General features: G+C 39.3%; 55 protein-coding genes, 2 tRNA genes, 2 pseudogenes and 1 riboswitch (2 of these 60 running past the window's edge). Of the genes and pseudogenes, 13 read left to right on the top strand and 46 right to left on the bottom strand.

All coding sequences use genetic code 11. The annotated features are described in order from the left end of the window. The 4 genes from spoVB to CALPO_RS0111195 all read left to right on the top strand — a co-directional run. Window positions 1–103, top strand: partial view of a stage V sporulation protein B gene (gene spoVB / locus CALPO_RS13850; RefSeq protein WP_051585972.1) — the 3' end only. 1,436 nt of this gene lie to the left of the window's left edge; only the last 103 of its 1,539 coding nucleotides appear in the window; its start codon lies beyond the left edge, outside the window; its stop codon occupies window positions 101–103. Between the two features lie 65 nt (window positions 104–168). Beyond that, entirely contained in the window at window positions 169–960 is a 792-nt protein-coding gene (locus tag CALPO_RS0111205; protein WP_026487402.1) for a hypothetical protein, read from the top strand. 116 nt (window positions 961–1,076) lie between these two features. Next, window positions 1,077–1,553, top strand: a complete 477-nt coding sequence (locus CALPO_RS0111200) for an ECF transporter S component (protein WP_026487401.1) — start codon at window positions 1,077–1,079, stop codon at window positions 1,551–1,553. 6 nt (window positions 1,554–1,559) lie between these two features. Next, window positions 1,560–2,567, top strand: a complete 1,008-nt coding sequence (locus CALPO_RS0111195; protein ID WP_026487400.1) for an AIR synthase family protein — start codon at window positions 1,560–1,562, stop codon at window positions 2,565–2,567. Here CALPO_RS0111195 and thiE read toward each other — a convergent pair. The 16 genes and pseudogenes from thiE to CALPO_RS0111110 form a co-directional block, all read right to left on the bottom strand. Then, window positions 2,564–3,223, bottom strand: a complete 660-nt coding sequence (gene thiE / locus CALPO_RS0111190) for a thiamine phosphate synthase (protein ID WP_026487399.1) — start codon at window positions 3,221–3,223, stop codon at window positions 2,564–2,566. The two genes, CALPO_RS0111195 and thiE, sit on opposite strands and share 4 nt — an antisense overlap. Next, on the bottom strand, window positions 3,220–4,329 hold the full coding sequence (thiH, locus tag CALPO_RS0111185; RefSeq protein WP_322786106.1) for a 2-iminoacetate synthase ThiH: 1,110 nt from the start codon (window positions 4,327–4,329) through the stop codon (window positions 3,220–3,222). Before thiH ends, thiE begins: the two co-directional genes overlap by 4 nt. Next, on the bottom strand, window positions 4,322–5,098 hold the full coding sequence (locus tag CALPO_RS0111180; RefSeq protein WP_026487397.1) for a thiazole synthase: 777 nt from the start codon (window positions 5,096–5,098) through the stop codon (window positions 4,322–4,324). Before CALPO_RS0111180 ends, thiH begins: the two co-directional genes overlap by 8 nt. Beyond that, complete coding sequence (gene thiS / locus CALPO_RS0111175; RefSeq protein ID WP_026487396.1) at window positions 5,088–5,294, bottom strand: sulfur carrier protein ThiS; 207 nt, start codon at window positions 5,292–5,294, stop codon at window positions 5,088–5,090. The genes CALPO_RS0111180 and thiS overlap by 11 nt, the downstream gene beginning before the upstream one ends. An 83-nt stretch (window positions 5,295–5,377) precedes the next feature. Next, window positions 5,378–5,497, bottom strand: a riboswitch (TPP riboswitch). 95 nt (window positions 5,498–5,592) lie between these two features. Beyond that, complete coding sequence (locus CALPO_RS0111170; protein ID WP_035172582.1) at window positions 5,593–6,366, bottom strand: ABC transporter permease; 774 nt, start codon at window positions 6,364–6,366, stop codon at window positions 5,593–5,595. 26 nt (window positions 6,367–6,392) lie between these two features. Further along, complete coding sequence (locus CALPO_RS0111165) at window positions 6,393–7,127, bottom strand: ABC transporter ATP-binding protein (protein WP_026487394.1); 735 nt, start codon at window positions 7,125–7,127, stop codon at window positions 6,393–6,395. 110 nt (window positions 7,128–7,237) lie between these two features. After that, window positions 7,238–7,969, bottom strand: coding sequence for a glycerophosphodiester phosphodiesterase (locus tag CALPO_RS0111160; protein WP_281172783.1), 732 nt, complete (start codon window positions 7,967–7,969; stop codon window positions 7,238–7,240). Between the two features lie 311 nt (window positions 7,970–8,280). Beyond that, entirely contained in the window at window positions 8,281–9,147 is an 867-nt protein-coding gene (locus tag CALPO_RS0111150) for a hypothetical protein (RefSeq protein WP_026487392.1), read from the bottom strand. A gap of 327 nt (window positions 9,148–9,474) precedes the next feature. Further along, complete coding sequence (gene kdpDN / locus CALPO_RS0111145; protein ID WP_026487391.1) at window positions 9,475–10,617, bottom strand: KdpD-like non-kinase potassium sensor; 1,143 nt, start codon at window positions 10,615–10,617, stop codon at window positions 9,475–9,477. Between the two features lie 12 nt (window positions 10,618–10,629). After that, window positions 10,630–11,202, bottom strand: coding sequence for a potassium-transporting ATPase subunit KdpC (gene kdpC / locus CALPO_RS0111140; protein WP_026487390.1), 573 nt, complete (start codon window positions 11,200–11,202; stop codon window positions 10,630–10,632). Window positions 11,203–11,218: 16 nt separating this feature from the next. Continuing rightward, window positions 11,219–13,183 (bottom strand): annotated as a pseudogene (kdpB, locus tag CALPO_RS13845) (potassium-transporting ATPase subunit KdpB); the annotation flags it as partial. A 58-nt stretch (window positions 13,184–13,241) separates the two neighbouring features. Then, a pseudogene (gene kdpA / locus CALPO_RS13840) lies at window positions 13,242–14,927 on the bottom strand (potassium-transporting ATPase subunit KdpA). 13 nt (window positions 14,928–14,940) lie between these two features. After that, window positions 14,941–15,018, bottom strand: coding sequence for a K(+)-transporting ATPase subunit F (kdpF, locus tag CALPO_RS15295; protein ID WP_156940216.1), 78 nt, complete (start codon window positions 15,016–15,018; stop codon window positions 14,941–14,943). A gap of 388 nt (window positions 15,019–15,406) precedes the next feature. Next, window positions 15,407–16,555 carry a galactonate dehydratase gene (dgoD, locus tag CALPO_RS0111120; RefSeq protein ID WP_026487389.1) on the bottom strand — a complete coding sequence of 383 codons (1,149 nt, stop codon included), beginning with the start codon at window positions 16,553–16,555 and terminating at the stop codon, window positions 15,407–15,409. A gap of 15 nt (window positions 16,556–16,570) precedes the next feature. Further along, window positions 16,571–17,518 carry a sugar kinase gene (locus tag CALPO_RS0111115; protein ID WP_026487388.1) on the bottom strand — a complete coding sequence of 316 codons (948 nt, stop codon included), beginning with the start codon at window positions 17,516–17,518 and terminating at the stop codon, window positions 16,571–16,573. A 4-nt stretch (window positions 17,519–17,522) separates the two neighbouring features. Beyond that, window positions 17,523–18,170, bottom strand: coding sequence for a bifunctional 4-hydroxy-2-oxoglutarate aldolase/2-dehydro-3-deoxy-phosphogluconate aldolase (locus CALPO_RS0111110; RefSeq protein ID WP_026487387.1), 648 nt, complete (start codon window positions 18,168–18,170; stop codon window positions 17,523–17,525). Window positions 18,171–18,354: 184 nt separating this feature from the next. On the opposite strand from CALPO_RS0111110, the gene CALPO_RS0111105 reads away from it, so the two are divergent. Both CALPO_RS0111105 and CALPO_RS0111100 read left to right on the top strand, forming a co-directional pair. Further along, window positions 18,355–19,083 carry a SurA N-terminal domain-containing protein gene (locus CALPO_RS0111105; RefSeq protein ID WP_026487386.1) on the top strand — a complete coding sequence of 243 codons (729 nt, stop codon included), beginning with the start codon at window positions 18,355–18,357 and terminating at the stop codon, window positions 19,081–19,083. Between the two features lie 91 nt (window positions 19,084–19,174). Beyond that, a tRNA-Leu gene (locus CALPO_RS0111100) sits at window positions 19,175–19,258 on the top strand. A 67-nt stretch (window positions 19,259–19,325) separates the two neighbouring features. Here CALPO_RS0111100 and CALPO_RS0111095 read toward each other — a convergent pair. The 5 genes from CALPO_RS0111095 to aroC form a co-directional block, all read right to left on the bottom strand. Continuing rightward, a complete protein-coding gene (locus tag CALPO_RS0111095; RefSeq protein WP_026487385.1) occupies window positions 19,326–20,354 on the bottom strand; it encodes a nicotinate phosphoribosyltransferase in 1,029 nt (342 codons plus the stop codon). Window positions 20,355–20,379: 25 nt separating this feature from the next. Further along, a complete protein-coding gene (locus CALPO_RS0111090; protein WP_026487384.1) occupies window positions 20,380–20,946 on the bottom strand; it encodes a lytic transglycosylase domain-containing protein in 567 nt (188 codons plus the stop codon). 15 nt (window positions 20,947–20,961) lie between these two features. After that, window positions 20,962–21,558, bottom strand: a complete 597-nt coding sequence (gene coaE, locus CALPO_RS0111085; RefSeq protein ID WP_026487383.1) for a dephospho-CoA kinase — start codon at window positions 21,556–21,558, stop codon at window positions 20,962–20,964. A 14-nt stretch (window positions 21,559–21,572) separates the two neighbouring features. Further along, window positions 21,573–24,197 carry a DNA polymerase I gene (gene polA / locus CALPO_RS0111080; RefSeq protein ID WP_026487382.1) on the bottom strand — a complete coding sequence of 875 codons (2,625 nt, stop codon included), beginning with the start codon at window positions 24,195–24,197 and terminating at the stop codon, window positions 21,573–21,575. Between the two features lie 95 nt (window positions 24,198–24,292). Then, window positions 24,293–25,429 (bottom strand): chorismate synthase, encoded by a 1,137-nt coding sequence (aroC, locus tag CALPO_RS0111075; RefSeq protein WP_026487381.1) that lies wholly within the window; start codon window positions 25,427–25,429, stop codon window positions 24,293–24,295. A gap of 102 nt (window positions 25,430–25,531) precedes the next feature. Here aroC and CALPO_RS0111070 point away from each other — a divergent pair. Continuing rightward, window positions 25,532–25,618: transfer RNA gene (locus CALPO_RS0111070), tRNA-Leu, on the top strand. A 79-nt stretch (window positions 25,619–25,697) separates the two neighbouring features. Here the strand turns inward: CALPO_RS0111070 and CALPO_RS14710 are convergent. The 15 genes from CALPO_RS14710 to CALPO_RS0110990 all read right to left on the bottom strand — a co-directional run bounded on the left by CALPO_RS14710 (window position 25,698) and on the right by CALPO_RS0110990 (window position 39,889). After that, a complete protein-coding gene (locus CALPO_RS14710) occupies window positions 25,698–25,868 on the bottom strand; it encodes a hypothetical protein (RefSeq protein ID WP_156940184.1) in 171 nt (56 codons plus the stop codon). 58 nt (window positions 25,869–25,926) lie between these two features. Further along, window positions 25,927–26,598, bottom strand: coding sequence for an ABC-2 transporter permease (locus CALPO_RS0111060; RefSeq protein ID WP_026487380.1), 672 nt, complete (start codon window positions 26,596–26,598; stop codon window positions 25,927–25,929). Next, complete coding sequence (locus tag CALPO_RS0111055) at window positions 26,579–27,472, bottom strand: ABC transporter ATP-binding protein (protein WP_026487379.1); 894 nt, start codon at window positions 27,470–27,472, stop codon at window positions 26,579–26,581. Before CALPO_RS0111055 ends, CALPO_RS0111060 begins: the two co-directional genes overlap by 20 nt. Further along, window positions 27,469–27,852, bottom strand: coding sequence for a GntR family transcriptional regulator (locus tag CALPO_RS0111050; RefSeq protein WP_026487378.1), 384 nt, complete (start codon window positions 27,850–27,852; stop codon window positions 27,469–27,471). Before CALPO_RS0111050 ends, CALPO_RS0111055 begins: the two co-directional genes overlap by 4 nt. A gap of 207 nt (window positions 27,853–28,059) precedes the next feature. Next, complete coding sequence (locus tag CALPO_RS0111040; RefSeq protein ID WP_026487377.1) at window positions 28,060–28,425, bottom strand: uroporphyrinogen decarboxylase/cobalamine-independent methonine synthase family protein; 366 nt, start codon at window positions 28,423–28,425, stop codon at window positions 28,060–28,062. A gap of 9 nt (window positions 28,426–28,434) precedes the next feature. After that, window positions 28,435–29,796 (bottom strand): S-layer homology domain-containing protein, encoded by a 1,362-nt coding sequence (locus CALPO_RS0111035; RefSeq protein ID WP_245589966.1) that lies wholly within the window; start codon window positions 29,794–29,796, stop codon window positions 28,435–28,437. Next, window positions 29,780–29,974 carry a hypothetical protein gene (locus tag CALPO_RS0111030; RefSeq protein ID WP_156940183.1) on the bottom strand — a complete coding sequence of 65 codons (195 nt, stop codon included), beginning with the start codon at window positions 29,972–29,974 and terminating at the stop codon, window positions 29,780–29,782. Before CALPO_RS0111030 ends, CALPO_RS0111035 begins: the two co-directional genes overlap by 17 nt. Window positions 29,975–30,017: 43 nt before the next feature. Beyond that, entirely contained in the window at window positions 30,018–31,025 is a 1,008-nt protein-coding gene (locus CALPO_RS0111025) for an endo-1,4-beta-xylanase (RefSeq protein ID WP_026487374.1), read from the bottom strand. Window positions 31,026–31,117: 92 nt separating this feature from the next. Beyond that, window positions 31,118–32,779 (bottom strand): ABC transporter substrate-binding protein, encoded by a 1,662-nt coding sequence (locus CALPO_RS0111020; protein ID WP_026487373.1) that lies wholly within the window; start codon window positions 32,777–32,779, stop codon window positions 31,118–31,120. A gap of 82 nt (window positions 32,780–32,861) precedes the next feature. Then, complete coding sequence (locus CALPO_RS0111015; RefSeq protein ID WP_245589946.1) at window positions 32,862–33,737, bottom strand: carbohydrate ABC transporter permease; 876 nt, start codon at window positions 33,735–33,737, stop codon at window positions 32,862–32,864. A 14-nt stretch (window positions 33,738–33,751) separates the two neighbouring features. After that, the gene (locus tag CALPO_RS0111010) at window positions 33,752–34,711 is read right to left on the bottom strand and encodes an ABC transporter permease (RefSeq protein WP_026487371.1); all 960 of its coding nucleotides are present in this window, start codon (window positions 34,709–34,711) and stop codon (window positions 33,752–33,754) included. A 292-nt stretch (window positions 34,712–35,003) separates the two neighbouring features. After that, window positions 35,004–37,523, bottom strand: coding sequence for a beta-mannosidase (locus CALPO_RS0111005; protein ID WP_026487370.1), 2,520 nt, complete (start codon window positions 37,521–37,523; stop codon window positions 35,004–35,006). Between the two features lie 32 nt (window positions 37,524–37,555). Next, window positions 37,556–38,008: a CDP-glycerol glycerophosphotransferase family protein gene (locus CALPO_RS15150; protein ID WP_281172782.1), complete on the bottom strand. Its 453-nt coding sequence runs from the start codon at window positions 38,006–38,008 to the stop codon at window positions 37,556–37,558. 20 nt (window positions 38,009–38,028) lie between these two features. After that, window positions 38,029–38,727, bottom strand: coding sequence for a CDP-glycerol glycerophosphotransferase family protein (locus CALPO_RS15145; RefSeq protein WP_026487368.1), 699 nt, complete (start codon window positions 38,725–38,727; stop codon window positions 38,029–38,031). A 7-nt stretch (window positions 38,728–38,734) separates the two neighbouring features. Further along, window positions 38,735–39,889, bottom strand: coding sequence for a glycosyltransferase (locus tag CALPO_RS0110990; RefSeq protein WP_026487367.1), 1,155 nt, complete (start codon window positions 39,887–39,889; stop codon window positions 38,735–38,737). Window positions 39,890–40,062: 173 nt separating this feature from the next. Between CALPO_RS0110990 and CALPO_RS0110985 the strand changes: the two genes are divergently transcribed. Next, window positions 40,063–40,734, top strand: coding sequence for a phosphocholine cytidylyltransferase family protein (locus tag CALPO_RS0110985; RefSeq protein ID WP_026487366.1), 672 nt, complete (start codon window positions 40,063–40,065; stop codon window positions 40,732–40,734). A gap of 13 nt (window positions 40,735–40,747) precedes the next feature. Then, window positions 40,748–41,866, top strand: a complete 1,119-nt coding sequence (locus CALPO_RS0110980) for a glycosyltransferase (protein WP_026487365.1) — start codon at window positions 40,748–40,750, stop codon at window positions 41,864–41,866. A 33-nt stretch (window positions 41,867–41,899) separates the two neighbouring features. On the opposite strand, the gene CALPO_RS0110975 is transcribed toward CALPO_RS0110980, so the two are convergent. From CALPO_RS0110975 to CALPO_RS0110965, 3 genes are all read right to left on the bottom strand, one after another. Continuing rightward, window positions 41,900–44,278 carry a sugar phosphate nucleotidyltransferase gene (locus CALPO_RS0110975; RefSeq protein WP_026487364.1) on the bottom strand — a complete coding sequence of 793 codons (2,379 nt, stop codon included), beginning with the start codon at window positions 44,276–44,278 and terminating at the stop codon, window positions 41,900–41,902. A 79-nt stretch (window positions 44,279–44,357) separates the two neighbouring features. Beyond that, complete coding sequence (locus CALPO_RS0110970; RefSeq protein WP_026487363.1) at window positions 44,358–45,497, bottom strand: DUF362 domain-containing protein; 1,140 nt, start codon at window positions 45,495–45,497, stop codon at window positions 44,358–44,360. A gap of 13 nt (window positions 45,498–45,510) precedes the next feature. Continuing rightward, on the bottom strand, window positions 45,511–46,341 hold the full coding sequence (locus CALPO_RS0110965; protein WP_026487362.1) for a Cof-type HAD-IIB family hydrolase: 831 nt from the start codon (window positions 46,339–46,341) through the stop codon (window positions 45,511–45,513). Window positions 46,342–46,480: 139 nt separating this feature from the next. Here CALPO_RS0110965 and CALPO_RS0110960 point away from each other — a divergent pair, with 139 nt between their 5' ends. Beyond that, window positions 46,481–46,912, top strand: coding sequence for a transcriptional regulator PerR (locus tag CALPO_RS0110960; RefSeq protein ID WP_026487361.1), 432 nt, complete (start codon window positions 46,481–46,483; stop codon window positions 46,910–46,912). Here the strand turns inward: CALPO_RS0110960 and CALPO_RS0110955 are convergent. Next, the gene (locus CALPO_RS0110955) at window positions 46,905–48,086 is read right to left on the bottom strand and encodes a pyridoxal phosphate-dependent aminotransferase (RefSeq protein ID WP_026487360.1); all 1,182 of its coding nucleotides are present in this window, start codon (window positions 48,084–48,086) and stop codon (window positions 46,905–46,907) included. The two genes, CALPO_RS0110960 and CALPO_RS0110955, sit on opposite strands and share 8 nt — an antisense overlap. A 561-nt stretch (window positions 48,087–48,647) precedes the next feature. Here CALPO_RS0110955 and CALPO_RS0110945 point away from each other — a divergent pair. Further along, on the top strand, window positions 48,648–49,262 hold the full coding sequence (locus CALPO_RS0110945; RefSeq protein WP_026487359.1) for a hypothetical protein: 615 nt from the start codon (window positions 48,648–48,650) through the stop codon (window positions 49,260–49,262). A gap of 94 nt (window positions 49,263–49,356) precedes the next feature. Here CALPO_RS0110945 and gltA read toward each other — a convergent pair whose 3' ends face one another. The 5 genes from gltA to trpS all read right to left on the bottom strand — a co-directional run bounded on the left by gltA (window position 49,357) and on the right by trpS (window position 54,477). Further along, window positions 49,357–50,748 carry an NADPH-dependent glutamate synthase gene (gltA, locus tag CALPO_RS0110940; RefSeq protein WP_026487358.1) on the bottom strand — a complete coding sequence of 464 codons (1,392 nt, stop codon included), beginning with the start codon at window positions 50,746–50,748 and terminating at the stop codon, window positions 49,357–49,359. Beyond that, window positions 50,741–51,595 carry a sulfide/dihydroorotate dehydrogenase-like FAD/NAD-binding protein gene (locus CALPO_RS13835; RefSeq protein WP_035172580.1) on the bottom strand — a complete coding sequence of 285 codons (855 nt, stop codon included), beginning with the start codon at window positions 51,593–51,595 and terminating at the stop codon, window positions 50,741–50,743. Before CALPO_RS13835 ends, gltA begins: the two co-directional genes overlap by 8 nt. 87 nt (window positions 51,596–51,682) lie before the next feature. After that, entirely contained in the window at window positions 51,683–52,723 is a 1,041-nt protein-coding gene (locus CALPO_RS0110925) for a zinc-binding dehydrogenase (RefSeq protein WP_218915185.1), read from the bottom strand. A 242-nt stretch (window positions 52,724–52,965) separates the two neighbouring features. Continuing rightward, a complete protein-coding gene (locus tag CALPO_RS0110920) occupies window positions 52,966–53,421 on the bottom strand; it encodes a hypothetical protein (RefSeq protein WP_026487356.1) in 456 nt (151 codons plus the stop codon). A gap of 81 nt (window positions 53,422–53,502) precedes the next feature. Next, on the bottom strand, window positions 53,503–54,477 hold the full coding sequence (gene trpS / locus CALPO_RS0110915) for a tryptophan--tRNA ligase (RefSeq protein WP_026487355.1): 975 nt from the start codon (window positions 54,475–54,477) through the stop codon (window positions 53,503–53,505). A gap of 177 nt (window positions 54,478–54,654) precedes the next feature. On the opposite strand from trpS, the gene CALPO_RS0110910 reads away from it, so the two are divergent. Then, window positions 54,655–55,608, top strand: a complete 954-nt coding sequence (locus CALPO_RS0110910) for a glycoside hydrolase family 130 protein (protein ID WP_245589945.1) — start codon at window positions 54,655–54,657, stop codon at window positions 55,606–55,608. A gap of 81 nt (window positions 55,609–55,689) precedes the next feature. Further along, window positions 55,690–57,315, top strand: a complete 1,626-nt coding sequence (locus CALPO_RS0110905) for an NAD+ synthase (RefSeq protein WP_026487353.1) — start codon at window positions 55,690–55,692, stop codon at window positions 57,313–57,315. Here the strand turns inward: CALPO_RS0110905 and CALPO_RS0110900 are convergent. Next, window positions 57,310–57,671: the end of a GH36-type glycosyl hydrolase domain-containing protein gene (locus tag CALPO_RS0110900; protein ID WP_026487352.1), read on the bottom strand. The gene runs 8,320 nt beyond the window's last position; 362 of the gene's 8,682 nt are visible here — the last part of the coding sequence; its start codon lies off the right edge, out of view — the gene reads right to left on this strand; the stop codon is at window positions 57,310–57,312. The two genes, CALPO_RS0110905 and CALPO_RS0110900, sit on opposite strands and share 6 nt — an antisense overlap.

Genomic DNA, 57,671 nt, shown 5'->3' with positions numbered 1-57,671 from the left:
GCTAATATCGCTGGGCTTTGGGTGTTTACTATACACTATAATCCTTATGTGCTTTGGAGTTATAACAATTAACGCCATTAAAAAATTATTTAGAATAAGGTAGGTCTCAGTTTACAGCTTGGATAATAAAACATACACAGTAGAATAATACATATGAGGTGATAAACTATGAATAATAAACTACTTAAGATAAGCATTACGTTATTATTGGCAACTATAATCATAATTAATCTAAACAGCTGTAAACCTAAAAAGAAACCTAACACCCCTGAAAACCTCAAAAAAACCAGCGCCGAATTGCCTAAGCCTTTAACCTCTCTCAAGGAGGATTTAGACAAGCTTTATAAACCGCTGGAAAAGACTATTAGCGAAAAGATGACGCCAAAGCCATCAGCATCAGAAAGTTTTGGTAAAAAGCAAGCCACACCATCACCTGAGCAAAAAGCCCTATCAGACGCTACAAAAGCCGTAGACAAAATACACAAGGATTGGAATGATATACAGCCAGAGCTTGCAAAAAACGGCGCCAGCAGCCAAATAATAGAACAATTCTCCAACAGTTTAAATGCCTTAACAGCCAGCTTAAAAACCAATAACCCTTCAACTATAGCGGTAGCTACCAACGAAGTATATAAATTCATACCTGACTTTATGGCTTTATTTAAAGCAAAAAACACCCCTGAAATATATAGAGTAACATACCAGGTTCGCGATATTTTTTTAAAGGCGTATCATGACAATTGGCCAGAAGCAAAATCCGGCATCGCCTCTCTCAACAGAGAATGGGCCACCTTGAGGGCATCAATTCAACAAAAGCAGCTATCGATTGCTAACAAAATCGATTATTCTATAAAAGAGTTGGAAAAAGCCATTGACGCTAGAGACAAATCTCTGGTAAAAATAGAGAGTGAAATATTAAATACTAATATCGACTCACTAGAAAAGGCATTAAAGAAATAAATCCGGTCGTAACCGGATTTATTTTTAACTCATAAACCTAGGGCTTTTGGCCAAGTTTATGATATGATAGAATAATAATAAAGCAAAATAGTGTAAGAAAGGATGTGCGTGCTAAATTGAGCGAAAAAACTAAACACATAGCTGTCTTAGGCCTTCTCATGGCCTTGCTCATCGCAGCAACTGCCGTCACTAAATTTGCCATTCCCAAGCCAAGTATTTATTTTAACCTCGGTGAAGCGGTAATATACCTGGTAGCACTGCTTTACGGTGGTAAGACCGGAGGTATACTGGGAGGAGTAGGCTCTGCCTTAGCTGATCTCATAAGCGGATATCCCATATGGGCACCTTTTACTTTTGTTATAAAGGGCTTGGAAGGATTTATAGTAGGCAGCGTAAACCGCAAGAAAGACGCCATCTTAGCCATAACCCTCGGCGCTCCTGTTATGCTGATCGGTTATTCTATATCCGCAGGATTAATATACGGCATAGGCGCTATACCCCTGGAATTCGCAGGGGATTTAATACAGGTTACATTGGGAGCAATTATAGCAGTTATGGTATACAAAAGGCTGAAAAACACGGTCAGGAGATGATTTCAGTTGGAGACGGGAAAAATTCTACCCGAATTGCTTAAAAAATACGCTTATAAAAACACAGGAGTAAAAAGAAGTGAAGTCATTGCCCATGCTGGCCTCGGCATGGACTGCAGCATCGTTGACTTTGGCGAAGTTGTAGCTGTTTTATCTACAGATCCCATTACAGCGGCAGAAAAAAATAGCGGTTACTTATCTGTCATTATATCCTGCAACGATGTAGCTGCCTGTGGAGCCAATCCCTTAGGAATCCTTGTCACAATTTTATTGCCTGATAAGGCATCTGAATCGGTCTTTAAAGAGATAATGGAGTCTATCGACAAGGCAGCTAAAGAGCTGGGCATAGAAGTGCTGGGCGGACACAGCGAGGTCACGCCAACCGTTACAAAGCCTGTGATATGCACAACGGCACTAGGGGTGGCAAAAAAGAATTCTTTCGTCACCGCATCCCATGCCAAAGTCGGCGATGATATCTTAGTGACTAAAGCAATAGGCCTTGAAGGAACAGCGATTATCGCCCATGATTACGAAGACATATTGCTTAAAAACTTCGGGCGCGAAATGGTAGAAAGCGCAAAAGGCTTTTTAAAGGAAATCTGCGTGGTCAAAGAGGGACTTATAGCATCAGCTTCAGGCGTCAACGCCATGCACGACATCACAGAAGGTGGGCTGCTAGGAGCGACTTATGAAGTCGCCCAAGCCTCAGGCGTAGGAATGGAGATATATCTGGACAAAGTACCAATACGACAAGAAACGCGCTCTATATGCAATTTTTTTAATATAAACCCCTTAGGACTCATATCCAGTGGTTCTTTACTTATATCCGCTAGCAACGGATATGATGTGGCGAACAAGCTCAGAGATGCCGGTATCGATGCTACCGTAATAGGCAAGGTTATAGATAAAGGCATCTATGTCATCTTGCCAAATGGTGAAAAAAAACCATTGACACCTCCCAAAAGAGATGAACTTTATAACATCAAGGAAAAATGCAATAAAGCCCGGCAATATTAAGCCAGGCTTTTTGCGTTAATAGCGGTATACAAGCTTTTAATCTTGCCCATTATATCGTCTGCACCCACAATTTCACTCACTAAAGCTATACACTTAGCTCCCCTTCTGGCCACTTCCTTTATGTTGTGCTCTTTTATCCCTCCTATTGCCACAATGGGAACAGGTGAATTTTTAACCGCCCACTCAAGGTATTCAAACCCCACAGGCGCCACTACATCCTCTTTGGTGTGGGTCTCAAATATAGGGCCAACACCCACATAGTCAGCCCCCTCTGCCGCAGCAGCCCTGAGCTGTTCCGGCGAATGGGTAGACACACCTATTATGTAATCATCGCCTAAATACTCCCTCACCGCTGTTAATGGGTAATCATCCTGCCCTATGTGGATCCCGTCCGCTTTTACCATGGCACACAGATCTACGTGATCATTAACTATAAAAACCGCATTGTATTCTTTGGTCATCTCGCGTATTTTCATGCATTCATAATATTTTTCCTTTAAACTCTTTTTCTTTTCTCGATACTGAATTATTTTTACACCAGCCTTTAACATCTCTTTTACCACGGATATGTTGTCCCTGCCCTTAGATAGGCTTTCTGCTGTCAAGCAGTATATACTAGGATTCATGAAATACACCAATTTTTCTTTTTTATTCATACCAATCCCCTTACCCAATTTATAAATTCTGGCCTATAGCCTCTTTTCCTTATAGCATCCACTATCTCATTCACATCCCTGGAATCATTTACATCGAATTGGCCTCGCTCTTCGCTGTCCTGCGCATAGCCTCCCACGGTAGTCTTTGAGCCAGCCGACATCTTAGTAACTCCCAATCCAATTAAATTATCTCTTAAATATGAGCTTTCCCTTGTAGATATGTTAATGCCTGCCCGCTTTAAAAACAACCTGGTTGTCAGAATAAACCTTACAAAGTTTTTATCATCCAGATGGTAAAATCCTTTCAAATTTACACCTGCAGGTCTTAACCGCGGTAAACATATAGATACTTCTACATCCGGGTATTGATTCATGAGGTATTCGCCATGTAGTAACGTCATAAACATATCCTTTACAGGGACATCTAAGCCCAAAAGCGCACCTATGCTAACCTGTCTGACTCCTGCCATTATAGCCCTTTCAGGGGCATTTATCCTGAAACTATAGTCCTTTTTTTGCCCTCGCAGGTGAAGCTTTTCGTATAGTCCCCTATTATACGTCTCCTGAAATATCGTTATACCTGTTAAGCCCCTTTTGACTAGTTCCCTGTACTCTTCATACGTCATGGCGTATACTTCTGCTATGACTTCTGAAAACATGTTGCAAGCCAGTTCTACGGCTTTTCCTATATAATCTACTGAAGACTTTTCTCTATCCTCTCCTGTCAATATAATTATGCTGTCAAACCCTTTTTCTTTTATAGCTCTAAGCTCCGCCTCAATCTGCTCATAGTCCAACCTCTGCCTTTTTACACCTCTTTTTAATGAAGAATAACCGCAGTACACACATCCACCATTACAATAATTGGATATATAGAGAGGTGTATACAGGAGAATGCTCTTGCCAAAATACATATCAGTCAGCTCTTTGGCCTTTTTCGCCATGAGCTCCAATACTTCATCATCGTCAAAGAGCATAAGCTTTAATGCATCTTCTCTGCTGATATGGTCTTTCAGCAATATATTTATCACTTCATCTTTTGTCAAGCTATGCTCTATCACGTTTTGGTATATGCCTTCAGCCTCTTCAATAGTTTCTTCAATCATCTCCAACACCCCTTAAAAACCCTGTGAGGGGCGACGAAGCTTCCGCATACTCTCTTTCCTGCAAAATGCCTATTTCATAGGCAATTCTTCCCCCTTCCACAGCCTTAGAAAAAGCAACCGCCATCCTTACCGGGTCCTTAGCTGTGGCAATAGCTGTATTTATTAAGACAGCATCAGCGCCTAACTCCATTGCATGGGCAGCGTGAGATGGCCTTCCAATACCCGCATCTATTATAACAGGCACATTTATTTCATTTATTATAGCCTTTAGCAATGTCTCACATCCAATACCCTTGTTTGTGCCAATGGGTGAAGCTAAAGGCATAACCGCAGAAACGCCTATCTTCTCTAACTTTTTTGCCACCACTAGATCAGGGGATATATACGGGAATACTTTAAAACCCTTTTCTACCAGTATATCTGCTGCTTTCAACGTCTCCATATTATCAGGCATCAAGTACTTAGAATCGGTTTCTATCTCAATTTTAATCCAATCAGATCCCGTAAGTTCACTGCCTATTTCAGCAATCTTGACTGCTTCCTTGTGATTCCTGGCTCCCGATGTATTGACCATTATAACACAGTCTTTGGGTATATAATCCAACACATTTTCGCCTTTTTGATCAGGATTTATTTTTCTCACTGCTACTGTAAGAACATCCACACCCGTCTTTTCCACAATAGGTGAAATGAGAGCATAAGAAGGCAATTTTCCCGTTCCTATAAACAACCTGGACTTCAATGTCCGATCGCCCACTTTAAAACTCATATAAAGCCCCTCCCCCCATAATGGCAACCACATCAACCCTGTCGTTGTCCTTCAATTGATAACAACTCCATTGATCTTTTTTTATTACTTCATCATTGACCAAAACCGCCACAGCGTGGATATTGTATCCCTGTTTTTTTAAAAGTTCTTCAAGGGTACCACAAAAATCAACACGTTGATCATTTAAAAAAATCAATTTTTCCACCTCTTCCTAAATTAAAAAAGCGCTGCCATCAGCCAGCGCTTTTTTAGATATCAACTTTACCTTACGAAATCAAATACTCGAATCCTGCAATATCCCTACGCCGGCATTATCCGTCTCAGGTTCAAAGGGTCAAGGCAGGGATTTAATGCCTACTCTCAGCCAAGTTTTTCCCCTTAGCTCCCCTTTTGCATTGATATTTAATTCTATACTTATTTTAACACAATATATCTTAGCTATCAAGGAAACCTTTTATTGGTTGTGCGTCCGTTATATGGTTTAGTCCTGTCATTCAATATGTCCCCAATAATCCGTTTTTCTTTACATACTTACTACAAATATTAAAAACCGCAATACCTGTTACAAGCCAAATCGAGCTTACAAATACAAGCACTATCCAACTATCAAAGGGCACTGTCAAGCTACTTGCAAATCTTCTAGCAATATCATTTCCTAACGTTAACGGTATGATCCAATTAAATTTTAAAAATGAGGTCTTCGTCAGGGTGTCAGTTATAAATAACAATACGATTTGAATTATCTCAGTTATTTTACTGATTTTCTTTACTATGAAAGAAATTCCGCCGAGAATTAGTCCCATTCCATACATGCCTAATAAAGTTATAAATAGCGATAGAATGACGCCCGGATTTATTATTATATTTATCCCAAATATAATTCTTGAAAGAGTAATTATAATACCTGCAACAACGCTGCTGACAAGTATGCTACTAATAATACTGCCTGCTAATAAAAGAGAATACGGAGCTATAGACATAAATTTTTGTTCTAACGTGCCTTTGACAGCTTCCTTCTCAATTTCACTGCTTACTTCATTTATAGCTATTATTGAATAACTCCAAAAAATATACCCTATAAGTAAAAGCGTTTTTGAACCTTCCGCATTTTTATAATAACTACCGAGTAGAGTTCCTGTATTCATGAAAATTAAGCTACAATATAAGACAACCAATAATAGAATGCTGCTAATAAATCCCACATTATATGAAAAGCTTTCTTTTAAGCTACGCTTTATTTCTGCAAACAAAATATGTAAATATACCATTATCCTATTTCTCTCCTCTCTAAAACCTACCTTGAATTGCCTTCTTTTATTAATAGCTCTTTATACTTGTTTTCAATATCCTCAGGGGAAATACCTTGATTTAAGAATTCATCGACAATATTTCCATTATCAATTATTACGATTTTATCTACGACTTTGCTTATAAAATCTACATCATGAGAGCTTATTAAAAAAGTTGTTTTCAAATTATCCCTGAAGTATTTAATGCCATTTATCAGTAAATTTCTGGATTCTATATCGAGGCCGTTAGAAGGTTCGTCTAAGATCAACAATTCCGGTTCATGCAGTAAAGCTGCAGTAATAGCTACCCTTTGCTTTTGTCCTGTCGACAATATTTTTATTTTACAATTTAAAAAGTCCCTAGTTTTTAACACGTTAGCATATTTTTCTATATTCTTCTCAATTTCATAGTTCTTTTTGCCCTTTATGCTGGCAAAATAATAATAATTGTCCTTAACGGATAAAGTCCAATATAGATTTCTTGTTCCTTCTAATACAACACCTAATTTACCCATTATCTTACGTCTAGTTTTTTCATTTAATTTAATATCATTAATTATTATCTCTCCTGAATCAGGATTTACCAATCCGCTAATCGCCTTAATTAGCGTCGTCTTACCCGCTCCGTTAGGTCCTAATAAACCCACTATTTCATTTTTTTCAACATTCATGTTTATTCTATTTAATGCGACTACTTTTTTTGACTTATATTCCTTGTACAGATTATTAACTTTTAGCATACGCTACATCCTTCCAACCTTTTTGATTGTTATATTTTGCAAAACATATTTTACTTTTACTACATTATATAATGCATACCGTGTCAATGTATATCAAAAAATGTGTACTTTTATAATTCATCGTTACCACGACCTTTATCCCTCACTTCTATAAGCAAACCAGGATTATCCGTTATAATACCATCAACACCTATTTCGATCATTTTCCGCATATCTTCTTTTTTATCCACAGTCCATGGAAATAATTTGATATCATATTTTTTACAGCTACTTACCAATTCCTGTGTTATATTAAAGTAATATGGATGAAGCGAATAAACGCCCATTCTGCGAGCTATATACCATGGTTTTGTCAAGGCGTATTCATACAACAGACCTACTTTCAGTTCACAGTCAAACCTTTTTATACCTCTGATACTATTATAGTTAAAAGATGACAATATAACCCTTTCGGCAATATCATATTTTCTTACAGTCTCAACCAGCTTTTTTTCTATGCCGGGATAATTTACGACTCCACTTTTTACTTCTATATTCAGCAATATATTTTTATTATCAATAAGCTCTAAAACCTCCTCCAGTGTTGGTATTTTTTCACCTGCAAATTTTGGGCTAAATTTAATTCCCGCGTCAAGCTCTTTTAGCTCTTTCAAAGTATAGTCCCTTACATACCCGGTGCCGTCAGTGGTTCTATCCACTCGTTCATCGTGAATGACTACAAGATGATCGTCCTTACTCATATGCACATCCAGCTCAATACCATCAGCTCCTACATCCATCGCCTTTTGAAATGATGCCATCGTATTTTCAGGGGCATTGACAGAATCCCCTCTATGGGCAATAACTAACGGCTTTATGTTATCACCTTCCCTTTACTATAAGATATAAATAGTTCACGAGAAACCTTTGTAACTTTAATAATCTCGTCCATTTCTATTATCACTCTCCAAACAATATCGCGAATATTTACATAAGGTGTGTCAAAGCATGTCGCAAAGCAAAAACATGATAAAAATTACATCGGTTCTACTCGACAGGAAGTGGCAAAAACGAGATATGCATATTCGTTACGAATTAACAATTGGTGCTATTAAAGCCTGTAGCGAACTTTAACCGCATTGGACTACGGATATATCGTACACACATAAATGCATTAAAATTTTTGATTTTGTTTTAATCTTACATAGTAAAAAATTGTTATAAAAGCAACAAAAATTGTCAACCCAATTAAATAGTATACTTGATTATTTAGACCATCCTTGCTAGCAACAGAGGGACGACCTGTTGTCATTCCTGTATCATTCAAACCGGCTTTAAGAATAGGGCCAATAGCCAAAATTATCTCGTCCTTTGTATATATCTTTTTGTCCTTAAGACCATAAAGCTCACTTTTACCTTCGCCGTGAATAATGGGAACAAAATATTCTCTGTTATTTGCATCAAGATAAAGAAAATCGGAATGTAGCGAAGGTATTCTTAAATGGATAAATTTTTCTGCCTCTTTCAAATTATTGTTATCAAAATACGAAGTTATACCATCAGGGTTGCTGACAAAATCAATGGAAGCGGGCGAAAGATAACCGCCGATTTCGCCAACTTCCCACCTGTTATTCAAAAATGCTAAGGTAACTGACGCCACTTCCTTGCCGTTAAATTTTACAGGCACTTCCCACTCATAAGGTGCATTTAACAGAGCATTAGAAATATTTTTCTTCTCAATTAAGTTCTGGACAACCTCTTTATTAGCAATAAACACTTTATATGCTTTTCCGTATATCAATTCGTCAGGTTTACTTACATCCATTAACTCTTTGCGTCCCAGTTCACCTTTTTTATCGACTAAAAATTTTTTAGGACTTAACTGGCTATCGCCAATTGCACGTTCTACCTGACCTTTTTCTTTCGCCAGATCTAACGTCTGTTGTTGAATCAAGGTATTTATTGGAGTCACTGCAAAAACCGAAAAAGTCGGCATTAATGTCAATATAGTAATCACAAAAATAGTAAGAATCTTTTTCACGAAAGCTCACCCCCTCCCCTCTCTCTTACTCATATTATTACCAAAACGAAGAATCTGTCCAATACCAGCTATGCACTTAATTCACCTTTAGTTTTAATTTTCGCATAGAGATATTTCAAAAAATTATAAGTCTCAATAATTAAAATGGAAATTGTATTTTAAAATATAATTCATTGCTAAATATATTATCGAAAACGGCAATACAATACCTAAAATTATATACAACCCCATTTTACACATTTTATATAATTTTGTAAATATATTAAAAATGCTGCTTTTATCCCATTCTCTAAATGAGATGGATTTTTCGCAGCATTCAACTCTAATCTAAGTTTCCTTCATCTCCCTATAAAGGGGGTCTGCCACTACCAGAATATCTATAAACCTCGTCTTTTCCATGATGCGCCGTACAATAGAACCCCTTAAAATCTCGTCAATCCTCCTCCTCGCTGAGGGGCCCAATACAATTTGCGTTATAGCCTGATCTTTAGCGTAATTTATTATAGTCTCTATAGGATCCGAAGACATTACCATTTTAAATTCCGCATTAAGTTCATCGCAAAGCTGTTTTACCGCATCCAATTTTTTTAATTTCTCGGCATCTCTCAATTCCCCTTCTCTATATACGTGTAGCACGTAAAGCTTAGCTTTTAACATCTTAGCTATTCTCCAGCCTCTTCTTATCAAATACTCAGAATTATACCTTAAATTTATGCAAACCAGAATTCTTTCCTGAGCACCAGTCAACCCTTCCACGTTTTTTCTATTCCTGTACTCTAAAAGGCGCTCGTCTACTTCATTAGCCACTTCTCTAAGAGCCAGTTCTCTTAACGCTGTTAAATTGCCTTCTCTGAAAAAGTTGTTTAAAGCCATCTCTATTTTATCGCTGCTATACACCTTACCTTGCTTTATTCTCTCTCTTAGCGCTTGAGGGGAAATATCAACTACTTCAATTTCATCGGCGTATTCAAATATATAATCCGGAATCGTCTGTCCGACTTTTATGCCAGTCATCCTGTTTACATAATCGTTAAGGCTTTCCAGGTGTTGAATGTTGACAGCAGTCATGACGCTTATTCCATTTTCAATCAGGTCCAATACATCTTCGTAGCGCTTTTTATTTTTTGATCCAGGGGCGTTCCTATGGGCCAATTCATCCACCACGACTAATTGGGGTTTTCTTTTAATTATACCTTCGAGATCCATTTCCTCAAGCTCTATACCATTATATAGTATCCTCTTTAATGGCAATTTTTCCAAATCTCCTATTTGCTCCTCTGTTTCTTTTCTTCCATAGGTCTCTACAAAACCTATAACCACGTCTATACCCTGCCTTTTTAGTTCATTAGCGTCTCTTAACATCTTGTATGTTTTGCCTACTCCAGGAGCAGCTCCGATGTAAATCTTCAGTCTCCCTTTATTCGCCCTCTGTACCTCTTTTAAAAAATAATCCGAAGCCCTATTTTCCAACTCTAATCCACCTCAGCGGCGCACTAAATTGTACAAGGCCAAATTCAATTTCAACACATTAACCCTAGGTTGTCCAAAAATGCCCAAAACGCTTTTTTCAATGTTTTTATCAATCAATTCCTTTACCTTGTTATAATCAAGGCCATTGGCTTGCGCTACTCTTCTTGCTTGAATATAAGCTGCATCAACTGATATATCAGGATCCAGGCCCGACGCCGAAGCTGTAATTAAATCCACAGGGATATCTAATTTTTTTATACCTGGATTTTCTTTTATTACCTCCTCTATGTTTTTTTTCAGTTTAGCTTCCAGAGCCGGGTTGCTCAAGGCCAAATTGCTTCCACCCGATTTTAAAGGATTATAGTCTACATATGAGGGCCTTCCATGAAACCAACGGCTGCCCGTAAATTTCTGTCCGATAAGCTCTGAACCGACTGGCACACCGTTCAAATATATTATACTCCCATTAGCCTGATACGGGAAAATAGAACCGGCAACTAGTGCCATCAGCATCGGATAAACAATTCCCAGTAAAAAAATCAACACGACGCTCAATTTTACCGATCTCCACACGTTATTCCACATATTTACATCCTCCGCATTATAATAGTGATATTATCATATCTATTAATTTTATCCCAATAAAAGGCGTAATAATACCTCCAAGCCCGTATAATAGAATGTTTCTAAAGAGAAGTGCTTCTGCCCCCATAGGCCTGTATTTTACTCCCTTCATAGCCAGCGGTATGAGGGCGGGAATAATAACCGCGTTAAAAATAAGAGCAGATAGTATAGCCCTTTGTGGCGATGATAAACCCATTATATTTAACGCATTAATAGATGGCAAAGCTCCAGATATAATCGCTGGGAGTATAGCGAAGTACTTAGCCACGTCGTTAGCTATACTAAAGGTGGTAAGGGCTCCTCGGGTCATAAGAAGTTGCTTCCCTATAGCTACTACTTCGATTATCTTTGTCGGGTTTGAGTCCAGATCTACCATATTTGCTACTTCCTTGGCCGCCATAGTGCCGCTATTCATCGCAAGGCCTACATCTGCTTGCGCTAATGCCGGGGCATCGTTGGTTCCATCTCCTGTCATAGCTACAAGTCGCCCTTTTGCCTGTTCAGCTTTAATCGCATTAATCTTGTCTTCAGGTTTGCTCTCAGCGATAAAATCGTCCACCCCAGCCTCTTTAGCAATCGTGGCAGCCGTAAGGGGATTGTCACCAGTAACCATCACGGTCTTTATGCCCATTTTTCTCAGCTGTTTAAATCTTTCCTGCATGCCAGGTTTTATAGTATCCTTCAAGTATATAACTCCGATTATTTCATTATTTTTCACCACCACGAGGGGTGTACCGCCCAACCTGCATATCTTCTCTACTTCTGTATCTAAATCCTCAGGTATTTCACCGCCGGCATCTTTCACAAGCTTTACAGCCATATCAGCAGCGCCTTTGCGCACAATAGTGCCATCCGCAAGATCCAATCCGCTCATTCGAGTCTGCGCGCTGAACTCAATCACCCTTGCGTTTTTAAGTACGCTCTCATCGATATTCGCGCCTCTTCTTTTAGCCAGATCCACTATTGACCTTCCCTCAGGAGTGGAATCCTTTAGAGACGCTAGCATAGCGTAATGCATTACCTCTTCTTCAGAATGTCTACCAATGGGTATGAAATCATCGGCCATTCTATTGCCGTAAGTTATGGTACCTGTTTTATCCAAAAGCATCGTATCTATATCCCCAGCCGCTTCCACAGCCTTACCTGATTTAGCTATAACGTTAAACCTGGCAACTCTATCCATACCTGCTATTCCTATAGCGGACAGCAAGCCACCTATCGTAGTAGGTATAAGGCACACTAGTAAAGCCAAAAGGGTGGTAATGCTTACATTAATACCTATATAAGCCGCAATGGGTTTAAAGCTCATGACCACAGCTAAAAATACAATGGTAAGACTAACCAATAAAGTGCTCAATGCTATTTCATTAGGTGATTTCTGTCTATTAGCACCTTCTACCAGCCTTATCATCTTGTCAAGAAAAGACTCCCCTTGGGATACTGTTATCCTGACCTTTATCTCATTGCTTATAACCTTTGTGCCACCTGTTACAGAACTGAAATCTCCACCTGCTTCCTTTATAACCGGGGCTGATTCGCCTGTAATAGCTGACTCATCAATAGCCGCAATACCTTCGATGATCTCACCATCGCCTGGAATCAATTCGCCAGCTTTTACTAATACCACATCCCCTTTTTTTAGTTGTGACGAGCTCTTTTCATGTATATTACCATTTTTATCTATGACCCTCGCTATGGTTTCTTTTTTTGTCTTTTTCAAAGTCTCCGCTTGCGCTTTACCCCTGCCTTCTGCAATGGCTTCAGCAAAATTGGCAAACAAAACGGTTATAAATAATATTAAGGTAATAGTGCCATCATACCATACATCTTTAGCCGTACTGCCAAAAAAAACAGGAAAAATGGTCGTTAACAAGGATAAAAATGCCCCTATTTCTACCACAAACATTATAGGATTTTTTATCATAGATCTGGGATCTAATTTTTCTGAAAGAATCTAAAATCGCGTTTTTTACAAGGCTATTCATGCTCCAACACCCCAATTATAAACTTTTTAGAAATTCCGATACAGGACCTAATATCAATGCTGGGAAAAATGTCAAGGCACCTACTATGAATATTATGGATATAAATATAAGGCCAAATAACAGCGTATCTGTTCTAAACGTACCAGGCGTCGGCTGCGCTGGTACCTTTTTCGCCAAAAATCCTGCCACTGCTAATAACAAGAAAATCGACGCATACCTCCCTATAAACATCACTGCAGCTGTCATGATGTTCATGAACGGTGTATTGCCAATAAACCCTGCGAATTCTGAACCGTTATTAGCCGCTGCAGAGGCAAATTCATAAACCACCTGAGTAATGCCGTGAAAACCCGGATTAGTTATAGAAGCTCTTCCCGCTGGTAACATTACCGAAATCGCCGTAGAAAAAAGTATGAGCATAGGATGTATTAAAATAGCCAGCGCTATGCATTTCATCTCCTTTGTTTCTATCTTTTTCCCTAAAAACTCTGGAGTTCGCCCCACCATTAAACCGGTAATAAATACGGTTAATATGGCGTATGTAAGTATATTTATTAAACCGACACCATCGCCTCCGAATATCGTATTGATCATCATGAGGCTCAAAGGTATAGCTCCTCCTAACGGCGTGTAAGAATCATGCATGCTGTTCACAGAACCAGTGCTAAACGCCGTGGTTACAGTTGCAAACATAGCCGATTGCTCTGCCCCAAATCTTACCTCTTTTCCTTCCATATTGCCCGCTACAGCATTAACCTGCAGTCTATTGTAAATATTACCAGGATGAGATTCAAAAAATATACCTGCTGCCAAGAATAACACAAAGACTAACATGAGAGATCCATACAATATCCATGCGTGTCTCTTGTTTTTTACCTTCAGGCCGTAAGTATATATTAAAGCTGACGGGATAATCATCATAGCCAATATTTCGATGGCATTACTCAAAGGAGTTGGATTTTCAAAAGGATGCGCTGAATTAGCGCTGAAAAAACCTCCTCCGTTTGTCCCTAGGTGCTTAATCGATTCAAGAGCAGCCACTGGTCCTCTAATTATAGACTGAGCAGTGCTCTGAATTGACCTTAAGTCCATCCTTCCCTCAAAGGTCATAGGAACTCCCTGCCATACTAAAATCAAGGTCATAATAACAGAGAGCGGCAATAATAATCTTACAATAGTTCTTACAACATCCACATAAAAATTGCCTAATCCTTCTTCTTTGCCATTGCCAGCAATGCCGCGCATAACAGCTGCTGCAGAAGCAAGTCCCGTGGCAGCAGACGTAAACATAAGAAATACAATTACTATCATTTGATTTGCAAAGCTTATATCGCTTTCACCTGAATAATGCTGAATATCGGTATTGGTCACAAAACTTATTGCTGTATTAAAAGCTAAAAGTAAATTCATACTTTTTGCTCAGGTTGGATTGTATGGCAAATAAGATTGCCCTAAAAGCAAAAAAAATGCGACCAGCAGCATCACTAAATTAAATGTCAACAACGCCACCGCATATTGTTTCCAATTCATGCTTAACGATGGATCAATTCCCGTTATTCTGTATACAACATCCTCTATTGGCTTGAAAATAAATTCAAGTCTAGATCTTTTCATCTCATATATATGGTATATATATCTTCCCAAAGGTATAGACAATAAAATAGCTATAACTATTATGACAATCACACCTACAATTTGCATAAAACTATTCCTCCTAAAACTTTTCAGGATTTAATAGTGCGTAAAAAAGATATAACAAGAGAAATATAAAGACCAAATACAAGACGACCATCAACATACCACCTTTTTTGTACTTATTTACCATAGCTACCAATATTAAACTTAGAATGCATGATAAAAACTCCCTCCTGACTATCCACGCCATTTGCATCTCATTGTAGATCTATCTAAAATAACAGTCAAGTCTGCTTCCCGCGGCGTTTTAGATAAAAAAACGTTATTTTTGAATTTAGTATGGGATTTTTCTTCTTCGCGCTCAACTGCTCTTTTTATCTCGCGATTTTTCATAATACACTCGAATATAATTTTATATTCTCATAAATATTATTTACTTATATCATTGATAAATATGTAGACGTCAGGAAGGTGAAAGTGTTATAAGCATAAAAATAGGGAACAACCGTGCTCCGGCTATTCCCTTAACTGATATTAACTTTACATCACCACTCCGCCACAACCCCGTCCCTGGTGCGCCAAACGGGGTTTTTCCATTGGTGCCCTATTTTAGCCATCTCCCTTACCTTTTCTTCATCTATCTCAATCCCTAAACCAGGCTTTGTCAACTTAGCTACATAACCCTTATCGTACTGAAACACCTGGGGATCTTTGAGATAGTCCAATAGATCTGAACCTTTGTTATAATGTATTCCCAAACTTTGTTCCTGTATAAAGACATTAGGAGTACAGAAATCCAGCTGAAGACATGCCGCTAACGCAATGGGGCCTAACGGGCAATGGGGAGCAACCGCCACGTCATAAGCTTCTGCCATAGCAGCAATTTTCTTTGCCTCAAGAATTCCACCGGTATGACTTAAATCAGGTTGTATTATATCAACGCCACCATCGTGCAATATCCTTTTAAACCCCCATCTTGTATAATTGCGCTCGCCCGTGGCTATTGGTATGGCACAATGCCTTCTCAATTCCACAAACGCCTCTTCATTTTCAGTAAGTACAGGCTCTTCCACGAACATCAGCTTATACGGTTCAAGTTCTTTCATCATCACTCTAGCCATGCTCTTATGAACGCGCCCATGGAAATCCAACGCGATATCTATATCATACCCCAGTACCTCTCGGATGGATTGAACCCGATCTATCACATCTTCAACTTTTTTGAAGCTGTCTATCCACTCCATTTCCTCAGTAGCATTCATTTTGACAGCCGAATAGCCCTGATCGTATTTCTCTTTAGCTGCTTTTGCTACATCAGACGGCCTATCTCCTCCTATCCAGCTGTACACCCTGATTTTATCCCTAACTGCTCCTCCCAACATTTCGTACACAGGCACATTTAAATACTTGCCTTTTATATCCCATAATGCTTGCTCAATGCCCGATATAGCGCTCATCAAAACAGGCCCGCCTCTGTAAAACTGACCCCTGTAGAGCACCTGCCATATATCTTCAATATCCATAGGGCTTCTACCTATTAAGTAATCTTCCATTTCTTTTACGGCTGCCGCTACAGTATCCGCTTTGCCTTCCACAATAGGCTCTCCCCAACCGGTTATCCCTTCGTCAGTAGTAATTTTCAGAAATAACCACCTGGGAGGAACTTTAAATAACTCCAAGCTCTGTATTTTCATCGACATACTCCCCCTTCATCTATCAACCTTCTTAATTGTCCCCCTGAAAACCTCTACTTCTTCCATAGTAGGCAAACCCTCTACATCCCCATTAGAGGCTACTACCATCGAACCTACGTCATTAGCCAACCTCAAACATCGCTTTATATCCCAACCATTTAGTACACCTGCTATAAATCCTGCTGCAAAACCATCTCCTGCCCCTACTGTATCCACCACTGGAACATCCGGTGCCGAATCGTACACCGTTTCATTATCGGTCATGGCCATAGCTCCCTCAGGGCCAAGCTTAACGACCACGGTTTTAGCACCGATATCTAAAAAGCTTTTGGCTATCTCCTCAGGGCTATCAGTGCCTAACAAAAGCCTGCCTTCCTCCTGACCCGGCAGGACGATATCAGCGTATCTTGCTATATCCAAAAGTGTTTTTCTGCACTCTTCAATGCTCCACAGCTTCAACCTTATATTAGGGTCAAAAGATACCATGACGCCGTTTTTTTTCGCAATTTGCATCGCCCTATATACCGCATCACGGCACGACGAAGACAGAGCAGGGGTTATACCTGTGATATGCAATAACTTAGCCGAAGCTATGTATCCCTCATCCAGGTCCTCGGAAGACATAAAGCTAGCAGCAGAACCCTTTCTATAATAGTAAACGTTTATATTTCTAGCGCTTTTCTTTTCTTTAAAGTATACCCCTGTAGGGTGTTCGACATCCACTTTTACCCTTGATATATCTACACCTTCACCCCTCAGGCTTTTTAAAATAAACCTGCCGAAAGGATCGTCTCCTACCCTGCTTATCCAACCCACCTCATGGCCAAGGCGTGCAATTCCTATGGAAAAATTAGCTTCAGCACCGGCCATGCCTTTAGTAAAGGAGTGCACATAATCCAATGGCAAATAATCACTGGGATTAAACACCACCATTGCTTCACCCAATGTGACGACTTCTGGCATAATTTCACAACCCCCTCCCATTTTCTACAGCATCCTTAAACATACGGGCAGTTCTTTTAATCCATTCAAAATCCCCCTTCGAGATCCTCTCCGGATTCACAAGGTTGCTGCCCACCCCTACTCCTACACATCCCGCCGCCACAAAATCAGCCGCATTTTCTACAGTAACTCCTCCCACAGCCAATAGCGGTATGTGCGAAAATGGAGCTCGTATCTGTTTTATGTAATTTACACCTCCTGTTGCTGAGGGAAACACTTTTACGATATCTCCTCCCCACTGATAGGCATTAAATATTTCTGTAGGCGTATATGCCCCAGGTATAGAGACCACTCCATTTTCCCTGGCAGCATCAATCACATCCCTGTGTAAACTGGGACTCAATATAAATCGGGCACCAGCCTTTATAAATTCCCGCGCCGTTTTTCCGTCGGTAATCGTTCCCACACCAGTTAAGACCCTATCAGCGTATTTTTCTGCCATAAAGCTCACCATCGAAAGAGCATCATCACTATTTGATGCTATTTCTACGCAAATTATACCACCTTCATTCAGGGCATTAATTACGTTTTCAAGGCAATTTTTTGATATTCCCCTCACAATGGCAATAACACCGCTATCACTAATGGCCTTAAGCACCTGTTCTCTGTGCAACTGTCTTCCCCCTTTTTGGCATTTTCCGCCTGCTGCGTGCATCCAGTATCATTATAACATACAGACTTTTGAAAAAACAGTACCACAATGTCACCCAAAAACCAGTTGACAAATTTGCAAAATTAAGTATAATTTAGAAAAATACAAATTTATGCTGAGGATTTTCTCGTAGGGAGGTTGCAAAATGATTAAAAGGAGGTTTTTTTTAATACTGATTTTAACGTTTACGCTAATTTTACTTTTAGGGGCTTTTGTGATTAGGGGAAACCTGTGGTATTTAACAGGACAAGAGATTTCTAAGATAAAAAATTCCAATGTAGATGATGAAGTTATAGCTAAAGTCGGTGACACCAATATTACAAAAAAAGATTTATATATAGCGCTGGCTTTAGACAAGTTAAGATATGAGGAACAGAAAAAAAATATAGAATTATTTAAGCAGCATGGGGTTGAGATACAAAAACCATTGGATGCCTATCAAATGTTAAACAAAATTATTGACAATGAATTATTATATCAGGAAGCCAAAAGATTAGGATGTAGTGTTTCCTATGAAGAAGCTAAAAAATTTATGGAGAATGTTAGAAAAACAGATAACGAGGTATTGATGGGCAATATAAAATTATCAGAAGAGAACAAAAAGAATGTTATTGATTCCATAAACAACAATAAACAATTTATTAAGGGTTTAGGAATAAGTGAAAGCGAGTACTGGCAACAGATTATTAAACAATACCAGAAAGCCCTTTCTATTAGCAAACTAAGAGAAAGGATATTGTACCAGATGCCAGCCGAGGACAGAAAAATCCCCGAAAAAGTTGCTAGTTATTTTGACAATTATAAGAAACAGCTAAGAGAAAAAGAGAGTGATAAAGTGAGAATCAATATCAAGGATCTCACTATCACAAAATAACCACGACCACGCAGTAAGAATATTGACAAGACATAAAAACAATTATATAATAGTGCTTGTGGTGGTTGAGGTAAAACCCCAAAACAAAATCGCCGAGATGGTGGAATTGGCAGACACGCTACTTTGAGGGGGTAGTGAGGGCAACCTTGTGCGGGTTCGAATCCCGCTCTCGGCATATATTGTTAATAAAAAAGCGAGTTTATACTCGCTTTTTTTCATGGTATTAATTTTTGGTGCTCGACCTACTTCACCTTAACCAGTTTATCGTTGTCTATTATGCCAGGTATCCTACCTCGTTTTGCGATAGGCTGACCTTCTACTTCTTTTATATCCATGGTCATATCTATGGGATGAGCGCCGGATATGTAACTTCCCACACCAAAGGCATCTACATAATCGGCTAACTCGGAAATTTTTTCAGGATATAAACCTCCTGAAACCACAATTTTTACATGATTAAATCCCCTTTGATCCAATCTGGCTCTAACCTCTTTTACCAGCTCCACCGTCACGCCGCCTCGCTCTCCTGGCGTATCCAATCTGATGCCATATAACCTCTTACCCAATGCCTGCGCAACTCTTATCGACTCCTCCGCCTCATCTTTAAACGTATCCACCAGTATGGTAATAGCTTCATCGGGAGGGGTGATTTCATCGTAGGCCAAAGCCACCTCCAAAGTATCCCCCGCAATCAAAAAAGCAGCATGAGGAACAGTGCCCACTGGTTCTTTCCCGTACAGTTTAGCCCCCAGTATACAACTGGCATTGTCTGCACCGCCTACCAATGCGGCCCTTTCCATCACAGGAGCTACTGCAGGGTGCACATGCCTCGCGCCAAAACAAAGGAGAGGCTTGCCTTTGCTGGCTGCCTTTGCTTCCGCAGCTGCCGTAGCCCATCCACTGGAACTGGCAAGCATACCCAGTATAACCGTCTCATATATCCCAAATTCGCTGTAAGGACCTCTTATGCGCATTATCGTCTCTTTTGCCTCAAACGAAGTACCCTCGGGCATTGCCCAGATTTCAACCTTTTTGTTTTTTAAAACACCAATAGCCTCTTCAATGCCTGCCAGTATTCCCTTTTTACGCGCAAATATCTCTGCTGTCACTACTTTATTTTTTAATCCCAATCTATCTAGTATATCCATTGTCCTTAAAAAATACACATCTGTAGTATAACCGCTTAGAATCTCCTCGTGGGTTGCAGAGTAAAGCCTATCACCGCTTACGGTTACTTTCTTTAAATCTTTTAAGCTCTTCAATTCCTCCACTGTCAACATCCTTTCTTTTGTTTTATCACTTTGAATACAAAGCCCTATAAATTTTATAATTGTTCAAAACCTTTTTAACGTATTTATCCGTCTCTAAATAAGGGATATCATCTAAATTTCTACCATCTTTACTGTACTTCTTGTTTTTAAGCCATGCAGCCACATTCCCCCTTCCACTGTTATAAGCAGCAACGATCAACTTAATATCACCAAATTCGCCATTTAAATCTTTTAAGTACCATGTGCCCATCATAATATTCATCTCAGGGTCAAACAACATACTGTCGTTATAGCCTGCGATTTTTAGCTTAGACGCGATCCACCGACCTGTTTCTGGGGTTATCTGCATCAAACCTATAGCACCTTTTTTAGAAACGGCGTCAGGTCTAAAATTGCTCTCTGCTTTTATGACCGCAAAGACGAAAAAAGGATCTATATCATATTCCCCTGAATACTTGTATACGTACTCTCTGTACTTAAGGGGGTACATGTACCTTATTGCGACCTTTGAGGCGTTGGTAAGAGCTATAATAGCGATAACTATCAATGTAAATACAAGTATAAACAACCCTTTTTTAGTTAAAAAAAGCATTACAAAACCCCCATATTATTCTATAGCTTTATAAAACAACATTTCCACCTGTGCCCTCACTTCGTCTAGTGGTCTGGTGTTGTCTATGATTTCATCGCCAAATTTTAATCGTTCCTCTGCAGGCATCTGAGCGCTTATTCTATTCAAAGCCTCTGAATAAGATAAACCATCCCTAGCCATAACCCTCTTTATCTGGGTACTCCTGTCCACGTAAACAACCCATATTTCATCTACCAACTTGTCAAGGCCCATCTCCACTAAAATAGCCGCATCGATAACTATGAGCTTATGTTTTTTTTGAGATATAATCCTTTCTATCTCGCGCTTAGTATACTCTACCATGGCTGGATGGGTTATCTCATTTAACACCTGTAATTTTTCCTTATCCGCAAATACGATACTCCCCAATTTTTTTCTATCTATCTCGCCATTTTCTTTTAAGATTCCATCTCCGAAATAGCCCACAATGTCATCATAGACCTTCTGGCCTTTTTGCATTAGAATCCTGGAAACCACATCTTCATCTATTATATATGCGCCCAAATCCCTCAAAATACGCGAAATCGTAGTCTTACCGCTTCCTATGCCACCTGTAAGCCCGACAACTTTCATATCCCATCACCTTGTCATTTGGCCTCAAACCAGTTTTCACCTACACTTATGTCCACTACAAGAGGTACTTTTAATTTCACTACATTCTCCATGCCCTCTTTTACGATATCCATTACCTGCCGAAGTTCTGAGCGAGCCACATCCAGTATCAATTCATCGTGAACCTGAAGCAGCAACTTTGAAGTCAGCCCGGCTTTTTTGAGGCGCTCATAGACTACGCACATTGCCGCCTTAATAATATCCGCTGCAGAACCCTGAATAGGCGTATTCATAGCTATTCGTTCTCCAAAAGACCTTACGCTATAATTTCTAGAGTTTATCTCCGGGATATACCTCCTTCGCTTGTATATGGTGGTCACGTAGCCGTTCTTTCTCGCCTCCTCAACGCACCTGTCCAAATATGCCTTTACACCTGGATACCTCTTAAAATAGCTGTCGATATACATTTGGGCTTCTTTTCTTGATACCTTTAGATCCCTTGCCAGGCCAAAATCGCTTATACCGTATACGATGCCGAAGTTCACAGCTTTAGCACTTCTCCTCATCTGCGGTGTAACATCCTCTATAGGTACCCCAAACACCTCTGAAGCAGTTCTGGCATGGATATCTTCGTCGCTTATAAAAGCTTCAATTAAATTAGCATCTTCTGATAAATGAGCTAAAATCCTTAATTCTATCTGAGAATAATCAGCAGACAGAATTACGTGATCTTCGTCGCTAGGTATAAACACCCTTCTTATTCGCCTTCCCAAATCATCCCTTACAGGTATATTTTGAAGATTAGGTTCCGTACTGGATATCCTGCCAGTTGACGTCACCGTCTGCATAAACGTAGTATGCAATCTATCATCATCGCCCAGCAATTTCATAAAACCGGATACATACGTATTTCGCAATTTAACCAACGTCCTGTAACGCAATATTTTATCCACTATATCGTGCTGAGACGATAGCTCTTCTAAAACTTCCGCATCAGTGGAATAACCCGTCTTGGTCTTTTTTATAACAGGGAGTTTCAATTTATCAAACAAAATGTAGCTAAGCTGCTTGGGAGAATTTATGTTAAACTCTTCTCCTGCCAGCTCATATATCTCTCGTGTAAGCCTGTCTATATCAAAATCAAACTCTTGTGCTAGCTCATCTAGCTCGGCCTTATCTATCTTAAAGCCCACCTGTTCCATACTGGATAAAACAGTAATAAGCGGCATTTCTATTCTTTCGTAAAGCTCATAACTGCCATCCTCTCTTAACTTAGCGCACATCGGTTCGTAAAGCTCAAATATAGACTTTACGCGTCCAGCCGCATATTTTCTTACGTCTTCTTCTTTCACGTCCTTATAACTGACTCGAGCTTTACCCTGTCCCAGCAGTTCGTACTCTTCCTTTATGCTATACCCCAGATAATCCCTAGTTATGGTAGAAAGAGGGTACTCGTTATCTATGGAATTGATGAGGTAGGCTGCAATCGCTGCATCAAATTCCACCCCCCTAAGCATAATACCCTTTTTGCCCAGATACGTCATGAGGGGTTTGATATTGTATGTGAGCTTTTTTATCTTTTCATCTTCAAGCAAAGCTTTAAGATCCCATAACATCATCTCCTCGCTGTCCTCAACGCGCAAAAAAAATCCCCTGTTGCCATTGTAAAAAGCCAGATACATAAGTCTTTCATCCTGGAGTAGGTAATCTACTGATATAAGCCCTTCAGACAGCTCGCGAAGTACCTCTGCGGTAGGCACTACATCAAGATCCAGGCCACTGTCAGACAACTCTGTGGCATCTGCTGGCAATCTACCCATAAGGCTTTTAAATTCTAGCTTGGAAAACAACTCTCTTAGTGCTTTATTATTCCATTTAGTTGCTCTAAGTTCAGCCATATCCGCTTCTATAGGGATATCCACCTGAATTGTAGCCAGTTTTTTACTTAAAATCGCCTGTTCTCTATACTCTATAAGCAGATCTCTTATCCTTTTCTTTTTAATGGAGTCTACATTTTGAAATAGATTCTCCAGAGTTTGATACTCGGTCAAAAGTGACGCTGCGGTTTTCTCTCCTATGCCAGGCACTCCCGGAATATTGTCCGACTTATCCCCTACCAAACCTTTATAATCGGGAATTTGATACGGATGTACTCCGAACCTTTTAAAAACCTCACTGGGAGTATAGATCTCTACATCAGTAGTGCCTTTTTTGCTTATCACCGACGATATGTTGTCAGAGACCAGCTGCAACGAGTCCCTATCTCCTGTAACGATAAAAACGCTCATTCCATCGCTCTCGGCCTTTTTTGCCAATGCGCCAATTATGTCATCGGCTTCGTAACCTTCTATCTCTAATATAGGTATATTGAAAGCCTTTATAACGTCTTTAAGTACAGGAATCTGTTGTACCAATTCTTCCGGCATTCCTTTTCGGTTGGCTTTGTACTTATCGTATTCTCTATGCCTAAAGGTAGGCGCTTTTTTATCAAAAGCCACCCCTATGTAATCGGGTTTATAATCGTCAAAAATCTTAAAAAGCATCATAGTAAAGCCGTATACGCCATTGGTATAAAGTCCCTGGCTGTTAGTCAACATAGGCAATGCGTAATAGGCTTTGTACACCAGGCTGTTGCCATCTATTAAAACAAGGTTAGGCATTATATCTCTCCTCACGTCATTCTTATCACAAAGGTGATCTAGTGATATTATAGCGCAAAATACAAAAAAAGAAAAACGATTATAACCGTTTTTCTTCAAGACCCGATCTCTCTATAATTTTTTAATATATCCTCAATGTTGTCACCACCATACCTTTCTAACAACGCAGAGGCGATTTCCCATGCTACCACTGCCTTACCCACAACGCTGGCAGCTGGCACAGCACACACATCAGATCTCTCCACAGAAGCCTCTACAGGCTGTTTTGTGCGCATATCTACGCTTTTAAGGGGTTTGTACAATGTGGGTATAGGTTTTACAGCACACCTAACCACCACAGGCTGTCCATTGGTCATACCCCCTTCTATGCCACCAGCCCCATTAGTAATCCTGTAATAACCCTTCTCCTCGCTATAATATATCTCATCATGCACCATCGATCCGGGCATATCCGCCGCTTTAAACCCATAGCCAAATTCCACGCCTTTTACAGCCTGGATGCTCATGAGGGCATAAGCCAACCTAGCATCGAGCTTTCTATCCCACTGCACGTAACTCCCGATGCCCACAGGCAACCCCGTTACAATAACTTCAAAAATTCCGCCCAGGGTGTCGCCTTCAGCCTTTGCTTTATCAATAAGGTCTTTCATCTTAACCTCGGCATCACCATCGCCGCAGAACACCTCAGATTTATCAACTTTTCTCCAAAATTCTTCATTAAACTCCCCTACATTTTTAGCTTTTATCCCACCAATAGAGACCACGTGAGAGCGCACATAAATGCCAAACAGCTCAAGCAATTGTATTGCTATTGCTCCCACAGCCACTCTTATAGCTGTCTCCCTGGCACTAGATCTTTCCAGCACATCTCTTATGTCTTGCAATCCGTATTTTATAGCACCGCTTAAATCGGCATGGCCTGGCCTGGGCCTTGTAACTACGCGTTCACCGCTAGATACAATAGGGTCCATGATCTTCTCCCAATTAGGCCAATCCCTGTTTTCTATCATAAGGGATATAGGAGCACCGGTTGTCTTTGAATTTCTCACGCCAGACAAAATTTGGACTTTATCAGACTCTATTTTCATCCTGAGTCCTCTACCATAACCAGCCTGCCGCCTTTTTAATTCTTCATTGATCCTGTCAACACTTATATGTACATTTGAAGGTATACCTTCGATTATCGCTGTAAGGCACCTACCATGGGATTCGCCCGCTGTTAAATACCTCAATTGCAACCCTCCATCGTTTTTTATATTATTTTATACTGTTATAAAAAAATGAAAAGGGGTATTGATTATTTGCGCAAAATATGATATATTATCCTATGTCATGCCGAAGTGGTGGAACTGGCAGACGCGCTGGACTCAAAATCCAGTGGGGCTTACCCCCCCGTGTGGGTTCGACTCCCACCTTCGGCATACTTATAAAGCGGGCTGGAGAAGATTTTTGAAGCCCGCTTTCATTTATGATGGAATTAAAGTAAAATCTCCGTTAAATTTATTTTTTCCTCCTCATAATTGACCCGCCGATTACAAACACCGCAGCAATTACTCTTAATATAGACATTAATGGATTATTGGGAGCAACAAAATTACCAATTGTACTCAACCCGCTGATCGCCAGTATAAGCGCACCTACAATCAGAATTAAATTCCCGGCTCTGTACATGCATAAATACCACCTTTCAAAGGTATTATTTGTATAAGTTTTCCACGTGTTAGTTTATTTAAATGTCCTTCTTTTTAAATATGTGAATTGACACGTACATGCATATCACATAGGTAATTAAGCCCAGTGTTAATATTGTAAAAACAATAGTGGTATAAGAGAAATTCTTAAAATATTCCCCTATTCTTATAAAGAACCTGCTTATAATACCGGCATCACTTAACTGGGTCGCCAAAAACGAAAATCCAAAACCGATTATTAATGGTGCAAAACTCATTATTCTCATGGAAACCATATATCCGTATTTATAATACAACACCTGAAATATACCCATATACATCAGTCCTGCTCCCATAGCTATCAATATAGTTTGCCATATTTTATACAAACTCAGATTTGCGCTAAAAACATTAAGCTGAACTGAAAGAAACAATATAGCTACGCTAATAGCAATTGCTAAAGCTATTTGCACAAAAATTGATATAAATTTACTTTTGATAGCCAATTCATCACTAATAGGGAGAGTTTTGAAAAATCTATACACCTTATCCTTTTCATCCATATAAAAACTCTGTATTAAAAAGACAATAGCGACGAAGGCAACCATAAACAACATTCCAGCTGAATAAGTAGTCATATGAAATATAATCATATAAAATATCACTAGCAGCGGAAAATAAATAAACATCCTCTTGTTCTGCACCAGATCCTTATATACTAACGCCAGCATGTTTATCAACCTCCACCAAAGACATTAACACATCATCCAAATTTATATTATCAATATCTATTTTTGCGTCAGGATATTTTCTCTTCATTATCATCTTAAAGTGCTCGACGTCCCCTGTGATGCCCGTATAATAAAAAGCATTTTGTGTATACATCCTGAGATTTTCCTTTACCTCTTCATCCACATACTTTATATCTACCTTAACCTTTTTCCATTTTGAAAGCAGCCTATCTTTTTCATCAGATAATACTATTTCTCCATTATTTATATATGTCACATAATCCGCAATCCTGGATATATCTTCGGTGATGTGAGATGAGAAAAATACGCCATGGCTTTCATCCTGAACAAATTCCATCAACTCATCAAGAATCTCTTTTCTCACAAGCGGATCTAATCCTGATGTAGGTTCATCTAGTATCAAAAGCTGTGGACGATGAGCCAGTGCAATCATCAACGACAGCTTCACCCTCGTCCCTTTTGAAAGCTCCCTGATCTTTTTGGATGGACTTATATTATACTTTTTGAGCAAGTGCATAGACAGCTTATCATCCCATGTTCGATAAAACTTAGAAACAAAGTTTACTGTCCAACCCACTGTCATATTTTCAATGAAATACTGCTCTTCACCTACGTAACCTATTTTTTGTTTATAATCCGCATCATTTTTCGATACGGTTTTGCCCAATACCTTGATCTCTCCCCCATCAATATTAATATAACCCATGATAGATTTAATCGTCGTACTTTTGCCAGCACCATTGGGGCCAATAAATCCCATTATATAGCCAGCAGGGAGCTTAAACGATACATTCTTTAAACGAAATTCGCGGTAATTCTTACATAAGTTGTTTACTTCCAATAAATAGTTCACCGCAGTTCCTCCTTACCTAAGATCTCATTAATAATCAGTTTTACTTCATCTCTGGTCAAGCCCATACGCTCAGCCTCATCGAGTAAATTTATCATCTTGCTTTGAAACTCCTCCTTTATTTTCTGTTTAATTGTCGCATAATCCCTCTGTGCCACAAACGAACCTAATCCCTGCCTGGTTGTAATTAATCCTTCCTGTTCCAGCAATTCATACGCTTTTTTTATTGTTATGACGCTTACAGTCAGTTCCTTTGCCAATTCCCTTATTGAAGGAAGTTCATCACCTGGCTTTAATTTCTCATTCACTATGAGTTTTTTTATTTCAGTGTATATCTGCTCATAAAGAGGTTCTGGATTCGTATTGGAAATAGTTATAAACATATCTCACCTCTGTAGGTTAATTCATACGAGTGTTTATATTGTATATATACAGTATAATATATGGTTTTTCTGTTGTCAAGACCTTTAGAAAAAAACAACGGGTTTCTGAAATTCAGAAACCCGCTCTGTAGTCCATAAATACTTCCCTGGCCCACTGTGCTCATTCCTCTTTGACGTTTATGGCATCCCACTGGGGATAGTCCTTGGCTATAAACCCTCCGCTAACCTCTCTACACCCATAAGCTCCGGTTGGTCCAGCTGCAACGCGTCTACTCCTACCTCTATCAGGTACTTAAACGATGGCTTAAACAGCTTCCTCCACGTCTTGGGATTGATTAGCAATGCCTCCTGCGTACCCCAGTCCTCCGCAAACCCTATCCCGTCAGCACCTATCTCTCCATATATGTCTATCATCTTCGCCAGCATATCCACGACCATTTCGTTTAGCTTTAATACCTCTTCTTCGTTTAACATTATGTCTACAAAGAAATTCTCCATGCGGCGCAAATACCTCATGATGGCAAAGGGAAAACAAAGTCCGGCACCAACTTCCTGAGTTATGGATAATCGCACCACTCCCACCTATGGGGTGACGTGGGACCCTACCCATTTAAAATCACTGGGATATGGAAAGTTAAAATCCCAACCTAATTTATCCAACATTCTATAAATAACCACTGCGGCTTCTGCCCTTGTGGCATTTTTTTTCGGTACGAAAAGATTACCAGATACGCCCTCCATTATGCCAGCCTTTTTTGCATTTGCTACGGCTTTCTTAGCCCAGTCACTTACCCGATCATCATCAGCAAATGTAGTCTTGCTAAGTTGCTCTTCATCGTATGACGTAAGCTTACCAAATACCCTCATTGATATTGCCGCCATTTCTTCACGGGTTATATAGTCATTTGGCTTCATCCTCTTCCCGTCACCGAGTATTATACCGGCTTCATATGCCGCCTCTATTTCATTGGCATACCAATCTCCTGACTTAATATCGATAAATTCTCCTTTGTACGCTTTTTCTTGAATACCAAGAAGCCTTGTTACCATCGTCACAAATTCAGCCCTTGTTACAGCTTTATCAGGTGCAAAGTTTCTACCATCAATGCCCTGTACCACATGCCTTGAAGCAAGTACCTCAATGGCATCTTTGGCCCAGTGGTTTTTTATGTCTTCAAAGGTTTTATTATATTCAAATGCCGCATATATTGAGGAATTATATGCTTTAAATGTTATTGTATTACTGTCTTTATCTATCTTACCTCCAATATATTCCCATTTACCCGCTGACTCATTATAGGAGTATATGCCTGCTTTTCTTAAATCATTTATACCAGACGCAGGCACATCTAACGTTATTTCTAAAGGCTTTAATATCTTTACATCTTCATTTCCCGCTTTTATTAATACGTCAAACGCATTTGTAACAGGGGTAAAGCCTGACATCTTGTCATATTTACCATTGTCTTTTATGCTTATTTTTATATTGCCATTAACATCGCTGAGGTCCAGTGAATTTTTAGATATTGCAACAGATACAAAACCTGACTTCACTATTATTTTTTTATCAAGGTTTATAGAAGCTTTCAGCACTGACACAGGTATCTCTACTGATTTTATAATCGTACCTACATCGCTAATACTTTTTTCATTATCTCCAAGACTATCACTGTTACCTACTGATCTCGGCAATCTTGTATCCACGAGCATAAGATTGCCAAAGCCAGAAGTATCCTGCCACGAATTGCCGCTAGGATCACACCATGTTACAATGCTGGTTCTCTTGCCTGAATCATCAGCGTCGTTTACTTGCACATCAAATCCGAGTATTTGACCATCGGCTGGCGTTATATCTGTAAGAGGAATTGCTTCTTCTACTATATAACCGGTTGAAGTCTTACTTGTCGCTGATTTAAAGCCTTGAGAATTAGTACTTCCTTCCATTTTCAAATGTGGAATTATCAATTACATTTTTTATCGTCGAGACATCTGAAGAATTAATGGTTACATCATCTATGTTACCGATTGAATTACTAGATGTATCCGAAGATCCTGCAGCCACCACAGCATTAACCGGCATAAAAGCCGTAATAAGCAACATGAAACTAACCAGTAATGACAACAATTTTCTCCTTTTCATTGACGCCCCCTTTTTTTACTGAAATTTAGTTAAAGTCCGTCACACTAAAAAAAGCGGGTTTAGGTTTTTGCTCTTCATCAAATAACAACGGCCAATCTTTCCTGTTTTTAACGGGAAAGTTATCTTTCCATGTGTGTTTATCGCTAATTCCCCAAAAGGTAACCGAGGTAATTACATCTTTATAAGACCTGAATATTTCAAAAAGCTTTTTATAGACCTGAGCCTGAACCTCAAGCATTTCTCTAGAGGGCGCTACTATATCGCGCCTATGGTCATTAAACGCAAACATCGATACATCCAGCTCTGTTATCTGGATTTTAATTCCCAACGACGCATATAACTCTATTGCCCTTTTTAAATTATCAAACAACTCACTATCGTGTATATCCCAGTGTCCCTGAATACCAATTCCGTCAATAGGGGTTCCTTTATCAAGCAACTCTTTTAACAATTTATAAGTCTTTTCCAACTTATACGGCTTTTCGTTATTATAGTCATTATAGTATAGCTGAGCATAAGGGTCCGCCTCTCTTGCTATCCTGAATGCTAACTCAATGTATTCCTCGCCAATAATCTGGTACCATTCAGATTCCCTAAACAGATGATCTTCTTTATCTTCTACCGCTTCATTTACCACATCCCACGCGTATACCTTACCTCTGTAGTGCTCGCAAAGAGCATTTATGTGTAACCGCAATCTTTCAATTAGTAATTCCCTGGAAACTCTATTTCCCGAATTGTCTTTAAAAACCCAATCTGGTGTCTGATTATGCCATACGAAAGTGTGCCCTCTTATTTTCATATTGTTTTTTATCGCAAATTCTACTATTTTATCGCTGTTTTCAAAAACAAAGTTTTTTTCCTCCGGGTGTATCCTTTCAAACTTCATGGCATTTTCGGCGGTTAGACTGTTAAAATGCTCTAAAAGCAAATTTTTTTGCCCTTCATCGCACAAATCTTCTACCGCCACAGCGGCGCCTATAGGAAAATAATCTCTGTAAATTTCTTTAAGGCTTTTTATACCATTATTCAAAAGCAAATTCACCCCTTATTGTTTACTATATCGTTATATTACACCATTGGGTGGCGCAAAGCCACCCAATAGTAAAATCATATAGAATCCGGTTATTTAAGTTGATCTTTAGTGCTGTTGTAGACTTGATTTGCAAGCTTTGTAAGTTCGTCACTGCCCTTGGCCTTGCACTGCTGCACAAATTTATCCCAATCCTTATCCAGTGATGCCTGACCCATTATAAATTTCAACGTCATCTGCTGAACATAATCCATTAATGGCTGGCTTATCATATTAGCCCGCTCTCTCTGACTTTCATCATACAAAATAGGTGGTGCCGGAGGAAGTAGTTCCCTGGTCTTATTTACCTCTTCTGTAAATTTTCTATCTTCGTCCGTCATATAAGAATATGCTAACTCTTTAGGTCCGCCGTACATTAACATAAATACACCACTGCCAAACCCAAAATCTTTTCTTAAATCTTTTGTACCATTAGGATTTAATCCTAAAAAACCGGCTGTGACATCAGGCATTAATTCTATCTTTCCATTAACGACTTTATACGTTGTTCCTTCCACACCCCATTTAGTTAAAGTTTGCCCCTCTTTACTGTACCACAGCCAATCTATAAATTTCAGCATCTGGTGAAAGTTAGGATCTTTTAATGCGTTAGATGAAATCATTATACCATTTTCAAGGCGACTTCCCGCTAAAACTGCTCCTTTTGGTCCTGCAGGTGGTATTATTTTTATCACTTTGTATTTACCCTTGCCTAAAGTCTCATCCATCCTTTGTCTCAAATTAAGCAATTCTTGAGAATTCGTAGTTATCACAAAAGATTTCCCTGTAACAAACTTTTGTATTGCTTGATCATCAGATTGTGTAAAACTTTCAGGATCAAATAACCCTTCTTTAACAAGTTTATTAAAATACGCTAACATATTTTTATAATCTTCTGTAATAGGATAAAAGCCAAATTCATCTTTATCTTTATAATAATACAAACCACTTCCAGCTCCCCATCCTCCAGCAACACCGAATGTAGGAGCCACTATACTTAATAAAGCTTTTCCTTGCCATCTATCTGAAAACGGAATAACATTTGGATATATTTGTTTTAATTTCCTCAATGCATCATACAATTCATCCCATGTATTAGGTACGGGTATATTGTTTTTTTCAAATATATCTTGTCTGATAGCCAAAGAATAATCTGGGACGAATATTTCATGTAAGCCTGGCAAAACGTAAAATTTACCATTTTTCTGCTTTAACGTATTTATTTCGTCCTGCAGATTCCACTCCTTGACCTGTCTTGAGAAATTCGGCATCTCGTTTACGTAATCGCTTATAGGCAGTATAGCACCTGATGGAATAAAAGGTACCTCTTCACCTGGATAGGTTTTAGGTATAATCTCAGGTGCTTTACCTGTGCTTATCAAAAGGCTTCGTTTTTGCGCATAATCGCTCATAGGCACTACCGTAACTTTCAAGGTAACATTAGTTTTGTCTTTAATCGCTTTCCATAATAGCCAATTTGATTTATACGGATAGGCTGGATTATCGTTAAACAGCATAGTAAATTCAAGAGGTTTATCAGACCTGAAATGCTCATTATTTGGGTCCTTAGGATTTGTCGCTTGCTTTGCCTCCTCAGCAGATTGCTGATTCTTTGACGCAGTCGATGTGCTCTTTTTGCTACACCCTGTAAATAAAGCAGATAGCAGGGTTACAACTAAAACCATCACTATCAATGTTTTTATTTTTTTGCCCATAATAATCCTCCTTTTTAAAGTTATTTTAGTTCATATTTTTATTACAATTCCTAATAACCACCTCCTCGCAGTTCAATGAACCCTAACCTTTCAGCGATCCAATCATAACGCCTTTTACGAAATATTTCTGCAAAAAAGGATATACGCACAATATTGGCAAAGCGGTCAATACCATACTGGCGGCTTTTACTGTCGCTGCGATCTGTGTTATATCGTTCACATCAGAACCGCTGCTTACAGCCGTCTGCTGCGCACCAGCAATTACATTCCTCAGATACAGCGACACAGGAAATAGCTCTTTTTTATCCAGGTAAATAAAAGGTCCAAACCAGCTATTCCACATTCCTACTGCGTAAAAAAGTGCCATCGTAGCCATTATCGGCATTGAAAGAGGAAGAACAATGTGAATCAATATTCCATATGTATCCATACCATCTACCGCTGCCGCTTCTTCCAGTTCGGCAGGAATACCTTCAAAAAACGTCTTCATTATTATGACGTTATAAGTGCTTATTGCTCCCGGTAAGACCACCGCCCATATAGTGTTGCGCATTCCCAGCGCATTAACAAGCAAGTAAGTGGGTATTAACCCCCCGCTAAAAAACATCGTAAAGACTATAAAGCCTAGGATAATCCCTCTCCCTTTCAAACGTTTTTTTGAAAGAGGATAAGCCAAAATGGTTGACAAAAATAACGACACAAACGTACCTATAATGGTATATATAATGGTGTTTTTATAACCTAACCAGAAGTAAATTTCCCTTGTAAGTACTTGGTACGTCCTCAATGTAAATCCTTTGGGAAGTAACGTAACCTGGCCTGCGTATACAAATTTTTCACTGCTCAACGACTCCGCCACCAAGTATAAGAACGGATACAGCGTAACAACAACCACTAAAAGCATTACTAACACGTTCACCACTTGAAATACCCTATATTGCTTAGAAACACCTATCACAGCCTAACCTCCCTTTACCACAAACTCATATCTGCGAATCGTCTAGAAATATAATTAGCTGTACTCAACAATATTAATCCTATTACCGACTCAAATAACCCTATAGCAGTCGCATAACTGAAATTATTTGATTCCAATCCCATCCTATAAAGGTATGTCGATATAACATCCGCCGTAGAATAAGTAAGAGGATTATAAAGTAACAAGATCTTTTCAAAACCAACCGACATAAGCCCGCCTATACTTAAAATCAAAAGTATCATTATAGTAGGCATAATGCCAGGTATCGTTACGTGAAGGGTCTGCTGCCATCTATTTGCTCCATCAATTATCGCGGCCTCATACAATTCTGGATTAATGTTAGCTAATGCAGCCAAATATATTATTGCATTCCACCCCATTTGTTGCCATATACCTGATACTATGTAAATGGTCCTAAACCACTGAGGTTCAGCTAAAAAATTTATAGTTTTTCCCGTCAAATGTTTGAGAACCATATTTACAACGCCCGTAGAAGGAGAAAGTATCTCCATTATCATACCTGCTACGATCACCATAGATAGAAAGTGAGGCAAATATGAAACGGTTTGCACAAATCTTTTAAATAACTGGTTTCGCAGTTCATTTAACAATAAAGCAAATACAATGGGAAATGGGAAACTGAATACCAGATACTCTACGCTCAGTATTATGGTGTTTTTAAACACTTGCCAAAACGTCGGATCAGTCCAAAACATTTTAAAATATCTTAAGCCCACCCACTCTGTACCATAGACAGGCCCCCCAGGATAAAATTTTCTAAAAGCTATAACGTTTCCAAACATCGGAATATACCTGAAAATCACATAGTAAATCAATGGCAATATTAAAAGACTATACAGCTGCCAATCCTTTTTAACAGCGGTTAAATTTTTTCTTAGTATAACGTATCTCATGCTCCTCGGCCTTATAGCGTTATATACCTCTGCTTTCATCTGATTCCCTCTTTCTTATCAGATTTGTCTTGGTAAACACATCACATAATCCTATACAGCTTACCCCCCTTTCATTTTATATCAATTCACACCTTTTTAAAAAAACTTTATTAAGTCTACACCTTCATTTTAACTCTCTATAAAAATGTTTTCAAAGTCCAAATTTGGTCAAATTTATTCAATTTCACTGAATATTTGCCGTTTTTTTTTTCAGAATTTTTCTCACGATCTCTTGCTTTTTCGCCGTTTTTCTTCTCTTAACATAAAAAAGACCGAATAAAACTCGGTCTTTTCAACTTTTCCATAAAGGATAAGTAATCCTTTTTACGTTTTCTCCCTCTATGTATAACAATTTACTTAACAAGGCGCTAGCGTCATTACACCCCTTCATTTTCAACTTTAAAGTCTTTTCAGTTCCCGCGTCCAAATCGAAATAATTATCTTCGTACCTCAAATCCACGTCCAAAACATTTAATCTTATGTTTCTTGCATACCTGTCTGTTTTAAGCGTTATATAAATTTCGTCGCCTTCTCTACGACAATCTAAAATACTCAAATTCGCTTGCTTAAACTTGAGTTTATAAAACTCGTAAATGTCAACGAAGAAGTATCTGTTTTCTATTACCCTGTTTCCTGATTCAAACACTACTTTTATATACTCATTGTACTTATCTTTAATATTTAGACTGTCCAACCTCAGTGTACACAATTTTTTAGCGCTGTCTTTGCTTATCGTGCAATTCATCACCTTCTTATCAATGACATTTCCTTCAAAGTCCATATGTAAAACTTTTAACTCCCCTTCAATGTCCTCATCTAATTCACTGCAAGAGTAAATATCATATCCTCCTTCTATCTCATCACATACCAATATAACGTCCTCAAAAGCCCTTTTAGTGTAATAGTAAGTCATCTTGGGCATCTTGTAAAAATCCACTGTAGCCATCAACGTGGGATAAAGCATGCCCTCATTGTTATCCGCCACAGGGTCGTTAAATTTCCAGTAAAGGCACCCTGCGCATGTCCATTTTAATGTCCTAAAGTACTCAATCCAATATTTTAAACCATAAGAGCAATACAGCTGTGTACGGTATATCATTTCGTCAAAGTCGCTACCGCTTTTTATATATCTGTCAGCTTCAGGTACAGAAGATAAAATATGCTCTATATCAAGTTCTTTTTTCAAAAAGTTAAATTTATAGAACGTGTCCTTTTCTGGCAAACATATAAAACCGAATTCACTCATAAACCGCGGCCTAAAAGTCTTTATCTTTTTGTAATACATGACGGCCTTAGGATCCATGGAAGTAATGTAAATATGCATATCCCCCTGATACGGCGATTTGGGATTGTCTCCGCCTTTAGCGTCCACAAAAGGACTGCAAGGAGAGCTGGGCAAATAATATCTATGGGGATCGTATTTTTCCACAGCCTTTTTTATCACTTCTCTGCTGATTTTATCATTAAAAAAGCCATAGGTCATCATTCCCCATCCATAAGCTTCGTCATTTTCGTTATTTCCGCTCCACAAAACCAACGATGTATAATTTCTCAACCTCAAAATGTTATATACGGCTTCTTGATAAACATTGGACAGGAACTCCTCATCCTGAGGATACACGCCACAGGCTAACATAAAATCGTGGAATACCATTATACCTTCCCTGTCACACAGTTCAAAGAACTTTTCGTTTTCATAAATGCCACCGCCCCATACCCTTAACATGCTTATATTGCCCTGCACGGCATAGGATATATAGCGCTCATATTCTTCATCAGTTATATCAGTGTAAACCACATTTATAGGTACCCAGTTGGCACCCCTTACAAACAGGCGCTTGCCGTTTACCTGAAAAATAAACGATATTCCATCCTCCTGAGGCTCCTGTATGATTTCTACAGTCCTTATCCCCAACTTTTGCCTTTTGCTGTCTACGACAGTACCATCTCTTAAAAGGTCCAGCTGAAAATCATATAAATTGGGCTCACCATAAGGTCGCGGCCACCATAGCTGGGCATTTTTAATTTCTATCCCTAATTTCTTGAAATCTTCGTACTTACCTGTATACTCATAAACTTGGTAACCATCTTTCTCGATTTTAACACAAAGGCTATAATTATTTAATGATTCTATTTCGCTTTTTAAATCCACTTCTAAACCTAATTGAGCATCGCCATTATCTATCTTTTGAGTATAAATGTAATAGCTGTCAATGTAATTGTGGTCATACGCTTCTAAATAAACGCCTTTCCATATACCTAAAGAAACACACCTGCCGCAAAAATCCCAGGAATAATTCATTTGCGCTTTTCTAGCAAACAACCTATCATAGGAAGTAGTGGAAAAAAGCCCATATACGCTTCTATTTTCTACATACTTCACCGGTGAGTAAAAGCGAACCACCAGCACATTGCGCCGTCCATAACGCAATTTATCCGTCACATCGAAGCTAAATCCCACAAACATGTTCTCGCAATGGCCTATTTTGACGCGATTTAAATATATATCGCATAAAGTATCCAAACCATCAAATTTTAAATACACTTTATCCTTTTTAAAGTCATCACCCACATAAAATTCCTTATAATATACCCAGTCATTTTCCTCTATCCATTGCTCTTCTTTCACGTCTTTGCCAAAATAATGTCCTTTTATTATCCCAGCTCTTTTTAACGTGGTGTGAATATCCTCAGGAACAAATGCATCCAACCATCCTTCCGGCACAAAGTCGTCTTCCAATATTTCACCTATAGAGGAGCCATAAGGCATATAATTGACTTTCCAAGCTCCATTTAAAAACAACTTTACCATTAATAAATACCTCTCTTTCGTATATTTTAAATTTAATAAAATTTTTTGCTCTTAATAATTTCCCATATTTTTTCTCTTGACTTATTATTTTCTACTTCAAACATAATACTCTTTACAGTTTCTCTCTCCTTTTTATAATAATCCGGGTGGTTAATAGACAACATCAACTTTTCCTCTAAATCGCGTTGCGTATCCACTTTAAAGCCGGGTGTCCAAAAATCATAGGGGTTTAGCAACAATCCCCTGGCGTTTATATATTCTTTAATATCATTATTTATGAAAACTATTGGTCTATCCAATAACAAAAAATCAAAATAGATACTTGAATAATCGGTTATTAAAACGTCTACATCAGGCAGGATTTCGTATAGATCAATCTCTTTGTCAAACAAATGGCTTGAAGACAAAAATATAAAATTATTGCTACCATTATTTTCATAAAGCTTTGAATAATAGCTTTCTTCAAAAGGATGTAACTTTGCAATAAAAATTATATTATTACTCTTTAAAAAATTAAAAAACTATTTACATCAAATGTATCAAAGCCAAAAATATTTTTCTCCCTTTCAATACCCTCTCTTCTGTTCATGTAGCCCAATCTAAACGTGGGAACAAACAAAACAATCTTTTTACCCTCAAAATTTACCTCAGGATACAAAGCTCTCAACTTGCCCGGTGCATATAAATAATCATTTCTAGGAAAACCTGTTAAAATGTAGTTGCCTTTGCAGTTGCCAGTACAAGCATTCATTAACGTGTTGTAAAAAGTGGAAGAAGATACAATATAATTATATCTATTAAAACTATTTATAGCGTATTTTTTGTCCTTTGCCGATATTGTCTTGTCTAACAGCCCCATCGCTTTTAAAGGAATGCCATGCCACATCTGTATCAACAACTGGGATTTCTTACATACAGGCAAATCATGGGTCGTCAAAAGAACCTCTGCCCTCAATAGATTTAAAATGGCCTTAATGTATTTTAATACGCTTCCACCCTCTAATTCACTGTTCCTCACAATTTCTACATTTTTATAACCTACCTCATTTTTTATGTAATCATATAACGCCCACGAATTAGATCCACTAAAAGGAGTATAGTCCATCAGCACTATTTTCCCTTTTTCTGTTCTTACGAGAAACTTACATATATTCATTACTCTTATGAGCAGCCTTTTAGCATAGTAGTTAACCTTGCCCAGCATGTCAATTTCACCTCCCCAGCGCAAACTCCTTCTCTATTATCGCCATTATATCCTTCATGCGGTTGTCCCATGAAGCCTGTTTTGCACATTCAATCCTCTTTTCCACAACGCTCTTATCTTCGCCCATAGCTATTTCGCATTTCTTTATAAAATCCTCATAATCATCGGCGATATAAACTACATCAGTATAATTTTGTACGTGCGGCATCCTGGTGGACACTATAGGTTTTCCCGTTGCCATATATTCATACAATTTAAGAGGACTTACATTTTTAGTCAACTCATTGACTTTAAACACGTTAAGGCATACATCAAAATACTTAATATACCTGGGCAGCTCTTGCTGCTTTCTCGCACCTAAAAAATGCACATTTTGCTTACTCCTAAGCCTGGTAATGTCCACGTCATTGCCCACAGGGCCTATAAGCACTATACTCCAATCTTCTCGTCTGCTGGCAATATAATCTATCAAATCAATGTCCACCCAATCTCTAATAACACCAACGTACCCCAATACCCTGCCTTTTATATTTAAAAATTCCTCCGGTTTTTCTAAATTCTGTGTGTACGCAGAATTAAACAAATCAAAATCCGCTCCATTAGGTATTAAATACGTATTTGGGTTGTACGATTTAACACTTTCATACAAAGTTTCAGCCGTAGCAAAAACCACATTACTTTTTTCGCACAACTCCCTTTCGTACTGCTCCACCAGTTCTTTATTTATTAACCCACTGAATTCAGAATGCTTGTCCACGCAGTCGTACACCAAATACGAGTATTTAACGTATTTTAATAAATCTACATTGTTAGGGAGGTACATCCAAAAAAGAGGCTTTTGTACATTAAACCTTTTAAAAATAATATTTAAGTAAACCGCTAAAAAAAAACTGTTGATTCTATTTACAATCCTATTTTTATTATAAAAAGGAAACACCGGAGGCAACTTTAATATGTAAATATTGTTATCTAATTTCTTCTTCGGATTTTTAATCCAAATGTATAAATCCTCTAATCGTTCCCTATCCTTTAAAGGAGAAATTAAAGTTGAAGGCGGCTCAAAGAAAAATACCCTGTTGCCTTTCGGAAACCTTTTCATTAAATGCTGTATCCTGGTCATTATTGGATCCCAATTAACTGCTGAAAAGCAAACTATATCCATTCCCTATGCCCTCCGCTATTACCATGTTTATAATAAGATTATGTGACATAACCGAAACAATGTCAAGTTATTATAAACAAAAATCTAAAAAAGCTTGGAAATAAGGCAGACAAAGGTTATAATAATGAAAGGATACACATATAAAAAAATTAACGGGAAAGGATGTTACTTAGATGAAAGGTGTAATACTAGCTGCTGGCATTGGCTCGAGGTTGGGTAGAAAACTGCCCAAATGTCTAACCCAAATCAATAACGATGAGACAATAATAGGTAGGCAAATAAGGTTATTAAAAGAAAACGGCATAAACGAAATAATAGCAGTAGTGGGATTCAAAAAAGAACTTATAATGGAATTTTATCCTGAGATTTTATATAAATACAACCCTCTGTATTCCGTGACAAACACGTCAAAAAGCCTTTTAGAAGGAATCAAGGACCTCTACGATGACGTAATATGGTTAAACGGCGACACGGTATTTGATGGAAATATCATAAAACTGCTTATATCTCACCAAGGAAACGCAGTTGCCGTCAACACATCAAGATGCGCTGAGGAAGAAGTAAAGTATAAAACAGATAAAAATGGCTTTATTACAGAGATTTCCAAAAAAGTAAAAGAAGCCGAAGGCGAAGCGGTTGGGATAAACAAAATCACAAAGGAAGATATAGATGAATTTAAACAAGCTTTACTAAAATGTAATGCCGACGATTATTTTGAAAGAGCTATTGAAATAATGATAAACGGCGGTAAAAAATTTAAGGCTATAGATATAGGTGAAAACAGGTGCATAGAGATCGACTTTAAAGAAGATCTTTCCAACGCTATAGATCTGTTTAAAAAATAACAAGGTGAATAATATGAAGAAAATCAAGGTATTACACATCATAGGCGGAAGCGAGCTAGGCGGGGCTGAAATGCATGTTTTAACGATATTTGAATACATAGATAAGTCAACCTTTGAACCTTATCTCATTTGCCTGTGCAAAGGCCCAATGTACGATGAGGCTGTTAAAAGAGGTATAAATGCCATAGTGATCCCAATGAAACATAAATTCGATTTTTCCACGATAAAACCTTTGAAAAATTACATTCTGGAAAACAATTTAGACATCGTGCACACCCATGGTGTAAGGGCCAATACGATGGCGCGGATCGCTGCTTTTTTAGCTCGCAAGCCTGTTGTCACTACTTTCCACAGTTTTATAATGAATGACTATGACAGCAAACTGGAAGCCATGGTAGCCAAATACATGACGCTGGCCACATCGCCTATTTCCACCAAAGTCATTACTGTCTCAGACGCTCTTAAAAATGATTTAATCAAGATGGGTATAAGCGATAAGAAAATTGTGACAATTTACAACGGTATAGATTTTTCTTCTCGAATAGCCACCAAAACGAGAGAAGAGGTATTAAAAGAGCTAAACATTGATCCAATGCAAAAAATAGTAACCACTGTGGCAAGGCTTCAGTCAGTCAAAGGACACAGATACTTTATCGAAGCCGCATGGTTTATTGCAAAAAAGAGAAGCGACGTACATTTTCTGATAGTAGGAGAAGGCCCATTGAAAGATTCGTTGGTAAAACAGGTAAATAATCTAGGTTTACATGATCGCGTTCATTTTACAGGATATCGCAGCGACATCGATAACATATATATAGCCTCTGATATAATATGCGTCACATCTTTGATTGAAGGGCAATCGTTGGTTATCATCGAGGCTATGTGGCATCAAAAGCCGGTAATATCTACAAACGCGGGAGGCCCCAGTGAAATGATAATCAACAATGAAACGGGATTGCTCATACCTCCAGCTAATCCGACACTACTAGCTGAAAAAATCTTGCTACTGCTGGACAACCAACAATTAGCGGCTAATCTGGCTCTAAACGGTAAAAAGAGCGTTGAACGATTTTCCGTAAAAGAGATGATAAGAAAAACAGAGGAGGTATACTTAAGTGTCCTCAAAGAATAAACTCAAAGTTCACCATTTTTGAGAACTTTGAGTTTATTCTTTCTTTTTATCGCTGTCCAGCGATTTTATCTTTTGTACATACATATCCGTAAGTTCTCTGGCGTATTCTTCGGTATAACCCTGAGCGTACACCTTGCACGCGGGTCGGTCAGGGTCTGGCAAAACCATTGCCCAGCCTTTATCATGCCTTATCTTTACCCCTTCTATCTCCTCATCGCCGTGGATTTCTTCCAAAAGGCTGCGCATTACACGCCCTTTGGCATCCCAGCTACAATACACAGTTTTTTTGTCAAAATAAAATGCAGGTAACTTTGTAAGCAATTCTGCCAGCGTAATGCCTTCCTTAGCTATTGTCTCCATTAACTTTAATAAAAAGCTTACGGCGTCAAACCTAAGGTCAAATTGCGTAATACCTTTGATATCAGTTTCATTATCCCTGAGTTTACCCATCCAATCCTGCAACGCCGTTTTTGTATATATCACTTCCCTGTTTTTCGATTTAACCATTTCGCATATAGCGTCAGGGCTATTTACAGGAATAACTATCGGTTCAGTGCCTGGGCCTTGAAGGGCAAGGTAAGATCTCAAAGCTATCATCGTCTCTTCAGAAAGCACTTTGCCATCAGGGCCCTTTAGCCCTAGAATTTCCCCGTTACTGTCGATATAAAAATTAATCTCGCCATTATCACTTACAATGCAACCACAATAATTTAACATACCGGCAAGCAGCCTTCTCATATATTCAGATGAGGTTTCAAAGCTTACTGTAAAATGTCTTCTTCGCAAACTGCTGGCATCAATGGCATTTAACAGCTTAACCATATATATTCTGTCATAAGCCGGTATCACATCTACATTTTTTATATCTTCAGATCCGCACCTTTTAAAATCCCCTTGGTTTAAGGCATTTTCTAATTTTCTCTCTTTATCTTTATCTATGTTGCACCCCTTGCTGTCCAGTATATCAATAACCGATGTTTTATCATCATTTACGCGCTTTATATGCACAGCTCCATTTAATCCATAGTCTCTCACCGCTGAGCGCATCATAGGCAATATCATTGTCCCAAAATCGTAAACGCGAACACCCGTAGACATCAGACCGGATATCAACGCTTTTTTCAACATCTGCGACTGCACGAAGTCATCACAGCTTACGCCTATGTGGTCTTTCAAAACACAAGGTAATGCGCTGCCTAATCTGGCACAAAATTCAGGAGTTATATCGATGTTGACCTGTCCCGCTATGCCATCGTACCCAAATAAATTTTTCTTATATTGACTGCCCCATACAACATCGCTAAACACCACGCTCTCTTGTTCAATCACCTTTTGTGGCCATATCTTTATACCGGGTTTTATTATACTGCCTTCTTTGACTAAAGTGTCGTCACCAATAACGCTGTGCTCAAATGCACATGTCTTGTCTTTTAATTGAACCCTGTGGCAAAGCAAAGAAGCCCTTATCTCACAATTCCTGCCAATATACGAATTGCTCCACACCACGGCCTTTTTCACGGTGGTGTTATCCTCAATTACCACATCGTCTCCGATAACCGTTCCGCTGTCTATCAATACGTTTTTGCCTATCCTGACATTGTCTCCTATAATAACGTAGTCGCTTATCACAGAACCTTCCCCTATTTTAACATTATCGCCCATCCATACCCCTGGTCTCCAAGCCTTTTCCTTTAAATTCACCTGCACCGATCCCATCAGTATATCCCGGTGACAACCCATATACTGCTGTATATTACCTATATCACACCAGTACCCATCAGCGATATATCCATATACAGGCTTGCCTTGCTGCAACAACAACGGAAAAAGGTCTTTACTAAAATCAAACACGCGCCCTTTCTCTATATAATTTAAGACTTCTGGTTCCAAGATATATATTCCCGTATTCACAGTATCGCTGAACACTTCGCTCCACGACGGTTTTTCAAGAAACCTAATAATCCTGCCGTTTTCATCGGTTACAACAACGCCGTATTCAAGAGGAACAGGTACCCTTGTGAGAACAATAGTGACCAGTGAATTTTTGCTTTTGTGATATTCTAACGCTTTGTCAAGCTCAAAATTTGTTAATACATCACCGCTTATCACGACAAAGGTTTCATCCAGGAAATCTTCTGCGTTTTTAACACTTCCCGCCGTCCCCAATGGCTGGTCTTCGATATAGTATCGAATGTTGACCCCAAAACGACTGCCATCGCCAAAATGTTCTTTTATCTTATTAGGTAAATACTGGAGTGTAGCGCACATATCCCTGATACCGTACTTTTTCAACAATTCTACAGTGTATTCCATAACAGGCCTGTTGGCTACAGACACCATGGGCTTGGGGATATTGCAAGTCAACGGCCTTAATCTGCTGCCAACACCTCCTGCCATAATCGCTGCTTTCACTACGCGCCCTCCTCTCTAATTTTATTATTTGATCTTTTGCCTTTTTTATACAAAAAAATAACCCCTAAGGGTTATTTTTTCAATATCTAAACATAAACCTGGATATAAAAGGCTGTTTTATCTCAACAGCTTTATAAGGACATAATTCCTGGCAGCAAAAACACCTTATGCACTTTTCCAAGTCCACGTGGGGTTTTTTGTCCTGCATAGATAGAGCACCTGGGGGGCAATTGGCCGCACATACGCCACATCCTTTACAAACTTCATAAATGAATCTGGGTCTTGGCTTTACATAATTGTCCAAATACTTGACAACAAGAGGAGGAAGTTTACTGGTTAACGCAAAGGTCCTCAGAGCTGGCACGTCGAAATCCTTTATTAAAACTTTTTCCACAGGACATCCCATAACCTCTATGTCTTTTTTTAGTCCCAATCCCCTATCGCTGGCTTTTGCTACCGTTGGAACCTGGTCGGGACCCAATCCAATTATCGATGTAGCTACAGTATCCAGCGCAAATGGGTCAGAAGAAGCCAAAATCAGACCTATGTTTCGAGGTCTTCCGGCAGAAGGGCCATTTCCCTCCATACCTACCACGGCATCCATTATCGTCAATGCAGGATTTACATGCAAGCACAGGTCCACCAAAGCCTCTGAAAAATCTCTGACATCAGGCATGTTCAAATGGTACCCTGCTTTGACTAAACCAGGTACCACGCCAAATAAATTTTTTACTCCACCGGTAAATACAGTCATGCCATGGGTTTTAAACTTTGGCAAAGATATTACCACATTGCAGTCTCTGATAGCCTTCATAAGCGTGACCTGTTTTATGACTTTACCGCAGTAAACTTTCTCCGTGATCTCGGTGGTATCATAATTCAACAAAGCCCCTGTCCTATGCGCAACCTCTGCCATACCCGTTATCCTGTACACGGCGCGAAGTGCCCTTTCGGTAAAAGGACCGCCAGGGCTATTGCCAATCACAGGTATTGCACCTAATTTCTGAACCAGCTTTACCACCGCTTCCACCACTGCAGGATGTGTGGTTACAGCGTCATCCGGCTTGTTTTTCTTTAATAGATTTACTTTTAAAAACACCTTATCTCCTTTTTTTACGAATTTTTCTACTCCGCCCAGGTGCTCTAAGGCCTGAGCTATGGCCTGTTCCACCACGTTTTGGTCATAACTTTCACATTTTACAATAGATACCTTTGTCATACGCACGCTTCTCCTAACAATTTAATAAAAATTTTTCCACCACATGAGCTATGCCGCTTTCATCATTGGTTGGAGCTACATAATCAGCCCATGGCATAACCCTTTCATCGGCATTCCCCATCGCCACTCCCAGCCCAGCATACCTGATCATAGATACATCATTTAAGCTATCGCCGACAGCAATTATCTGACTTCTAGGTATAGCCAGATAATCCGATAAAATCTCAAGGCCCCTTCCTTTACTTACCCCCTTTACCATGATCTCTAGATTGTTCTTGGCTGACTTGGTCACCTCAAAATCGCCGCTTTCTTCAATTTTCTTTTTGACCACATTGTCTAAAAAATCTGTATTGTCATCGCTGACCACAAATTTAACCAGGCTATTTTTATACCTATTCAGCACGTCGTAAGGGTTATCTATTACTTCTATCATTATCTTCTCTTGGGGCGGAAGCCTATCATTCCACTTTTTATACAAAAGTGACCCGTATTTCAGTTCTACCGTAAACAGCTTATCCTCTGTAAAAAAGTGATAATAGAGATTATATTCTCTGGATATTTCTAAAAGCTTAACCATCTCCTCGTAAGGCATATAAGCTTTATATATGGCTTCTTGTCCAGCTGACCTGTATACAATAGCTCCATTACACGCTATTACAGGCACGTCATCGCCAAACAATCTGACGTATTCCTTTATGGCTGGGTATATCCTCCCTGAAGCAAAAGTTATTACCACGCCGCTTCGCTTAGCCTTTTTTAATGCCTCTATATTTTCTTCCGTAGGCATGCTCTGGCTGTTTAAAAAAGTACCATCCATATCCATTGCTATCATCTTGTACTTCATCTCAACACCTCTCTCCTTTTACATTTAATTCTAAAATAAAAAATTAAAGCGGTCAATTGACAAAAATCAGCTTCTCGCATATAATATTAACGGCGTAGTGTTATTGTTTTTAGATAATTATTATTAAAGGAAGGTTTATATGGTAAAAGAAGATTTATCCACTATATTAAAAGAAAAAGGATTTAAGGTCACACCACAAAGATTAGCAATATATGGCATGTTAAAAAGCACTAAAAGCCATCCCAGCATCGACATGATTTATAACAGCTTGAAGGACGACTTTCCCACTATGAGCCTTGCTACTGTTTATAAAACTATAGACATATTGAAAAAATTAAATCTAGTGCAGGAACTCAACGTGGGAGAGGGAAGCTTTAGATATGACGCTAATGTGGCGCCTCATCCCCACGTAATATGTTATAAATGCCATAGAGTGGATGACGTAGATGAAATGAATTTCGAAGAATTGATAGAGAAGGTAAATAAGGTATCTGATTACGACATCAAAAGCCAAAAACTCTACTTTTATGGCTACTGTCCTCAATGCAAAGGGAAGGATACCGTCAGCTGACGGTATCCTTCTTTAATTTATCCATAAACGCTTTTATCCTCTTTACTGCTTCCTCAAGGTCTTCCATAGATGTAGCATATGCCATCCTCACGCACCCTTGCCCATTTTCCCCAAAAGCGCTACCAGGCACAACAGCGACTTTTGCCTCGTGTAAAAGCCTTGTGGCAAACTCTTCAGAGGTAAGCCCGGTTTTTCTAATAGACGGAAATACATAAAAAGCTCCCTTTGGCTCAAAACACTCAAACCCCATATCCATCAAGCTATTTAAAAGGTATTTTCTTCTCCTGTCGTACTCAGCCAACATGCTTTTTACATCGCCCTCTCCGTTTCGCAACGCCTCCAATGCAGCATACTGGCTTACAGTGGCAGCGCACGTCACATTGTACTGATGAACTTTTAACATCTGCCTGGTTAATCCCTCAGGCGCTGCTATGTATCCCAACCTCCACCCTGTCATAGCGTACGTTTTTGAAAAGCCGTTTATCGTCACAGTGCGTTCCCACATATCCTCTATACTGGCAAAGCAGGTATGATCTGTACCATAAGTGAGCTCGCTGTATATCTCATCCGATACCACAATGAGATCATGGCGCTTGACCACCGCAGCAATGTCCTCCAGCTGTTTTCTTGTCATAATCGCCCCAGTAGGATTATTAGGATAAGGTAAAATCAAGACTTTAGTTCTATCTGTTATATACCTTTCTAACACATCCGGTCTAAGGACAAAGTCATCTTCCAGATATGTAGGAACGAAAACGGGTATACCTCCTGCCAGGATAACGCAGGGCTTATAAGCTACAAATGAAGGTTGTGGAATGAGCACCTCATCGCCATTTTCCACAAGAGTGCGAATCGCCACATCTATAGCTTGGCTGGCTCCAATGGTCACTATTATCTCCGATTCCGGTTTATACGCCACATCAAAGCGCTGTTTGAGGTACCTGGATATTTCTTGTCTCAACTCAAGAAGCCCAGCGTTAGGAGTATAAAACGTCTTGCCCTCGTCGAGGGCTCTCTTAGCAGCTTCATCAATGTGTTGAGGTGTGGTAAAATCAGGTTCTCCTATGCACAGCGATATAGCCCCTTCTACTTCATTAACCATATTAAAAAAATACCTTATCGTGGAAATCTCGATGGATTTAGCCCGTTGTGCAACGTATTTATCGTAATCCAAACATATCCCCTCCTGACCTCTCAGATTTATAGATAATTATACATTATATTTTGGATTTGTTCTACTATTGAGTTTTTTAGCGAATAAAAACATGATAAACTTCTTGTTATAAGGTCTTGAAATTTGCAGTATTTATATGTAAACTATTATTGAGTATAGTCACCGCCATATATGTAATTTTTGCGAACAATTAATATTAAATGTACCAAATGATTATCCACTAGGCTACCCTAACAAGGTGGGTAGCCTTATTTATTTGTCAGTTATAATTTTACTCTAAAAAATGAAAACTTTTTTAGTTTTTGAAGGGTATTTTATGTAGCAAACAACAAGGAGGTATTTAAGAGATGCTGTACAGGAAACCTTTATAAGGGTTTATAGCAATATCATTTTTTTTGATCACAAAAAACCTTATTACACATGAAAGAAAGGAGGATTAAAAATGGATGAAAAAATGCTCGATAAAAAAATCCGAGAATCTTTTAAAGGAGACGGATACATCACTACGGCTTAAAAAAGATATATGGGATTAATATTCAATCTAAAATGGAGGTTAAATCTATGAGTATAAATAAAAGAAAATCTATATTTGCCAAGATAGGATTAACAGCAGCCGCTCTTATAATTGCTTTTGCTATTGGTACAAACGCAGGAAAAGCAGCAGTTTCCAAGATTAAAGATATATTTGTTCCTCAAAAGGTTATAGTACAGGATATAGAAGGTCAAAAAGAAGATACCAAAGTAAATCTTAATGAGAGCAATGGATATGTAATATATATAGATGAAAACAACTATAAATTGATAAAACAAGACGGGAAGGACAAAATCATTCCAAAGATAAAGTTGGATGACAGATACCCAGAAGTATACATGGAAATCCAACAAATTAAAGATAAATCTCCCCAAGAGATGGCCACACAGATAGAAAATGAATTAAGATCCCGTTTTGAAAACGTCGAAAATAAAGGCATCATTGAACAACCTATAAGGGCAATATTTATATATGCTCGTAGCGGTCTAAAATGGAATGATACAGTAGTTAAATATTACCTTGTTGATAATAAAAAAGGAGGCACATTTGTAATAAAACAACAGCTCTTTATAGAAGCAACAGAAGGACATGGAGTAAGATTTGACAATATGCTTAAAGAATTTAAAGTGATTAGCTCAGATTGACGACAAACCCCACTTTCTATTACGTAAAAAGTGGGGTTTGTTTTGTCAAAAGCGATGGATTCTTACTCCTTTTGAGCCCTAAGGCTCCTTTTTATCACTTATTGTTTAGATATTCGTGTATCGCAACAGCTGCTTTTTTACCCGCACCCATGGCCAATATAACAGTGGCAGCGCCTGTTACAGCGTCACCGCCGGCATATACGCCTTTGCGGCTGGTTTCCATGGTTTTCTCATTGACGATTATCCCACCCCAACTTTGCTTTTCAAGGCCCTCTGTGGTAGATGTGATAAGAGGATTGGGGCTCTGACCTATCGCTATAATGACCGTCTCTACATCCATTACATGCTCTGAACCTTTTTCAGGTATAGGCTTTCTCCTACCTGATTCGTCAGGCTCACCTAAAACCATGTTTACACACTCTATACCTTTTACATAACCATTTTCGTCACCTATTATTCTCACAGGGTTTGTTAAAAGCTTAAAGACAATCCCTTCTTCTTTTGCATGTTGTATCTCTTCTAATCTCGCTGGCATTTCCTTTTCAGAACGCCTGTACACAATATATACCTCTTCAGCTCCCATGCGCTTAGCGGACCTAGCGGCGTCCATAGCCACATTGCCGCCACCTACAACAACAACCTTTTTGCCAACCTTAACAGGCGTGGGATGATTGGGGAAATCATAGGCTTTCATCAAATTAATCCTGGTCAGAAACTCATTGGCGGAATATACGCCGTTTAAATTTTCACCTGGAATACCCATAAACTTGGGCAAACCCGCACCTGTGCCAATAAAGACCGCATCATATCCCATATCAAATAGGTCGTCAATGGTGAGTATCTTGCCTATCACCATATTCGTCTCTATTTTAACGCCCATCCTTTTTAGCGAATCTATTTCCTTCTGCACAATCACCTTAGGCAATCTAAACTCAGGGATGCCGTACATGAGAACGCCGCCAGGGGTATGAAGGGCCTCAAAGATGGTTACATCGTATCCCAGCTTAGCGAGGTCTCCCGCGCATGTAAGCCCGGCAGGGCCTGAACCTATTACAGCTACCTTTTTGCCATTTTTAGCTGGCAGTTCGACCTTATCCACGCTATTTTTCATATGCCAATCCGCCGCAAACCTCTCAAGCCTTCCTATGGCCACAGGCTCTCCTCTCTTGCCTCTAGTACATACAGATTCGCACTGGCTCTCCTGCGGACATACCCTCCCACATATGGCAGGCAAACTGTTGGTTTCTCTTATCTTCTGATATGCCCCTTCAAAATCCCCTTGAGCTATCAGCTTTATAAATTCAGGTATCTTAACGTGTACAGGACAACCTTTAACACAAGGCTGATTTTTACACTGGATGCACCTTTCAGCTTCCTCTATAGCCATCTTCTCATCATAGCCTAGCGCAACTTCCTTAAAGTTTTTATTTCTTATATCAGGCTGCTGCTCAGGCATCAGCACTTTTTTTGCGGACATGTTAGCCATTTAAAATTCCTCCTAACTTGCACCTGTGTTCATACTCATCCAGCGCCTTTTTTTCCATATCCTTATACATCGCCTGCCTTCTCATAGCCTCATCAAAATCCACCTTATGGCCATCAAAAGCGGGACCGTCTACACATGCAAATTTTACTTCGCCACCAACGGATACCCTACATCCTCCGCACATACCTGTTCCGTCCACCATGATAGGGTTCATGCTGACCATTGTCGGTATATTGTACTCTTTGGTAATCTGGCAGACCATTTTCATCATGACCAACGGACCTATCGCTATAACCTCATCGTACTTGTTGCCATTAGCAAGGAGTTCTTTTAATACATCTGTAACAAAACCTTTATGTCCTTTGCTGCCATCATCTGTAGTTATATAAAGATTATCGCTAACCGCCCTCATTTCATCCTCCAGTATTACGTACTCAGAGGACCTGCCTCCAATTATGCTATCTATTTTAACTCCATTTTTATGGAGCATTTTTACCTTGGGATATAATGGCGCGACTCCAACACCGCCCCCTATAGCTAAAACTCGTTTAACATCAGGGGAAAATTCTACAGGCACGCCAAGGGGGCCTACAAAATCATGTAACCTATCGCCCACATTTAATTTACCTAATGCTTTGGTACTCATGCCTACCTCTTGAAATATAATAGTAACAGTGCCTTTATCGGCATCATAGTCCGCTATGGTAAGGGGGATACGTTCGCCACTTTCGTCAACCCTCACTATGACAAATTGACCCGGCTTTGCTTTTTTTGCCATAAGCGGAGAATTTATAACCATTAACTTCACAGTCGGATTTAACTGCTTTTTTTCTAATATCTCGTTCACGATCCACGTTACACCTCCATTTATATGATAACAGAATTATGCCTGGTTGTACACCAGGCATACAATAATTATTTTTTTGACGATATTTTACGGTTTTAACACTACTTTCAGCGCATTATCTATTTTCTTATCAAATACATCGTAAGCTTTTAATGCATCCTCCAGCGGAAAAGTATGAGTAATAAGGCTCCTTAAACTTATTTTTCTGCCTTTTATAAGCTGTATAAGTTCAGGTATCCTGTTTGCATTAACCAAACCCCATGATAACGTGATGTTTTTATCCCACAATTTTTCCAGCGGTAACTCAACAGGCTTTGAAAATACTCCCACCAGTGATACTCTTCCACCTGGTCTGACAAGGCTCATAGCGGTTTCATAGCTGGACGTACCGCCTACACACTCTATTACCACGTCAGCGCCTCTGCCATCAGTCAGCTCTTTTATCCTCTGTACAGGGTCTTCATTTGCTGAAAGAATTACCTCATCAGCTCCCAGTTCTCTAGCAGCTTCAAGCCTTCCAAAATTTTTTCTCCCTACTGCTACAATTCTTGAAGGGCCAAATAATTTTGCAGACGCTATAGCGCACAAACCAACGGGGCCTGCACCAACAATAGCTACCACATCACCAGGTTTTATGCGAGCATTTTCTACGCCAAAATATGCTGTAGAGAGTATATCTCCTACAAATAATACGTCTTCGTCCTCCAATTCATCGGGAATCAGATGCATGCCTATATCAGCATACGGAACCCTTACGTATTCTGCCTGGGCACCATCTAAGATATTTCCAAATAACCATCCGCCATCTACGCAGTGAGCGTATGTTCCTTCTTTACAGTAAAAACATGTACCACATTGGGTTATGCAAGATACCGCTACTCTATCACCAGGTTTAAATTTGGTAACCTGTGTACCTACTTGTTCCACAACGCCCACAAATTCGTGGCCTATAATCAATCCCGGCTTTACATGATACTCTCCATGCAGTATGTGAAGATCTGTTCCACAAATAGTAGAAGTGGTAACCTTTACAATTGCATCTGTTGGTTTTACTATCTCTGGTCTATCTACTTCATCAACCCTTACATCTTCTGGAGCATGAAATACTACCGCTTTCATTTTTGCCATTTCTATTCCTCCTTTAATAAGCAATATTTGTATTTTAAATTATGAATACTGTGTATTGTATGCATGAATTTTTATAATCTAATTATAAAATAATGTCAACTTATTGTCAATGTAACATTTATACAACTCGATTTTATAATCTGCTATACTGCGTATAATCATAAAAACCCAGTTTTTATTAGCTCTACTCACTAATAAAACACAAGAATATCGCAAATTACTGACATATTATGCACAATCTTCTATAATATCTTTTGTAGTATCAACTTATAGGCCTTGAAACACCGCCTTACAAATTCAGGGTTTATATCCTTTTTGCCAATAGGACAGCCACCCATAGGATTTCTTATAAACATCAGACCGTTAAGGCCTATAATGGGCATTAAAGGGTAAACCCTGCACTGCATGGGTCTATTTTTTCTATCACACACGCCATCGCATTGGAGAAAGTAACCTCTCTTTTCTCTTTCCCACCTGAACACGCCTTTTGTGCTGTATAAGGCATTTCGCTCATGGGGCAAAAGGTATATCCCCAATCCCTCCATAGGTTTACAGCATTTTCTGCCGCACAAAAGGCCGCAATCTCCACCGCCCTTTAGCGGGGATATATCCAGCAATCTGTATGCCTTTTTAAATAACCTGCGGTACTTAAACGACAGAATCTTTCTCGTATAAGAGCCCCTTCGAATGCTTTGCAACAAAATTCCTCCTTTAACAAGCAAAATCAAAGGACTTTGCAACCTTACAACAAATCAGTTTTGCAAAGTCCTCACTTGAATTTACCTTAACCCCATCTTCTCTTGAACACGCCTCAAGGTCTTTTCAGCAATAGCATTTGCCCTTTGAGCGCCTTCGGACAATACTGCCTTTATCTCTTCTTCAGATAAAGCGTAATACCTATCCTGTATACCTTTCAATGTACTTACAGTAACATCAACTAGATCTCTTTTAAGGACGCCATAGCCTTTGCCATCGTACTGTGCCACCACTTCATCCACACTCTGGCCTGTCTGTACACTCATAAGCGATATAAGGTTGCTGAGCCCCGGCTTGTTTTCAGGATCAAAGTATATTCTGTTTTCCGAATCGGTTACAGCTCTCATGATCTTCTTTTTAACCTTATCGGGTGTATCTAAAAGGGATATGCGGCCCATTTCATCCTCTTCGCTTTTGCTCATCTTTTTAGTGGGGTTAGTCAGCGACATTATCCTGGCACCTACCTTCCCTATAAGGGGCTCAGGAACTACAAAGGTCTCTCCGTATCTGTTGTTAAAGCGCTGCGCTACATCTCTGGTAAGCTCAAGGTGCTGCTTTTGATCAGCCCCTACAGGCACGTAATTTGTATCGTAAAGCAATATATCTGCTGCCATAAGATCCGGATATGTGAAAAGCCCTACAGATACATTCTCCTTGCCTTTGCTCTTATCTTTAAACTGAGTCATGCGGCTCAATTCTCCAAAGTACGTCATGCACTCCAAAAGCCACGCCAGTTCACTATGTGCTGGCACATAGGATTGAACAAAAATTGTCACCCTAGATGGATCCAAGCCAACGGCTAAATACAATCCCGCCAGCTGGATTACTTTTTTTCTTAACTCCGTAGGATCTTGAGGCACCGTAAGGGCGTGGAGGTCCACAACGCAAAAAAAGCACTCGTGTTGATCCTGCAATTCTACAAATTGCTTTAATGCTCCAAGGTAATTGCCTATATGTATATCTCCCGTAGGTTGTACTCCTGAAAAAACTCTTGCCAACGCACTTCAACTCCTTAGCATCATGTCAATATTATTATATGCTTTATTATATCACAAATTATTAGCACAGAAAATCAAGGAGATATCTGAAGATGAAATATGGAAACTTTGGCAATTAGGGATTATAATTATGATCAGAAAATCCGTGTATAAAGCTCTTGAAGGAAGGTGATGTATGTGAACAGTTACATAGACCCGTCTTCGCTTTTCAGGCGGTATCATAACAATCCTATATTAACCAGACAAAAATGGCCCTACCCTGTAAATGCAGTATTTAACCCTGGCGCTGTGGAAATCAACGGAGAAACATTGCTCATGGTAAGGGTAGAAGATATGAGAGGTTATTCTCATTTTACATTGGCCAGAAGCCGCGACGGAAAAACCGACTGGCGCATCGATGAAAAGCCAACACTGGAAGCGAACTACCAATCCAATGAAGAGCATTACGGTGTAGAGGATCCTAGAATAGTATGGCTGGAAAATCTGGGTGTGTACGCAATAACATACGTTTCTTTCTCTAAAACCGGTCCTCTGGTCTCTCTGGCCACTACAAGAGATTTCATCACTTTCAAGCGTTATGGAGCCCTGTTGCCCCCTGAAGACAAAGACGCATCTCTTTTCCCTAAACTCATAAAAGGACGTTTTGCTTTAATACATCGACCTATTGTAAGAGGAGAAGCGCATATCTGGATCTCTTTTTCTCCAGACCTCAAGTACTGGGGCGAACATCAAATGATTATACCTTCAAGAACGGGATCCTGGGATTCCACTAGAGTAGGATTGGGGCCACCCCCCATAGAGACTCCTGAGGGATGGCTTATCATATACCACGGCGTCCGAAATACCGCAGCTGGAAACCTGTACAGGGTGGGATTAGCACTGCTGGATCTAGAAGATCCCAGGCGCGTCATACGCCGCTCCGAAGAATGGGTATTTGGACCCAGGACTAGTTACGAATATATCGGAGATGTCCCGGGGGTTGTCTTCCCCACAGGCGCTATTGTGGACAAAAATACAGGGGAAATGCGAATTTACTATGGAGCAGCAGATAGTGTGGTGGCATTAGCTACAGCAAATATAAAAGAGGTGCTGGAATACCTAAAAAGCTGTCCTGGGCAAAAAGAAAGCTAATATAATTTTCCTCCTTTTTAATCTTTCAAATATGTGCTAAAATAAAATCTAATAAAGAGAACACCAATGAGGAGCGATATTATGAAATTTGCCATAGGACAGATAAATCCAACAGTAGGGGATTTAGTCGGAAATGCCAATAAGATATTGAGTTATATAGAAATGGCCAAATCTAAAGGAGCGGAACTTATCATATTTCCAGAGCTGTCGGTTATCGGGTATCCTCCTAAAGATCTTTTGTATAATCCGGATTTTTTATCCCATGTAGATACGGTTATAAACGATCTCAAGAGCAAGATACACGGTATATACGCGATCCTAGGGGTATGCACTTTTAGTGAAAAGGGATTTTTGCACAATTCTGCCGTGCTGATAGGTGACGGAAAAATCATGGATAAAGTCGACAAAACCCTGTTGCCCAATTACGATGTATTTGACGAATCCCGTTATTTTGCCCCCTCTCAGAGCATCCACTGTATGAATGTAAAAGGTATAAAACTTGGCGTTAGCATATGTGAAGATATATGGAACGACAAAGATTTCTGGGAGAGGCCCAGATACGACATCGACGTCATAGAGGAACTCGTAAAAGACCACCCTGATATCCTTGTAAATATATCGGCGTCTCCTTACAATTACAAAAAACAAGAGTTAAGAACTCACATGATATCTGCAATAGCCGAAAAATACCACAGGCCTATAATATACGTAAATCAAATAGGAGGTAATGACGAGCTTATATTTGACGGTTCCAGCTTTGCCGTAAATCCTTACGGCCAGGTTATCTTTCACGCCAAGTCCTTTGACGAAGATCTGGTGGTATTGGATTCAGAATCGCTCATGTGCCAACAGGAAGAATTGTATGTAAATGAAGACATATCGTGGGTCTACAATGCACTGGTTTTGGGAATTAGAGATTATACGCGCAAAACAGGATTTAAAAAAGTCGCTATAGGCCTTAGCGGTGGCATAGATTCGGCTGTCACCTGTTGCCTTGCGGTGGAGGCACTGGGCGCTGAAAATGTCCTAGGTGTATCAATGCCATCCAGGTATTCCTCAGAAGGCAGCAAAAGCGATGCAAAAGCATTAGCTGATAACCTGGGCATTGAATTTAGGGTATATCCCATTGAAGAGGTTTTTAAAGCCTATCTTAAAGTTTTTAACGGCGACAGAGAACCTTTAAAAGACCTGGCAGAAGAAAACATACAGGCAAGGATAAGGGGAAATTACCTCATGTTCCTGTCTAACCGAGAAAATAGGCTCATCCTCACCACAGGCAATAAATCAGAGCTGGCAATGGGATACTGCACCCTCTACGGTGATATGGCCGGCGGCCTGGCGGTTATATCTGACGTACCCAAAACCATGGTATACCAGATTGCCCATTACATCAACAGGGAAAGACAGATAATACCTCAATCCACGCTGACAAAGCCACCTTCTGCAGAATTGAGGCCTGACCAAAAGGACGTAGACTCACTGCCGCCCTACGAAATACTGGACGAGATCTTAAAAGCGTATATTGAAGAAGAAAAATCCATTGATGATATAGTCAAAATGGGGTATTCTGAAGATTTGATAAGAGACATAATGAAAAAAGTCAATAAGGCCGAATACAAAAGAAGGCAGGCTGCTCCAGGGCTTAAAGTCACGACAAAAGCCTTTGGAACAGGCAGGAGAATGCCTATAGCGCAGAGATGGCTATAGGCATTCCCCCAAGTATACTTTCACATCGTGCTCTGTCCCGTCATCTACCAAGCGTATAACTTTGTCTTTTATAGGCTTGTCGTCTATAAGCACCTCTTTTACACCTCTGTTTACCTTTTCAGGGTTTTTTACAGTGATAAAGTACCTAGTGTTCTTATACCTGTACACTATTCGGTATTCTTCCCATCCTTTGGGAATACACGGGTCAACTACAATGCTGTCGCCCCTGAGTTTTAACCCTAAAATATGTTCTATCCCTACTCTGTACATCCACCCTGCAGCTCCCGTATACCACGTCCATCCTCCTCTTCCTTCATGAGGCTGAACTGCGTACACATCTGCCGCCATTACATAAG

It is taken from the genome of Caldanaerobius polysaccharolyticus DSM 13641 (assembly GCF_000427425.1).
Classification (GTDB): domain Bacteria; phylum Bacillota; class Thermoanaerobacteria; order Thermoanaerobacterales; family Caldanaerobiaceae; genus Caldanaerobius; species Caldanaerobius polysaccharolyticus.
Note: the sequence above shows the minus strand (reverse complement) of the source record. Positions and strands in the feature narration are given on the sequence as shown.

Excerpts from the sequence above, each read along its gene's own strand:
- CALPO_RS0111170 (WP_035172582.1), bottom strand. The coding sequence starts at position 6,366 with ATGGTATATTTACATATTTTGTTTGCAGAAATAAAGCGTAGCTTAAAA.
- kdpF (WP_156940216.1), bottom strand. The coding sequence starts at position 15,018 with ATGGTCGTCTTGTATTTGGTCTTTATATTTCTCTTGTTATATCTTTTT.
- CALPO_RS0111010 (WP_026487371.1), bottom strand. The coding sequence starts at position 34,711 with ATGAAAGCAGAGGTATATAACGCTATAAGGCCGAGGAGCATGAGATAC.
- CALPO_RS0110980 (WP_026487365.1), top strand. The coding sequence starts at position 40,748 with ATGAAGAAAATCAAGGTATTACACATCATAGGCGGAAGCGAGCTAGGC.
- CALPO_RS0111180 (WP_026487397.1), bottom strand. The coding sequence starts at position 5,098 with ATGAGTTTTAAAGTGGGCGATCGGACATTGAAGTCCAGGTTGTTTATA.
- CALPO_RS0110945 (WP_026487359.1), top strand. The coding sequence starts at position 48,648 with ATGAGTATAAATAAAAGAAAATCTATATTTGCCAAGATAGGATTAACA.
- CALPO_RS0111020 (WP_026487373.1), bottom strand. The coding sequence starts at position 32,779 with ATGGGCAAAAAAATAAAAACATTGATAGTGATGGTTTTAGTTGTAACC.
- CALPO_RS0111035 (WP_245589966.1), bottom strand. The coding sequence starts at position 29,796 with ATGGAAGGAAGTACTAATTCTCAAGGCTTTAAATCAGCGACAAGTAAG.
- polA (WP_026487382.1), bottom strand. The coding sequence starts at position 24,197 with ATGCCTAACCTTGTTTTAATAGATGGCAACAGCCTGGTGTACAAAGCC.
- CALPO_RS15145 (WP_026487368.1), bottom strand. The coding sequence starts at position 38,727 with ATGCTGGGCAAGGTTAACTACTATGCTAAAAGGCTGCTCATAAGAGTA.
- kdpC (WP_026487390.1), bottom strand. The coding sequence starts at position 11,202 with ATGTGGAATAACGTGTGGAGATCGGTAAAATTGAGCGTCGTGTTGATT.
- CALPO_RS0111115 (WP_026487388.1), bottom strand. The coding sequence starts at position 17,518 with ATGCCAGAAGTCGTCACATTGGGTGAAGCAATGGTGGTGTTTAATCCC.
- CALPO_RS0111050 (WP_026487378.1), bottom strand. The coding sequence starts at position 27,852 with ATGTTTATAACTATTTCCAATACGAATCCAGAACCTCTTTATGAGCAG.
- CALPO_RS0111105 (WP_026487386.1), top strand. The coding sequence starts at position 18,355 with ATGATTAAAAGGAGGTTTTTTTTAATACTGATTTTAACGTTTACGCTA.
- CALPO_RS0110970 (WP_026487363.1), bottom strand. The coding sequence starts at position 45,497 with ATGACAAAGGTATCTATTGTAAAATGTGAAAGTTATGACCAAAACGTG.
- thiE (WP_026487399.1), bottom strand. The coding sequence starts at position 3,223 with ATGAATAAAAAAGAAAAATTGGTGTATTTCATGAATCCTAGTATATAC.
- thiH (WP_322786106.1), bottom strand. The coding sequence starts at position 4,329 with ATGATTGAAGAAACTATTGAAGAGGCTGAAGGCATATACCAAAACGTG.
- gltA (WP_026487358.1), bottom strand. The coding sequence starts at position 50,748 with ATGGCTAACATGTCCGCAAAAAAAGTGCTGATGCCTGAGCAGCAGCCT.
- CALPO_RS0110965 (WP_026487362.1), bottom strand. The coding sequence starts at position 46,341 with ATGAAGTACAAGATGATAGCAATGGATATGGATGGTACTTTTTTAAAC.
- CALPO_RS0111165 (WP_026487394.1), bottom strand. The coding sequence starts at position 7,127 with ATGCTAAAAGTTAATAATCTGTACAAGGAATATAAGTCAAAAAAAGTA.
- dgoD (WP_026487389.1), bottom strand. The coding sequence starts at position 16,555 with ATGAAAATACAGAGCTTGGAGTTATTTAAAGTTCCTCCCAGGTGGTTA.
- coaE (WP_026487383.1), bottom strand. The coding sequence starts at position 21,558 with ATGAAAGTTGTCGGGCTTACAGGTGGCATAGGAAGCGGTAAGACTACG.
- CALPO_RS14710 (WP_156940184.1), bottom strand. The coding sequence starts at position 25,868 with ATGTACAGAGCCGGGAATTTAATTCTGATTGTAGGTGCGCTTATACTG.
- CALPO_RS0110990 (WP_026487367.1), bottom strand. The coding sequence starts at position 39,889 with ATGGATATAGTTTGCTTTTCAGCAGTTAATTGGGATCCAATAATGACC.
- CALPO_RS0110925 (WP_218915185.1), bottom strand. The coding sequence starts at position 52,723 with ATGGCAAAAATGAAAGCGGTAGTATTTCATGCTCCAGAAGATGTAAGG.
- CALPO_RS0110905 (WP_026487353.1), top strand. The coding sequence starts at position 55,690 with ATGAAATTTGCCATAGGACAGATAAATCCAACAGTAGGGGATTTAGTC.
- CALPO_RS0110985 (WP_026487366.1), top strand. The coding sequence starts at position 40,063 with ATGAAAGGTGTAATACTAGCTGCTGGCATTGGCTCGAGGTTGGGTAGA.
- CALPO_RS0111060 (WP_026487380.1), bottom strand. The coding sequence starts at position 26,598 with ATGCTGGCGTTAGTATATAAGGATCTGGTGCAGAACAAGAGGATGTTT.
- CALPO_RS0111205 (WP_026487402.1), top strand. The coding sequence starts at position 169 with ATGAATAATAAACTACTTAAGATAAGCATTACGTTATTATTGGCAACT.
- CALPO_RS0111090 (WP_026487384.1), bottom strand. The coding sequence starts at position 20,946 with ATGCTTTTTTTAACTAAAAAAGGGTTGTTTATACTTGTATTTACATTG.
- CALPO_RS0111005 (WP_026487370.1), bottom strand. The coding sequence starts at position 37,523 with ATGGTAAAGTTGTTTTTAAATGGAGCTTGGAAAGTCAATTATATGCCT.
- CALPO_RS0110960 (WP_026487361.1), top strand. The coding sequence starts at position 46,481 with ATGGTAAAAGAAGATTTATCCACTATATTAAAAGAAAAAGGATTTAAG.